This window comes from Peribacillus sp. NPDC101481, assembly GCF_044767165.1.
Classification (GTDB): Bacteria; Bacillota; Bacilli; order Bacillales; family DSM-1321; genus Peribacillus.
The window spans coordinates 1,751,694-1,809,364 of sequence record NZ_JBIWNJ010000001.1; the positions used below are offsets into that span (position 1 = coordinate 1,751,694).

Annotated in this window: 45 protein-coding genes and 2 pseudogenes (2 of these 47 cut by a window edge); 12 read left to right on the forward strand and 35 right to left on the reverse strand. The window is 35.4% G+C overall.

Annotation, left to right across the window (positions count from 1 at the left end):
• Positions 1-419 carry the start of an AAA domain-containing protein gene (locus tag ACIROD_RS08475; protein WP_402939528.1) on the reverse strand. It extends 2,632 nt beyond the left edge of the window, so 419 of the gene's 3,051 nt are visible here — the first part of the coding sequence; its start codon is at positions 417-419; the stop codon falls past the left edge of the window.
• Positions 420-761: 342 nt separating this feature from the next.
• On the opposite strand from ACIROD_RS08475, the gene ACIROD_RS08480 reads away from it, so the two are divergent.
• Entirely contained in the window at positions 762-1,172 is a 411-nt protein-coding gene (locus tag ACIROD_RS08480; protein ID WP_402939531.1) for a (deoxy)nucleoside triphosphate pyrophosphohydrolase, read from the forward strand.
• A gap of 5 nt (positions 1,173-1,177) precedes the next feature.
• Here ACIROD_RS08480 and ACIROD_RS08485 read toward each other — a convergent pair whose 3' ends face one another.
• Positions 1,178-3,988, reverse strand: coding sequence for a DEAD/DEAH box helicase (locus ACIROD_RS08485; protein WP_402939533.1), 2,811 nt, complete (start codon positions 3,986-3,988; stop codon positions 1,178-1,180).
• Between the two features lie 420 nt (positions 3,989-4,408).
• On the opposite strand from ACIROD_RS08485, the gene ACIROD_RS08490 reads away from it, so the two are divergent.
• The gene (locus tag ACIROD_RS08490; RefSeq protein WP_402939536.1) at positions 4,409-6,505 is read left to right on the forward strand and encodes a GmrSD restriction endonuclease domain-containing protein; all 2,097 of its coding nucleotides are present in this window, start codon (positions 4,409-4,411) and stop codon (positions 6,503-6,505) included.
• A gap of 171 nt (positions 6,506-6,676) precedes the next feature.
• On the opposite strand, the pseudogene ACIROD_RS08495 reads toward ACIROD_RS08490, so the two are convergent.
• The 10 genes and pseudogenes from ACIROD_RS08495 to ACIROD_RS08540 all read right to left on the reverse strand — a co-directional run.
• A pseudogene (locus tag ACIROD_RS08495) lies at positions 6,677-6,754 on the reverse strand (excalibur calcium-binding domain-containing protein); the annotation flags it as partial.
• 52 nt (positions 6,755-6,806) lie between these two features.
• Positions 6,807-7,316: an ankyrin repeat domain-containing protein gene (locus tag ACIROD_RS08500; RefSeq protein ID WP_402939539.1), complete on the reverse strand. Its 510-nt coding sequence runs from the start codon at positions 7,314-7,316 to the stop codon at positions 6,807-6,809.
• Between the two features lie 178 nt (positions 7,317-7,494).
• Positions 7,495-7,881, reverse strand: a complete 387-nt coding sequence (locus ACIROD_RS08505; protein ID WP_402939542.1) for an immunity 22 family protein — start codon at positions 7,879-7,881, stop codon at positions 7,495-7,497.
• Positions 7,882-8,044: 163 nt separating this feature from the next.
• Positions 8,045-8,482, reverse strand: coding sequence for an SMI1/KNR4 family protein (locus ACIROD_RS08510; RefSeq protein WP_402939545.1), 438 nt, complete (start codon positions 8,480-8,482; stop codon positions 8,045-8,047).
• A gap of 6 nt (positions 8,483-8,488) precedes the next feature.
• On the reverse strand, positions 8,489-10,273 hold the full coding sequence (locus ACIROD_RS08515) for a ribonuclease YeeF family protein (protein WP_402939547.1): 1,785 nt from the start codon (positions 10,271-10,273) through the stop codon (positions 8,489-8,491).
• 879 nt (positions 10,274-11,152) lie between these two features.
• Entirely contained in the window at positions 11,153-12,100 is a 948-nt protein-coding gene (locus ACIROD_RS08520) for a hypothetical protein (protein WP_402939550.1), read from the reverse strand.
• A gap of 114 nt (positions 12,101-12,214) precedes the next feature.
• On the reverse strand, positions 12,215-12,454 hold the full coding sequence (locus ACIROD_RS08525) for a hypothetical protein (RefSeq protein ID WP_402939553.1): 240 nt from the start codon (positions 12,452-12,454) through the stop codon (positions 12,215-12,217).
• A gap of 792 nt (positions 12,455-13,246) precedes the next feature.
• Positions 13,247-14,074, reverse strand: coding sequence for a MetQ/NlpA family ABC transporter substrate-binding protein (locus ACIROD_RS08530; protein ID WP_230178158.1), 828 nt, complete (start codon positions 14,072-14,074; stop codon positions 13,247-13,249).
• A gap of 18 nt (positions 14,075-14,092) precedes the next feature.
• Positions 14,093-14,755, reverse strand: coding sequence for a methionine ABC transporter permease (locus ACIROD_RS08535; RefSeq protein ID WP_101223248.1), 663 nt, complete (start codon positions 14,753-14,755; stop codon positions 14,093-14,095).
• Positions 14,748-15,497 carry a methionine ABC transporter ATP-binding protein gene (locus ACIROD_RS08540; protein WP_402939557.1) on the reverse strand — a complete coding sequence of 250 codons (750 nt, stop codon included), beginning with the start codon at positions 15,495-15,497 and terminating at the stop codon, positions 14,748-14,750. Before ACIROD_RS08540 ends, ACIROD_RS08535 begins: the two co-directional genes overlap by 8 nt.
• Before the next feature lie 298 nt (positions 15,498-15,795).
• Between ACIROD_RS08540 and ACIROD_RS08545 the strand changes: the two genes are divergently transcribed.
• Both ACIROD_RS08545 and ACIROD_RS08550 read left to right on the forward strand, forming a co-directional pair.
• Entirely contained in the window at positions 15,796-16,590 is a 795-nt protein-coding gene (locus ACIROD_RS08545) for an alpha/beta hydrolase (RefSeq protein WP_402939559.1), read from the forward strand.
• Positions 16,591-17,013: 423 nt separating this feature from the next.
• Positions 17,014-18,204 carry an MFS transporter gene (locus ACIROD_RS08550; protein WP_350300055.1) on the forward strand — a complete coding sequence of 397 codons (1,191 nt, stop codon included), beginning with the start codon at positions 17,014-17,016 and terminating at the stop codon, positions 18,202-18,204.
• 205 nt (positions 18,205-18,409) lie between these two features.
• On the opposite strand, the gene ACIROD_RS08555 is transcribed toward ACIROD_RS08550, so the two are convergent.
• The 3 genes from ACIROD_RS08555 to ACIROD_RS08565 all read right to left on the reverse strand — a co-directional run bounded on the left by ACIROD_RS08555 (position 18,410) and on the right by ACIROD_RS08565 (position 19,984).
• Positions 18,410-18,736 (reverse strand): hypothetical protein, encoded by a 327-nt coding sequence (locus ACIROD_RS08555; RefSeq protein WP_402939563.1) that lies wholly within the window; start codon positions 18,734-18,736, stop codon positions 18,410-18,412.
• A 24-nt stretch (positions 18,737-18,760) separates the two neighbouring features.
• Positions 18,761-18,907 carry a DUF2599 domain-containing protein gene (locus tag ACIROD_RS08560; protein ID WP_402940161.1) on the reverse strand — a complete coding sequence of 49 codons (147 nt, stop codon included), beginning with the start codon at positions 18,905-18,907 and terminating at the stop codon, positions 18,761-18,763.
• Between the two features lie 564 nt (positions 18,908-19,471).
• A complete protein-coding gene (locus ACIROD_RS08565; protein WP_402939566.1) occupies positions 19,472-19,984 on the reverse strand; it encodes a helix-turn-helix domain-containing protein in 513 nt (170 codons plus the stop codon).
• Positions 19,985-20,157: 173 nt separating this feature from the next.
• Between ACIROD_RS08565 and ACIROD_RS08570 the strand changes: the two genes are divergently transcribed.
• From ACIROD_RS08570 to ACIROD_RS08580, 3 genes are read left to right on the forward strand one after another with little or no spacing between them, the layout of a single operon-like run.
• Positions 20,158-21,456, forward strand: coding sequence for an MFS transporter (locus ACIROD_RS08570; RefSeq protein ID WP_402939569.1), 1,299 nt, complete (start codon positions 20,158-20,160; stop codon positions 21,454-21,456).
• Positions 21,457-21,490: 34 nt separating this feature from the next.
• Positions 21,491-22,474: an ornithine cyclodeaminase family protein gene (locus tag ACIROD_RS08575; protein WP_402939571.1), complete on the forward strand. Its 984-nt coding sequence runs from the start codon at positions 21,491-21,493 to the stop codon at positions 22,472-22,474.
• Complete coding sequence (locus tag ACIROD_RS08580; protein ID WP_402939574.1) at positions 22,464-22,604, forward strand: hypothetical protein; 141 nt, start codon at positions 22,464-22,466, stop codon at positions 22,602-22,604. The genes ACIROD_RS08575 and ACIROD_RS08580 overlap by 11 nt, the downstream gene beginning before the upstream one ends.
• 301 nt (positions 22,605-22,905) lie before the next feature.
• Here ACIROD_RS08580 and ACIROD_RS08585 read toward each other — a convergent pair whose 3' ends face one another.
• The 7 genes from ACIROD_RS08585 to ACIROD_RS08615 all read right to left on the reverse strand — a co-directional run bounded on the left by ACIROD_RS08585 (position 22,906) and on the right by ACIROD_RS08615 (position 29,704).
• Positions 22,906-23,442, reverse strand: a complete 537-nt coding sequence (locus ACIROD_RS08585; RefSeq protein ID WP_402939577.1) for a hypothetical protein — start codon at positions 23,440-23,442, stop codon at positions 22,906-22,908.
• 160 nt (positions 23,443-23,602) lie between these two features.
• Positions 23,603-24,280 (reverse strand): cell surface protein, encoded by a 678-nt coding sequence (locus ACIROD_RS08590; RefSeq protein ID WP_402939580.1) that lies wholly within the window; start codon positions 24,278-24,280, stop codon positions 23,603-23,605.
• Between the two features lie 269 nt (positions 24,281-24,549).
• On the reverse strand, positions 24,550-24,789 hold the full coding sequence (locus ACIROD_RS08595; protein WP_402939583.1) for a hypothetical protein: 240 nt from the start codon (positions 24,787-24,789) through the stop codon (positions 24,550-24,552).
• A 480-nt stretch (positions 24,790-25,269) separates the two neighbouring features.
• Positions 25,270-25,728 (reverse strand): SRPBCC family protein, encoded by a 459-nt coding sequence (locus ACIROD_RS08600; protein WP_402939586.1) that lies wholly within the window; start codon positions 25,726-25,728, stop codon positions 25,270-25,272.
• Between the two features lie 425 nt (positions 25,729-26,153).
• On the reverse strand, positions 26,154-26,939 hold the full coding sequence (locus ACIROD_RS08605) for a hypothetical protein (RefSeq protein ID WP_402939590.1): 786 nt from the start codon (positions 26,937-26,939) through the stop codon (positions 26,154-26,156).
• Entirely contained in the window at positions 26,929-27,783 is an 855-nt protein-coding gene (locus ACIROD_RS08610) for a hypothetical protein (protein WP_402939592.1), read from the reverse strand. The genes ACIROD_RS08605 and ACIROD_RS08610 overlap by 11 nt, the downstream gene beginning before the upstream one ends.
• Position 27,784: 1 nt before the next feature.
• Entirely contained in the window at positions 27,785-29,704 is a 1,920-nt protein-coding gene (locus ACIROD_RS08615) for a hypothetical protein (RefSeq protein WP_402939594.1), read from the reverse strand.
• A gap of 1,279 nt (positions 29,705-30,983) precedes the next feature.
• Between ACIROD_RS08615 and ACIROD_RS08620 the strand changes: the two genes are divergently transcribed.
• Positions 30,984-32,066 (forward strand): DNA sulfur modification protein DndB, encoded by a 1,083-nt coding sequence (locus ACIROD_RS08620; RefSeq protein WP_402939597.1) that lies wholly within the window; start codon positions 30,984-30,986, stop codon positions 32,064-32,066.
• A 1,534-nt stretch (positions 32,067-33,600) separates the two neighbouring features.
• On the forward strand, positions 33,601-34,869 hold the full coding sequence (locus ACIROD_RS08625; protein WP_402939600.1) for an ATP-binding protein: 1,269 nt from the start codon (positions 33,601-33,603) through the stop codon (positions 34,867-34,869).
• Between the two features lie 557 nt (positions 34,870-35,426).
• Here ACIROD_RS08625 and ACIROD_RS08630 read toward each other — a convergent pair.
• The 6 genes and pseudogenes from ACIROD_RS08630 to ACIROD_RS08655 all read right to left on the reverse strand — a co-directional run.
• Positions 35,427-38,588, reverse strand: a pseudogene (locus ACIROD_RS08630) (ATP-binding cassette domain-containing protein); the annotation flags it as partial.
• A gap of 571 nt (positions 38,589-39,159) precedes the next feature.
• The gene (locus ACIROD_RS08635) at positions 39,160-40,719 is read right to left on the reverse strand and encodes a hypothetical protein (RefSeq protein WP_402939603.1); all 1,560 of its coding nucleotides are present in this window, start codon (positions 40,717-40,719) and stop codon (positions 39,160-39,162) included.
• 63 nt (positions 40,720-40,782) lie between these two features.
• Positions 40,783-41,019 (reverse strand): hypothetical protein, encoded by a 237-nt coding sequence (locus ACIROD_RS08640; protein ID WP_402939606.1) that lies wholly within the window; start codon positions 41,017-41,019, stop codon positions 40,783-40,785.
• 1,269 nt (positions 41,020-42,288) lie between these two features.
• Positions 42,289-44,238: an AAA family ATPase gene (locus ACIROD_RS08645; protein ID WP_402939609.1), complete on the reverse strand. Its 1,950-nt coding sequence runs from the start codon at positions 44,236-44,238 to the stop codon at positions 42,289-42,291.
• Entirely contained in the window at positions 44,235-44,744 is a 510-nt protein-coding gene (locus ACIROD_RS08650) for an ABC-three component system middle component 4 (protein WP_402939611.1), read from the reverse strand. Before ACIROD_RS08650 ends, ACIROD_RS08645 begins: the two co-directional genes overlap by 4 nt.
• Entirely contained in the window at positions 44,741-45,988 is a 1,248-nt protein-coding gene (locus tag ACIROD_RS08655; RefSeq protein WP_402939614.1) for an ABC-three component system protein, read from the reverse strand. The genes ACIROD_RS08650 and ACIROD_RS08655 overlap by 4 nt, the downstream gene beginning before the upstream one ends.
• 262 nt (positions 45,989-46,250) lie before the next feature.
• Between ACIROD_RS08655 and ACIROD_RS08660 the strand changes: the two genes are divergently transcribed.
• Positions 46,251-47,315 carry a TIR domain-containing protein gene (locus ACIROD_RS08660; protein ID WP_402939617.1) on the forward strand — a complete coding sequence of 355 codons (1,065 nt, stop codon included), beginning with the start codon at positions 46,251-46,253 and terminating at the stop codon, positions 47,313-47,315.
• Between the two features lie 350 nt (positions 47,316-47,665).
• On the opposite strand, the gene sspL is transcribed toward ACIROD_RS08660, so the two are convergent.
• The 3 genes from sspL to helD form a co-directional block, all read right to left on the reverse strand.
• Positions 47,666-47,797, reverse strand: a complete 132-nt coding sequence (sspL, locus tag ACIROD_RS08665) for a small, acid-soluble spore protein L (protein ID WP_034304091.1) — start codon at positions 47,795-47,797, stop codon at positions 47,666-47,668.
• Between the two features lie 238 nt (positions 47,798-48,035).
• The gene (locus ACIROD_RS08670; RefSeq protein ID WP_402939620.1) at positions 48,036-48,251 is read right to left on the reverse strand and encodes a hypothetical protein; all 216 of its coding nucleotides are present in this window, start codon (positions 48,249-48,251) and stop codon (positions 48,036-48,038) included.
• Between the two features lie 126 nt (positions 48,252-48,377).
• A complete protein-coding gene (gene helD / locus ACIROD_RS08675) occupies positions 48,378-50,714 on the reverse strand; it encodes an RNA polymerase recycling motor HelD (RefSeq protein WP_402939623.1) in 2,337 nt (778 codons plus the stop codon).
• A gap of 403 nt (positions 50,715-51,117) precedes the next feature.
• Between helD and ACIROD_RS08680 the strand changes: the two genes are divergently transcribed.
• Positions 51,118-51,375 carry a zinc ribbon domain-containing protein gene (locus tag ACIROD_RS08680; protein WP_230178137.1) on the forward strand — a complete coding sequence of 86 codons (258 nt, stop codon included), beginning with the start codon at positions 51,118-51,120 and terminating at the stop codon, positions 51,373-51,375.
• A 194-nt stretch (positions 51,376-51,569) separates the two neighbouring features.
• Here ACIROD_RS08680 and ACIROD_RS08685 read toward each other — a convergent pair whose 3' ends face one another.
• Positions 51,570-52,493 carry a response regulator gene (locus ACIROD_RS08685; protein WP_402939626.1) on the reverse strand — a complete coding sequence of 308 codons (924 nt, stop codon included), beginning with the start codon at positions 52,491-52,493 and terminating at the stop codon, positions 51,570-51,572.
• Positions 52,490-53,761, reverse strand: coding sequence for an ATP-binding protein (locus ACIROD_RS08690; RefSeq protein ID WP_402939629.1), 1,272 nt, complete (start codon positions 53,759-53,761; stop codon positions 52,490-52,492). Before ACIROD_RS08690 ends, ACIROD_RS08685 begins: the two co-directional genes overlap by 4 nt.
• Positions 53,762-53,956: 195 nt before the next feature.
• Between ACIROD_RS08690 and ACIROD_RS08695 the strand changes: the two genes are divergently transcribed.
• Positions 53,957-55,228 carry a cation:dicarboxylate symporter family transporter gene (locus ACIROD_RS08695; RefSeq protein ID WP_230178133.1) on the forward strand — a complete coding sequence of 424 codons (1,272 nt, stop codon included), beginning with the start codon at positions 53,957-53,959 and terminating at the stop codon, positions 55,226-55,228.
• Positions 55,229-55,565: 337 nt separating this feature from the next.
• Here ACIROD_RS08695 and ACIROD_RS08700 read toward each other — a convergent pair whose 3' ends face one another.
• Entirely contained in the window at positions 55,566-56,543 is a 978-nt protein-coding gene (locus tag ACIROD_RS08700) for a 2-hydroxyacid dehydrogenase (protein WP_230178132.1), read from the reverse strand.
• A 96-nt stretch (positions 56,544-56,639) separates the two neighbouring features.
• Positions 56,640-57,671, reverse strand: the 3' portion of a protein-coding gene (locus ACIROD_RS08705; RefSeq protein ID WP_230178131.1) for an Nramp family divalent metal transporter. It continues 282 nt past the right edge of the window; only the last 1,032 of its 1,314 coding nucleotides appear in the window; its start codon lies beyond the right edge, outside the window; it ends in the stop codon at positions 56,640-56,642.

A 57,671-nucleotide genomic window follows, 5' to 3' on the forward strand; every position in this document is an offset into this window, starting at 1 on the left:
TTCACTCTTGAATTTTCCGTCATCATTTTCATTGCATACATAAGAAAAGGAACAAACATAGAATTTTTTACATATTGCCCCCTGTTGTCCACCGAAAAGGAAAAACTAAATAAAGTTTTACGCTCCTTATTAATAATCTCTTCCTTATTTTTAAAATTATCGCGTAAAAAACGGACAAGTTTATGATAATCAAAACAGGATAGATAATACTGGTATCGAACTTGATATTTGTCTTTATCTTTTAATTGATCCTTCTCCCAAGGGCTCTCATGAAACTTTATCAAACGTGTTTTATCCCTATTTTGATTATCTTTAAAATAATTTCCTTTTATATCACCTTTACCAGGAACCTCGCTTGGTACTAATGATTCTAATAAGAGCCATGCCTTAAGAACTGACTTTATTCTGTTTATTTCCATCTTTTCACTCCCATTTTTAACTTTTCATTTACCTTAATGCTGACCGCGAAAGATTAATTGAGCCATCCAACAAACAAGCAATCTTGCTCTGCTTTTGAAATTTGTTCTTGGATCAATCTCCAAAAACATCTGCAATGCAATCTGGCTGGGTCACATATAAATAATCACCTGTACACGACTTAATTTTCCGCTCCGCGTTCAACAGCTACTTTTAATGCTTCCCTTCAAAGTTGATATTACAATTATATCAAAACACCCTATTTTTACCCAAATTCTGTATATATCACAAAACTCACTTAATCATGATATTATTTAATCATAGCAAACCTATAGGAGGATAACATGAAAAAGCAAGTTAAAGTAGTTGCAGCCATCATTGAAAATGAAAAAGAAGAAATACTTTGTGCGTTACGCTCTCCAGAAATGAGCATCCCGAACATGTGGGAATTTCCAGGTGGAAAAGTAGAGAAAGGCGAAGATATTTTTACTGCTTTAAAAAGAGAGATTGATGAAGAGTTACAATGTAAGGTTGAAACAGAGACTACAGTCTTTAATGATAATACGCATGAATATGAAACATTCATCATTAACCTACTGTCTATAAAATGTAGAATCATTGAAGGCACCCCAACTGCCAATGAGCATTCTAAACTGATATGGTTAAAGCGAGACAATTTAAGTTCTCTAAAATGGGCTCCTGCTGACATTCCAGCTGTGGAACAATTAATAAAAGAGTATAGTCTTCTCAAATGAGAAGACTATACTCTTTTAGTGAACTCCGTATATAAACTAGCTGGTACCTCATTCTCTAATTCCATTGTAACGGTAATTGGCTTTTCCCCTTCATATTCCACGGTGTTACCCTTCCCGATATAAATATAAGGTTCTGTCTTTCCATCTATTTCTTTATACTTTCTAATAAATAAATGTAAATGTATCCCTCTATCCTGATTGAATACAATATTCTTTCCTCTCTCAGAACTTGGGGCTGTACTATTTGGTGTCTGCCATTGAAAAATGCGTTCGTTTATAAATTCATCGTGGTAATTAATGCTCTCTTTAATATCTTCTTCCTTGTGCAAATCAATAAATAAGAAATAGTCATTTCCATTCGAAAGTAATCCAGAACCCCTAAAAGCACTGTGGCTTTTGCGATAATTTGATAGTAATGCGGCATCACCCATTTGATATTGCTCATACAGCTTCAAATGTGGCACACCATAGTAGTCTTCTTTAAATTCCTTTTCATATCTAAAGATTCCATAAATAATCAGATCTTCGATATACGTTCTATACTCTTCATTCTGTAGAACCTTTTGATAAGAAGTTGTCTTAGTTAAATGACCATTTTCAAGAGCAAATAACTTAAAGTTCCTCTTTTTCTGAACAGGATCATAAAAATCCTGATTTAGACACTGCAAGGCATGCAATACACTATCTTCATCTACCTCTTTAACCAACTTCAATATCTCTTGTTTTGCAATTTCTAAAGAAATATCATCATGATCCAATAGATATTTGGCAATAGCAAATTCATACACTCGCTTTAGAGGTAGCTTACTCGATAATTCCCTTAATACTCCTTCAAAAGCCTCGTCTAGTAATAGCCTTTTCAAGGAATCTTCTTTTTCTACTTTTGCTACAAATTGCAAATAGGTTTTTTCGCGATTAATAAACTTAATCGGATCTGGAGCTCCATCAAATTTCATATAATCCATTAATAATAAAGGAATTTTACCTTGATTCATTTTCTTAAATTCAAAGTACTCTTCCTTCAAATACTTCAATGAATTAAAGTTTTCCTTATCAATCTGCGCTAATATCCGTTCTTCCGAGATTTTATCCATTTGAATATGCGTACAACCTGGAATATTTGCAAATCCAGTTGCAATCGCAACCTTCAAGCTTTCTTTATCATAATAACGGCTTCCATTTAATGCGATGGCAATTAAGAAGGTTTTACTATGATTCCCGATGAAATCAAGTACCGTTAGGAAGGTCTTGTCTTTATGTTTACGAAGTCCTCGTCCCAGCTGTTGAATAAAGACTATCGGAGAATTAGTAGGTCTAAGCATTAAAACAGTATTAACAGAAGGAATATCAACACCCTCATTAAAAATATCAACGGTGAAAATAAATTCTAAATCATCATGATCATCTTCTAGCTTATTTATATAATACGATCTCTGCTCGACTGAGTCATTTCCAGATAAACAGATACTTTGAATACCCCTAGTATTGAATTCTTGTGCCATATATTGTGCATGTTCAACGGTTACGCAAAACCCTAGACCTTTTCTTTTTTCACCGTCATGGCCATAGAAATTCATATTCTTAATAATAAAGTCGACTCTCTCGTTAACCTTTAATCTCTTCGTTATCTCCGCTACATCGTCAATATCTACATCACTTAAATCAATTCCCTCAATGTCGGTAATACCAAAATAATGAAAGGGAATAACTAGTTCATCCTCTAAAGCCTCATGTAAACGAACTTCTAATGCCACATTATTATCAAATAGGTCAAAGACATTTTGTTGATCGCTTCTCTCTGGAGTAGCTGTCATCCCTAATGTGAACTGTGGGTCGAAATATTCTAGCACTGCTTGATAGCTTGGGCTTGTTGCATGGTGAGCCTCGTCAAAAATAATATAATCAAATTCGTCTCGTTTAAATTCCTCATAGCATTTAGACAAAGTTTGTATGGTAGAAAAAATATAATCGGCATTTTTTTGCTTTTGATTCCCAGTCAGTAATCCAAATGTCAGTTTTTCATTAGGAAGGAGCTTTTCAAAGGTCTCTTTTGCTTTTTTTAATATTTCTTCTCTATGTACAATGAACAACAATCTTTTAGGCTTGAATCCCTTTACGTCAAAAGCAGACATATACGTTTTACCCGTACCTGTTGCTGCTATAACTAAGGCCTTCTTTTCCCCAAACGATCTAATTCTCTCAAGGTTTTCAACCGCACGTTTTTGCATGTTATTAGGAATAATATATTCAGAGCTTTCATAAATAAATTGCTGAGTATTCGTATAGCTCTTTAATTTACTCAAAAACTCTTCATACTTACTAATAAAATTGTCATCCGCTATGACACTACTATTCCATAATCCATCATATTCTTTTAAAACATCTTTCAGAAATTGAGCATCCTCTTTAGCAATAATCTCAACGTTCCACTCAATATTACTCTTAAGTGCACTTTGAGTAATATTAGAAGAACCAATAATCACCTTATAACTATCCTTAAATTCAAAAATATACGCTTTCGTATGAAAACCAATCGCCTTATCTGTTTCAAAAATCTTCAAGTGGATATTACTAAACTCATTTATTTTCTTTAAAGCCTTCGCTTCAGTAAAATTCAGATAAGTAGAAGTAATAATCTTCCCCTTTACTCCCCTTTTTTCTGCTTCCTTAAGAGTATCCAACAACAGCTGAAGACCACTATAATTAATAAAGGCCACGCTGAAATAAAACTTTTCACACTCATTTATTGAAGAAATTAATTCATTTAATAAATTACCCTTATCTGAATTGACAATTAGCTTTTTCTCGATGCTCATGATTTGCTCCTGACTGTGGTTAAATATAAGAGAATGTTTAAGATATAAAAAGAAACTTTGCATAACTTGTTGAAAACTAATGTCTGATAATGGTAGCAAAGAATTCACCATAAAAAATAGCTAACCAGGAGGGGTGCATAATCTTTCGTTTATTTCAAAGAATGTCTAATTATTCACTTTAGTTAGTAAAAAATTAATGGTTATCTTCTTTGAATACTTTTTTTGTTTACCATCACTTGTGATACAGTTCACCTAATCACATCCGAAAGAATTACTTTCTCTGTTCTCTGCTCATAAATAATTATCGGCAACTTTAAATTTAATTAAACCTGATGTCTCAGCCATCATTCTGTTTAATTATCCCCAGTATCTATATTTAGTTATAATATGTACTATGTAAAGAATAATGGAGGTACATTTATGAAAGCCACCGAGACAAACTTTTTACAATTTCTAAAAGGGCCAAAGCAATTCGTTATTCCAATTTATCAGCGTACGTATAGTTGGACAATAAAACAATGTGCTCAGTTATGGGATGATATTGAACGAATCTCTGAAGATGTGAATCTATCAGCACATTTCTTAGGTTCAATAGTTTATGTTGAAAAAGGTTTATATCATGTAACTTCTGTTCCCCAACTTTTAGTAATAGATGGTCAGCAAAGGTTAACAACCTTGAGTCTAATATTATCTGCACTTTCTGAAGTAATGGAAGAACAAATTAAAACCTGCGAATCAATTACATCAAAGAAAGTTCGTAATTACTTCCTTTTTAATGCTGAAGAAGATGATGACACCCAGTACAAGCTATTATTAACCCAAAAAGATCGTCAAACTTATATTGATTTACTTGAAAGAAATGAATTCGAGGATGATTATTCAAAAAGAGTTGTAGAGAATCAGAAGTTCTTTAAGGATAAAATAATGAAAAGTAAATTAACTTTAGATGAGATTTATCAAGCTCTTAATAAACTTATTGTTGTGGATATAGCTTTAGATCGTGATAAAGATAACCCCCAATTAATCTTTGAGAGTCTCAATTCCACAGGGCTTGATTTATCACAAGCTGATTTAATTCGAAACTATTTCCTGATGGGGTTGCAACCAAAAGATCAGGAATACCTATACAACAAATATTGGTATAAGCTTGAAATGAAGTTCGACAAACTACCTGATACAAGCTATTTTGACCGCTTTATTAGGGATTATATAACTCTTAAAACAGGAGTAATTCCCAAAATTGGTTTTGTATACGAGGCATTTAAATCCTATGTAACTGAACATGCTCACCTATCAACTGAAGAAATAATTGTTGATGTTTATTCTTATGGACAATATTATGTTAATCTTAATTTGCGTGATCAAGATCCCGTTCTTGAAAATGTATTTCGTGATATACGTGGACTTAGAGTGGATACCGCAAATCCATTCTTAATGCAAGTTTACAATGACTATATACAAAACATTATTAATAAAGACGAGCTAATTACTGTCTTTAGATTAGTTGAAAGTTACGTGTTCCGACGCGCAATTTGCAGTATACCAACAAATTCGTTAAATAATACATTCGCAGCTTTGTCAAAAGAGATTGATAAAACTGACTACTTAAATAGTTTAAAAGCAGCATTTATATTTAAGACATCCTATCGGCGCTTTCCATCTGATGATGAATTTCGTCGGGACTTATTAATTAAAGACCTATACAACTTCAGAAATCGTAATTATCTGTTACGAAAGTTGGAAAATCATAATCGAAAAGAAATTGTCAATGTTGAAAATTATACTATTGAACATATAATGCCACAAAACAAAAATCTTCCTGTTGAATGGCAAACAGCTTTAGGATCAGATTGGGAAGCAATCCAACTTTCTTATCTTCATACTTTAGGCAATTTGACTTTAACTGGTTATAATTCTGAATTAAGCGATCGAAGTTTTACTGAAAAACTATCTCTTGTAGGTGGCTTTAAAGATAGCCCCTTATGGTTAAATCGTAGCGTTTCCAAATTTTCAACTTGGAAAAAAGAATCGATTGAAGAAAGAGCAAGTATCCTAGCAGAACGAGCAGTTACTGTCTGGCAGTCTCCAGTCCTTTCCGAAGATGTTTTAAAACTATTTAAGAAAAACGAAAATGAGTTAAAATCAAAAACAGATTATTCAATTGAACATCATGCCAATGCATTTAGTTCTGAAACCTATAAGTTATATGACTTATTAAAAACTCGGATCTTAACCATAGATAGCTCCGTACATGAGGAAGTAAAGAAATTTTATATCGCCTTTAAGTATGGGAATAGAAATTTCGTAGATTTATTACCAGCAAAACATACTATAAAGATTTGGCTAAATTGTAAATTCGGTGAATTACATGATCCTGATCACCTTGGAAGAGATGTGACAGAAATTGGCCACCGGGGAAATGGAGACATTGAAATTGGCTTAAAATCTGAGACTGATTTAGAACCTATTATGGACCTTATTCAGCAGTCATTTATCTTAAATTCTGATTCAGAATGAATAAGGAATATAAGCAAACTAAATTTGTAATCCTTACTCTAGTTTAAGTAGTTATTCTAATTATTCTTGATTGATATTCATTTCATTTTAAATTTCACATTAACATTTAATCTCTAAAAAAATAGAAAGAGACCCTTCTTCAGGAAGGGTCTCTTGAATAATATAGAATAATTATCTTTCATTAGCGATCAAGTCTTTATCACGATCGCTTTTTTTATTGGCATCATATAGTGCCTTTGTAACATAAGGGGTTGTATTTACCTATTGAAAATACTGTTAACCAGAAAGTCTCTTTTCTTTTCTATTCTTTTTCATCCATCCTCTGCTTTAAATAATCAGCAATTTCTGTTTGCCCAAATTCTCTAGCATATTCATATGCATCCATATTCTTTATACTCTCTCCCGTATATCTAATTGAAATATCTATTCCATTTTCAACTAGAAACTCCACAACTTCTTTATGTCCACCATAAATTGCTCCAAATAATGGATTTCTTTTTGCTAAGTTCTCATCTAATTCAGCGCCAGCCTCTATTAAATACTTTACTATCTCCAAATGCCCCGCACCTGCTGCCAAATTTAATGCCGAAGCATCAAATGTACCACCTCTAGCATCAATATCTATCCCTTTAATAATTAGGTACTCAACCATTTCAAGGTGTCCCTTCTTGGCAGCTACATGTAACCACGTACCAAATGGTGTCATTGTATGTAAAGATTCTGGATTATCGCCTATTAAACGTTTTACTTCATTAATATCACCAAGCTTAATAGCATTTCTTATAGTTTTATTTAGACTTTTTTCATCCATAACATTACCTCCTGTATTTCTACTAACTTGAACTAGCTATGTCTCCTAAATCTTCAAGAGCTTCAACAGCCCTTAACCGATTCACTACTTCCTAGAGCATCAATACTATGTCGTCCTATTACGGCATTGACATAAAAAACCTTGAAAAGCTTAAGCTAATCAAGGTTTTTTATCTAAATTACAAGTATTCTACTGCACCTAAAAACTCTAAATTACTATTATTAATTGTAGTTTTCTTTTTTATTCCCTCATATTTAAAGTTGTATAAAAGAATTACAACATTATACTGTCTTGGCAACTGTGCGCCACACAATGAAGAAAATTTAGGAATAATGTCATCATCGTAAGAGAAGCCTTCTAATAATCGACTAAGCGAGTTATCAGCTTCATCATAAAAATCTGCTTCTCTAACAGCGTCGTCATATCTATCGATGCCAAAGCTTCGAGCAAACATTGATGGAATAAAATCCCCATCCTCTGTATAAGAAATTTCAAGTAAATTGTCTAATTCCTCTGATGTGTTAATATTCCCTACCCAAAATGATACAAATCCTTCTTTTTGCATAAGCTACCTCCTATTTGGTTTCAATCCACCTAAGTGATAGACATTGACATTCAGTAGTAGAGTTATTTCTATTCTTTAAATTATAAACCGTTCACTGGGAAGCCCTACAAAAAAAGGAACCTTGAAAGGCATTTTGCCAATCAAGGATAAGTTTCAATAGTTATTACTCCATCATATCAAAAAAGTATTCATTGTCTTCATCAACTTTTTTTATAAAACTCTCTAATGAATCAGCTATTTTATTGTCAAAGAAGTGTACAGAGGTCCTTTGAGTATCATTTAAATCAAGTGTTAAATATACACCCTCGTTTACTTCATAAAAAACAAGTTTGTCTTCTTCTTCATATATCCCCTCTAAGTCAGGGTCATACTCATAGATACCTTTCCTTAGTGTAATATCTGCAATAGTATCAGGATCCATTAATCTACTTATTGAATTCTCATTATTGCCTTTAAAAAAACCATAACCAACTTCTAAGTAAAACTCCCTTAGTTCAGGGGGAAATTTAAATCCGAGTCTTTCCTCTGCTTTTATAAGGTCTTTTTCTTTTAATGGAAAAAACTTATGATTACTATTTTTAATATAATCAAATTTAGCCACCATCAATTACCTCCTTGGAAACAATTTATTTGATGGAGATCCTTTACCATGAATGCCTGCCTGATGTTCATCAGGAAATTTGGCAGGATGTATATTCCACCATTCATGTGGACCACCAAAATTATTTTCTATAATATGATGCGCATCATAAGGTTGCCCGATATCTCTTGCGACTCTACCGTTCTTATCATAAACTTCTTCAGTATAACGGGGCCATTTTTGACCTGTTTTTCCTTCCCATTCACTTATTAGTTTGTCTTTTACACTGTTAAACTTGTTTCTATGTTTCATAGTATCAAGTGGTGTCATTTTTTCAAATTTATGATTCCTTAAAGCTTCCTTTAATTGTTCCGTTTGTGCTTTATGAATCTTTAATCCTGTTATTGTCTCGACATTTCTAATATAATCTTTAGCTAAATCGTAATCAATTTTACCCGTACGCTTACCACTAACTTCCGACTCCACTTTCGCCATCGAAATTAGCTGTTCTTTTAACCCCGCACCATTAACCACATTATAAGGTACTGCCCCTGCCAACGACAGTTGTTTTTTTGGATTGTATGGCAATAAGTTAGGGATAGAGGCTAATTCTTTTGCTTTCGCAACTCCTTTAACTGCAGCGGCTTTGGTTGTCGCTACCCCAGTTTTCGTTACAGCACCAGCGCCTTTTGTTCCTACCACCGATGTGACGACTGTTCCAAGGGCATAAGTTACCCAATGAGACCGCGAATAGGCATCTCCATTTACCATATCCCTTTCATATGAATCCGAGATGGACTTGGATATATATTTATAGGTTTTTATCGGGTGCATGATCGAATTTGCTACGCCTTCAACTGTTTCCCCTGGATCTGTGACGAAGTCCCAAACCCCTGTCACGAAGTCTTTACCTACATCATAAAGGCCTACGCCGATTCCTTTTGCAATGTCTGCCGTTTGCTTAGCCGCTTCTAGCTGCATGACATATTGCTGCTGGGTGGGGCCTAAGTTTTCGTACCCGATTTGCTTGGCGATTTTGAGGAACTCATCCGGATCTGTTACATGATCAAGTTGTTCCTTCAGTTCTTTGATCCGGCGATTCTCTACTTCCTCTTGCTTAACCTTCAGATATTGCGCGGTCTCTTTTTTCCTAACTTCCAGGTTTTTATAGGCTTCACTATTTTTATAAGCTGTTGCATTAAAATAGATAGGGGATACTACTCCTCCTCTTGTACTGGATACTTTCAATTGCTCCATGAGTGCCGTCACTGCCGCTTGGTCCGCTTCGGATTTAGCGTATTCAGTCGTCCACTTATGATCGATTTCGTTTACTTTGTCTATCGTTTGGGTCCGTTTCTTTTCAGCCTTCTCGATATTCTCAAAGAACGCATCGTCAGAAAAGGGCTCTAACTGAATGATATCATCAATTCCAGAAAATATTTTTTTCAGATCATGTTTTTGGGCTGTAACCATTTCCTTGGAATTTCGACTGGCATTTGTCAGCTCTTCCTCTAAAAAAGGGACCGTAACCACGGTTTCACTAAGGTTAGCTTCGATTGTATCTCCTTGAATTCCACTTAAAAAGGCAACATGCCGATTGATCAGACGCAGCCAAGAATCCACGACATCGATCTGAGCTTTGTAAAACCCTTTAATGGCTTCTGCGCCTTGCCCCTGCAGCTCATCATCCAAATTAACAATACTCTCAAATCCTTTTTTTAATTCTGTGAGCTGTTCTTTTAGGTCCTTATATTGTCCGACACGCGTTTGCATGGCAGAAACTAGTGTTTGAGATTCGTAAATCATAGACATTTTGGAAAGTCCTTTCAACTTCTTTTCTTATAACTAGATTTCATTTGTATGTAATATTTTTATTAACTGTAAAATTATGGACTAAATATATTTTAGAAGAGTTTCTATATTTATTCAAGAATTGAAGCGGGGATTTCACTAAACAATTGTTTTTTGAAAGGTGAACGATTCATGCTCATCGGTGCTAATAAGCCCAAAAATAACAGATAATCTTCTCATCAAATAAAAGAGTTGGAGTATTTGAGACGATGCTGAAGACTAGGGAATTTTTTATGATTAGAAAATCACATTAAAAAGGAGGGACAAAAACTGCTATTGCCAAGGAAGCGGGGTTTGATTGCAAAGCAATTAGTAAATACAGGAAGACCAGGTACCTCATAGTCTATTCCAATTCTATTATAACTGTACAGGATTTAAAACTTGCTAGTAATAAAGCGTAACGATAGGTAAGGAAGACTTTAACTTAAAAGCAGGACGAGCACATAACTATCTTTAAGCGGAAATTTTTAACTGTTGTCGAGACAGAAAGGAAAAAAACAAGAACAAAGAATGAAAGTTCATATAAGTGCAACCAATGAAAATAAATAGGAAGGACAGAATTTAATATTTATATAGGAGGTGATACAATTATAACGGGTCAAAAAACAAATTATTTCAGGGAAAAATTAAGAAAGTAAGAGAATTTGGTTTGCTGTAAGCACTTTAGCCTTCATCCGAATAAATTTCTGTTCCATAAGCAAGTTTTGTTCATGTAGGGGGACTTCCTCTGGATTGATGTGTTTTTGGAGTTACATCGTATACTACTATAAACTATGGCTGTATAGTCTTTTTATGTCTGTTCTACTTGACAGGGGAAAGTCCACCCTCAGTATTTTTTTATTACAGTTCTTCAGCAAGTTTAAGTGCTTCTTCGTTCGTTTTGTTTGTAACTAACGCCATAAACATGCCGTCTTTTTCAAACTTTATGACATTCATTTCTTCATCTGCAGCATTATTAAAATTGCCTATTTCATATTCAACGTCGTCTATCACAACTTTAGAAAAGTCCTTGTCCTCTACATCATTAACGCTGATGGGATTATCATTTTGTTGGGTTAGAATGATGGTATCTTCTTTGGCATTATCGAAGTGGCTCACAACTACATCTTCACCTAATGGTTCAACCTCTCCGTCAAAATCCCCACCTAAAGCATCAGATAGACTCTCCGCCTTTTCTGTGAATTCTGTTGGGATATCTTCATTTGCATAAGTTTCATAACTTGCTGACTCATCCAAATAAGCAAGAGATCTACCGCTACCTCCTACGTCTAGGACAACGTTAACCTCATTATTACAATTTATTGCTGGTGTTGCCCAACCAGATTTAGTCGTTAAATCATAATGAGCATTTTTGTTTTTTGGACCTAAAGGCATTGTACGATTCCAAGTATAATTGAATGTGCCACTTTTTAGTTCTACACCAGAATATTTATGATCTAGCTTATTGTATTTTGTATTCTCGTAGTTTCCTGTCAATGCAACACCACCAGTCATTCTACCTTTAAGATTGGAAAGTTTAAATGAGGAAGTATTCCATCTGAAGTTCTTGGTATCCCATTTTCCGAATCTAACAACGTGTTCGAGGTCGTATGTCACCTTGCCACATGCCGTGAAATAGAGACCTGACCTGATTTTTTGCACTTTAGAAAATAAACCTGATGAACCAGAATTACCAAGCTTGTAAACAAAATTATTTCTCTGGCCCCCCGCATATGCGTCCGTAATCATTAGTGATGAAAGCAAAATTACTACTAAATATGACAATAGTAGCTTCTTAAAGACCTTCATACTTTACAGCTCCAATCTTTCGTTATTTTAGACCTATTAAAAATAGGCTTAAAGTAACGATAACACATTACACTAAATGTCAATATATTAAAAATGTTAATAATTTTCACATTTTTAATTCTTATCAGCAAGCTTTTCTAATACGACCCAAGAAAAATAAATCAGTAGAGTGGTTATCAAAATTATGAAGCCAGCTTGTGTGATATAAGAAAAATCCCATTCTTTAACTTCTTTCTCATCAAGTCCATTATAATTTTGAATAATATAGTTTGATGTCTCATAATCCAAAAAAACGCAACAAATAATTCCTCCAATTATGACTCCACCTAATAATGATAATAAAAACTTTTTCAATATGGTGTCCCCCTAACTCTTAAGTAAATATGAGTGGTACTGAAACTTGATTCAGATTATCCAAAGTCTCTATCTTCATCATTAAAATCCCTATTACAAGCGCTACTCTAAAATTGTTCAACCTACTTCATATATGGTTCTCTTAAATGGTGTCAATACCTTCCAAGTTCTTCGAGTAAATCCATAGGCAAATCATCCATATTATCGTTTACTTCTATACTTTTTTTCTTCACTTATATCTATTCCTGCAAATACTTCAGCATTCGAATTCAATTTAAACATATTCAGTAAAACACATAAACTACCTATCACCATCGCCAGTTTTTTCATTTTCTTCTCCCTGCTTTTCCTTTATGTAATATAATATCCAAAAATCCAGATTAATAGATTCCAAAATTGAATTTATGATTTTCATATATGGAAAACTCCCCTTTCTTTCCGTCCACACAAATTTGATAGGTAAAAAAGCTGTGAACCAGTTACTCCTCTCTGTGATACCTTTTTCCCCGCAAATTAAAAACCCCTGACACTAAAAGTACCAAGTGTTTGAAAGATTAATATATTTACATATAATGGGCGTGTTCCCATGGAAGGGGTCATTAAACATTTGTTTTTCAAAATCAATTTTACTAATCTCAATGCGAGTTCTCCAGTTGTCCAGGTTAGTAAGTGGCTTTATGACAAAATGGGCTGTCCAGGAGCCACAAAATTGGCAAACTGGACAGTATTTTAAACTGACACGCAAATAAGGGCTATTCCTGTTGAAGGAATAGCCCTTTCTTTGTATCAAAATTAAAATGCCGGAATGGCCGTTTCACTATATTTCTCTTCTAAGAATTTGCGTACCTCCGGGCTTGTCATGGCCTTGGCCAACTTTTGGACTGGCTCAGAATCCACGTTATCCTTGCGTGCCACTAATGTAATCGCAAAGTCATTTTCAACACCTTCTGTGAGAAGGGCGTCATTTTTTGGTGTCAAACCAAGCGGTGCAGCGTAAGCTGGTGTTATCACGATCGCATCTGCTTCATCATACGTTCTCGCTAGCATTAATAAATCGACTTCTTTGAACTTATAGTTTTTAGGGTTCTCAGTGATATCAGACATTGTATAATATGGACCCTTTTTTTCCTTTAAAGTGATAACTTTATGCTGTGCCAGCAATGCCAATGAACGATCGATATTCGACACATCATTTGCAATGGCAATAACGGCACCCTCTGGCAATTTATCCATTGAATCGTATTCTTTGGAATACACCCCATAATTGGCAAAATAAATAGGTTTCACTGGTACTAGCTCGGCATTTTTGTTTCGATTGAATTCCTCCATATATGGAACGTGTTGGAAGAAGTTCACATCCACTTCTTTTGCCGCTAGTGCGGTGTTAGGCTGCACATTATCACCTAATACAACCATTTCCAGGTTAATGCCCTCCTCTGCCAGCTTTGGTTTAACAAGCTCAAGAATTTCCGTCATTGGGGGAATGAGTGAGGCCACTTTCAATGTTACCTCTTCCTTCTCCTGATTCTGCGCATTTTCTTTCTCTTTTACTTCATTCGTCTTTCCACATCCTACTAAAAACAACATAATTGCTGCCATGAGAAAGAGTATTTTTTTCATGATGTTTCCCTCCATTATTTATCTTTTATCAATCATTCTGGCTACTGCCGTGCCAATAAATTGGATAAGCTGTACTAGAATAATCATAATGATAATCATATAAATCATTAGCTCTGTTTTAAACTGCTGATAGCCATACCTGATTGCAAAGTCGCCGATACCGCCGCCTCCGACCACTCCCATGATCGTTGAATAGGAAATAAAGCTGATAATCGATGTTGTTAGTCCGAGGACAAGCCCTGAACGAGCCTCCACGTAAAGAAATTTAAATATGACATCCTTAACGGAAGCCCCCATGGAAATGGCTGCCTCGATCACACCCTTTGGCACATCCAATAAAGATTGCTCGACCAATCGCGAATAATGGGCAATGGCTATGATCGCTAATGGAACGCAAGCAGCTGCTGTACCAATGGCTGTGCCGATTATGAGTCTTGTAAATGGAATCAAAAAAACCACCAATAACAAAAATGGAAAAGAACGAATAATATTGACCAATAAATTCAAAATTGAGAAAGCCCACGGATTTTCAAGCAAATGACCCTTCCTACAAAGAAATAGCAAGGTCCCGACTGGCAATCCAATTAAAATCGCAGCTAAAATGGACACCCCAACCATAGTAATGGTTTCTCCAATAGACTGCCAAATTTCTGCCTCATATTGAACTAAAATCTCAGGCATGTCCTAGCCCACCATTCTCTGCTAATTGTTCAATAAAGTATTCTGGACGATTATTCCTTTTTTGAATCCCAGTTGGTTCGATTAAGACCGTGTCATAAATCTCTCCATCTGCCATGATCGATACACGATTACATATACTTTTAATGACATCCAGCTCATGACTAACAATGACAATCGTCACACCGAAGCGTTTGTTTATGTTCTCTAGCACATCTAATATTTCAGCCGTTGTATTTGGATCAAGTGAAGAAGTCGGTTCATCGCATAACAACACTTGCGGGTTATTTGCCAATGCCCTTGCAATGGCAACACGCTGCTTTTGTCCCCCGCTTAATTGTGCAGGATATCTCTCCATCTCTCCCTCCAATCCTACAAATTGGAGACATTCTACAACACGGCTCCGACGTTCCTTCTTTGGATAATGTGCCAGCTCTAAAGAGGCTGCAACATTGTCATAAACCGTTTTATTTGCCACAAGATTAAAATGCTGAAAGATCATGCCAATCGACTTCCGTGCCCCTCGAAGTGCTTTATTGTTCAATGTTGTCAACCTTTGGCCGTTTACCTCCACTTCGCCCGCATCTGGGGTCTCCAACAAATTCATTAACCGCAGCAAGGTTGATTTCCCTGCTCCGCTTGCTCCGATTATTCCATGAATTTCACCTTTAGGTATTGTTAAAGTAACAGACTTAATTGCCTGAAATTGTGAAAAATTTTTACTCACTTGATGCAGGTTAATCATAAAATCCCACTTTCTATTTGTTGAAAGGTAAGCATACCGCTCCTCATTATCGTTTCATCAAAGAAACACAGCTGATAAATCATTTTATCAACTAATGAGGACCTAATGCAAAGACACAAATTAACAGTTAAAGACTTCCAACCCTATTATCATCCTTATGACTAGATTTTTCTATTAATCGGATTATTCCTTTCAAAATAATGGAGCGTACATTATAATTGATAATGGTTATCATTATCAAATGTTGTTTTCTAATCTTCAAAATACGAATATTCCTAAAGGACATGGAGGAAAATACATGATTCGATACCTTGATGAGAAAATTGCCAACTATGAGGTATGTGTCATCTTGCCCTCAGGTTACGATCAAACCAAGAAATACCGAACGATCTATATGCATGATGGCGGAGAAACTGCCAAGCAAGCTGCAAACTATATCGATCATTTAATACTTTCAGAGCAAATTGAACCACTTATCGTTATTGGAATTGAACCCATTGATCGCAAAAATGACTATACGCCGTGGGAAGCACCATCACTTGCACCTCATGGTCCTACCTTTGAAGGACGAGCGCAGGTTTATTTACATACTGTCGTAACCGAAATAAAACCTTATATAGATGCCCATTATGCTACGAATCCTGAACCTTCACATACAGCCATTTCCGGCTGCTCATTAGGAGGACTTGTTTCGATTTTCGCCTCCTATTATTATCCAGAGGTATTCCATCAATATATCTCATTATCCGCTTCCTTTTGGTACGAGGACGTTCTTCGCTATCTTCAAGGAGAAAAGATTGAACGGCAAGGAAATATCCATCTCAAACCAACAGTGAATCGACAAAGCCATCAGCTCTATTTATATGTCGGGGAATTAGAGGGAATTTATAAAGAAACGATACAAAAGCATATGGTTGACTACACGAAGAAAGCCCACCTAGAATTTATCAAGGAAGGCTATTTGGAATCTAATCTATTATTTGCGTCAGATCCAGAAGGAACTCATGATGACCTATTCTTTACTAACTACTTCATTCAGTCACTTCGTTGGTTATATGGCAGAGAAACTAAAAACGAAAAGTTGGATCGTTAATTGGCCTTATCGATTGCATCACAATAGCCCCCAAGAATGATAATTTCCTCCAGTCTTGGGGACTGCTTTTTCAAAGGTCCTTATCTATTGGCGAAACATACAGCTCAACTGCTAATTCCTTTAATGATAGTCTATTCAGCATCGCATATATAACCTTGCATCCCCTACCATAAACCCTTCATACTTCCAACAGTTATCAAACGCATTTGATCGATACAATGATCGCAATCAGCATGCAGCGTAACCTCATGCTCGTTCTGTTACGGTAAAATTAGTGAATGATTCAGCTACAAGCTTTCTAGCAAGAAATAACAAACGATAACCAAGCAAGGGTTTTCCTCGTAAAAATGTTTTGTGGTATGATAGTTAAATTGTTTATCTACCCTGTGACACATTTACATTCATCTAAGAAAAGAGGTATTTATGCACGCCACAGAATTAACCAAGCGACATTGGTTGCTTATCTTAACACTTACTTTATTAACATTTGTTCTCGGGACAAGCGAATTTGTTATCGTCGGGATCTTAACCGATATTTCCTCGAGTCTCCATATCACAAATGCCAAAGCAGGCACACTCGTTTCTGCGTTTGCGCTTACGTTTGCCGTTGCCACACCGCTCGTGATGTCGGCAACGAGTCATTTTCCAAAGCGTAAATGGATGTTGTTTCTGATAGGTTCGTTCATCGTCCTGAATGCTTTGTGCGTGATTTCGACGAGCTACATCATGCTCCTTGCACTTCGGATGCTGACTGCGATTGTAACAGGCGTTTTAATTTCCCTTGCCATGGTTGTTGCAAGTGAAACCATGCCGATCGCTAAACGCGGACTTGCTATTTCATTCGTTTTCGGTGGCTTTACGCTTGCAAACGTGATTGGAGTACCAATAGGCACTGTCATCGCTGAATGGTACGACTGGAATGCATCCTTCCTGTTAACGACTTTTCTCGGGGCTATTGCGTTTTTGGCATCCTTCTTCGTATTGCCTACTATGCAAAGTACAATTCGCAGTTCGATGCGTGATCAATTTTCTTTGTTAACACACCCGCGAATTTTAATGGCTTTTTTCATTCCATCTCTTGGATTTGGAGCGACGTATGCCGTTTATACGTATCTTGTTCCGATCCTGAAAGGAATGGAAGCACCAGGCAGTTCAATCAGTTTGATCTTGTTTGGCTACGGATTCATTTCCATTTTCAGCAACATACTTGCTGGTAAAATTGCCAGCTACAATGCTATCGGACGCCTCCGATTTGTTTTCCTCGTGCAGGCAATCGTTCTGATCAGTTTATATTGGACGACAAATCATTTTATCTTTGGATTGATTAACATTGGCTTGATGTCGTTAATGGCCATCCTTTTAACAACATCCACCCAGCTTTATTTGATAGACCTTGCCGGTATTTATCAACCAAAAGCTACAGGGCTAGCTGCTTCATTGATGCCAGTAGCAAGCAATGTCGGTATCGCCTTTGGTTCCGCACTGGGCGGAGTTGTTTACCATCAGGGAAATTTGCTGAATGTGACATGGGTCGGTGGGCTGGTTGCAATCTTTGCAAGTCTTCTAACATTCCTAAGTTATCGCTTAGACCAAAAACAAAAGAAAGCAGCATAAAAGAAAGCTAAGAACGCTTTGGTATGCTTCCTTTGTAACCTCATCATTTCATGGCATAATAAACGAGATTACAGTTAATCCTTCAAATAAAATGGAGAAAGAAGTATCAAGAACGTTAGTTGTTCTTTGATACTTCTTTTTTTAAAAAAACTAGGTGCTTACCTCTAAAAAACCAAAAGGATAAATGCGATTTACGCTGCCTGAATTATACTCCCTTTTTACCTAGAGTTACCGCCAAAGTAAGGAATATATAAGGATAAGTTAATAAAGTAAGCTCTAAAAAACCCATACTTCCAAAAAGAAATAGCTCTGGCGCGTGTCCGTCTGAATAATATCCTTTTCCGGTCATATACAAGCCAACAAGAAGATACGTTATTATAGATATTCCTATTAAACCATAGCCTATGAAATTAAACTTAATTATTGTAAAACTATGTATTAAAATACCCACATATAACAATCCAAGCAGCAGCAATAAAATCGGTATGTAAAATGGCTCATAAAAATAGTCACTCATACTTTCAATTAGCATCTTATATCCCTTTCAAAAAATTAATTATGTTGGATTACAAGTATTAATATAAATACCAGCCTTTGTTTTATCCGGTCGCCACGGTTCTAAATTCCATGAACTTTTATAAAGTGGAAGATATTTATTCCGATGTTGCCGTCCAAGTATTGACCCTGTAACCCTATTTTTTATTCACAATTATGACTATCCAAAAACACTGCCAATTAAAATGGCGGAGTCGTTTTCACCTAATAATGATAATAAAAACTTTTTCAATATGTTATCCCCCTGACCCTTAGTAAATATGAGTGAGAGTGAGACTGAAACTTAATTCATATTATCCAAAGTATCTATCTTCATCTCTAAAATTGTTCAAACTCTACTTCATACATGGTTCTCTTAAAAGGTATAAATACCTTCAAGTTCCTCGAGTAACTCCTTAGGCAAATCCTCCACTGATTTTCATTTTCTTCTCTCCATCCATTTTCAATTTTTTATAATGGTATAATAACCATAAATCCAGATTAAAAGATCCCAAAATTGAATTCAGGATTTTCAAATATGGAAAACTCCGCATTCTTTGATAAATAATTTATTACTTTAATGATTTGATTTACTTTTTCACATTTAACAAGGTAAAAAGAAAGGATAGATGAACAGTGAGCAATCCCTGTTAACATCTATCCTTTTGTACGACATATGACCTCATTTACAACAACAACCAACTATTTCGTTAACTGGACATATACCGTGACGTTATTTCGACGACACCACCAAAAACCGGACAATTTGATCCGAGAAGTTAAACCAGTAATGGGCTTTTCTAGCATCGAACATGAACGACTGTTGTTCATGGAGTTCTATTCTTTCCCCCTCTATTTCCACTGTTAACTTCCCTTCGATAATGAATAAGAATTCATGTCCGCTATGAGAAAAAGCGCTTCCTTTATTCTCCCCTGGCTTTAACGTGACTAGAATAGGCGAAAAAACAGCATCATGAATGCCGCTGGATAAATTCTGATAATGAAATTGTTCATGATTGTAATCTGAATTTTCTTGGGAGCGGTCCTCAGAAAAAAAGAAGCTTGGGCTGACATCTAATGTATCGGCGATTTTTTTTAATGACTCTAATGTGACGCTTGATTTTCCTCGTTCTACCTGTGATAAAAAGCTGATCGAAACGCCAGTTTGTTCAGCAAGGCACTTTAATGTTAGTTTTCGCTCTTTCCTCAATAATTTGAGTTTTTTCCCAATTGAATCAAAAGGCATACAGATGCCCCCTTTTTTACATAGTATCTATCTTCATTATACAGTACAAAATTTGATGAATGCTCCGTCATTAATAACTTATTAAAAAAGAGTTGACAGAAAATTTCAAATTATTTAAAATGAAGAAAATAATAAATTGAAGTGACACTTCAATTTTGAAGGGGTGACTCATGATGGAAAAGAAACAAATGCGGCGAATATTAATCGCGAGTTTAGTAGGAAGTTCGATTGAGTGGTTTGACTATTTTTTATATGGAACCGTTGCAGCTCTCGTGTTTAACCAGCTATTCTTCGTGAATGAGGATCCGACAATAGGGCTGTTGCTTTCCTATGCATCCTTTGCGTTAGCATTCTTCATCCGCCCTTTTGGCGGAGTGATCTTTAGTCATATTGGCGATCGCATCGGGAGAAAGAAAACACTTGTTATAACACTTAGTTTAATGGGGGTCGCAACATTTGGGATGGGGCTTCTTCCTACGTATCAAGCCGTTGGTATTTGGGCGCCGATTTTATTAATCACGTTGCGCTTAGTTCAAGGTCTGGGAATTGGCGGTGAATGGGGAGGCGCGCTTTTATTGGCCGTTGAATATGCTCCCGCTGAAAAACGGGGCTTGTTCGGAGCTATTCCCCAGATGGGTGTTACAATAGGAATGCTGCTTGGAACCATTGCCTTATCTATTATGACACTGCTTCCCGAAAGCGCATTCATGACTTGGGGATGGCGTTTACCATTTATTTTTAGTGCTTTCCTTGTATTTTTTGGCCTGTGGATTCGTAAAGGAATCGATGAAACACCGTCTTTCAAAAAAGTAAAGGAATCTGGAGAAGTTCCAAAGCTGCCGATTGTAGAAACTCTTAAAAATTATTGGCGTGAAGTGATTATCGCCGTGGGAGCCAAGGTGGTAGAAACAGCGCCATTTTATATTTTCAGCACATTTGTCGTATCATATGCTACTTCGAATCTCGGTTTCTCACGGACAGCTACATTGACTGCAGTCATGATTGCAACAATTATAACGACAATTTTAATACCATTCATGGGGATGCTTTCTGATAAAATTGGCCGCAAAAAGCTGTTTATAGGCGGAACGATTGGGATGGCACTGTTTGCATTCCCATACTTCTGGTTGCTGCAGCAAAAATCGGTACTCCTATTAATCATTGCAACAGTGATAGGTTTAGGGGTAATTTGGGCCCCCATCACAGCTGTTCTTGGAACGATGTTCTCGGAAATTTTCGATGCAAGGATTCGTTATACCGGCATCACGCTTGGATATCAAATCGGGGCAGCTCTGGCAGGAGGAACAGCTCCGCTAGTTGCAACTGCTTTACTTAATAAGTTTAATAACTCCTATGTTCCTGTCGCCATCTATATTATTTTTGCATCTGTCCTTTCCCTAGTGGCGATTTGGGCAGTTAAGGATCGCAGCAATCAGAAATTAGACGAAACGCATAATACTAGTGCCATGTAATCCATGGTTCTTTTACTTCAAGGAGGACAATTGAATGTTGGTAATAAATGAGAAGGAAATTCAACAATCATATGGAATGAAGGACGCAATTTCGGATGTAAACGCAGTATTACGTGCACATGGTGCTAGAAAAATAGACAACCCTCATCGCACAGTTCTTGCTTTCCCTCAACACGAGGCATCGGCACTTTACATGCCAAGCGCTGATTTATCTGAAGAAGTTTCGGCGGTCAAAGTCGTTACCATTTTTCCAAAGAATCCTTCAAGGGGGATGGCAACGACACAGGGAGTCATCTTACTGTCAGATGCAGAAAATGGTGAGCACTTAGCATTGTTGAATGCCTCCTATTTAACACGTCTCAGAACGGGGGCATTGAGCGGCATTGCCACAGACTTTCTTGCTCGTAAAGACGCTAGGGTTCTCACGATTATTGGAACAGGAGCTATGGGATTTGAACAAGCAATTGGTGTGTTAGCCGTAAGGGACATTGAGCGTATATTATTAGTAAATCGCACACGAGAGAAAGCGGAGAAGTTCGGTGAAAAGCTGCGGGCATTCGGAGTAACCGTTCCTTTTGAAGTTTTCGAAGATGTTTCAGCAGCTGTTCGTCAAGCAGATATAATTTGCTGTGCAACCCGCTCGAGCGAGCCTGTATTTAATGGGCTGGATTTAAAGCCGGGCACACACATTAACGGGGTCGGTTCTTATTTGCCGGATATGAAAGAAGTGGATAATACCACGGTTTCACGCGCTGCTAAAATTATCGTCGACGATTTGGCGGGTGTGAAGGCTGAAGCAGGAGAACTCATTTCTGCAGCCAATCAGGGAAATTGGTCGTTTAATGATATTCATGGTGAGCTTTTTGAACTTGTAATGCGGACCAAAACAGGCAGGGAAAATGAAGAGGAAATTACCTTCTTTAAATCAGTCGGTGCTGCTTACTTTGACCTTGCTGTCGCAAAAGGTGTTTATCGCCAATCGAAAGATCGGAACATCGGGATGGAGATTGAGGTATAACAGAAGCTGCAGTCTATTATTTGAGTTAAATCCAGAAGAAACTCATGATGACCTATTCCTTTCCAACTACTTCATTAAGTCGCTTCGTCGGTTATTGGGCATTGAAAAAATAGAAACGATGGATCGTTAATCATTAAAATAGCCGCTAAGAATGGTGATGTTCACCAAGTCTCGGCGGCTGGTTTTTCTTTATTTATCGGCAAATGGTACGGCACTGCTCATGGTGGTCGGCAATTTGGTAAGTATTCTACAGCAATTGATGAAGTAAAAGTGATTGGAAAAGTTAGTAGTGGTGCTCTATGTAGCAATGGATGAAAATCATGCGTCTAAATGTTTTAGCTTTAACCGACCCCCTTCCAACAACAGTTGGTTTTAGGATTGTAAGGCAATAGATGTGTTTAACTATTTAATATACAGAAATCTTTAATTACTTAACTTACGCCAGAATCATTTCCAAATATTTTCTCTAATAATCCCATCTGACTAACTATTTCAATATCATTTTTAAAATTTTGTAAACTAGCTTTATATTCATCGCATTCTAAATCTTTGGAGTAGCCAATACATAAGTTTAATATACTGTTTAGTTTTTCAGCAGAACCACTAATAAAATAGGTCGTGAGTATTTTATTATTTGTGCTTGCAAGTAGTACAATTGTTGCCATGTCCAGTGCATATTCTATGTCTGTATCTGAAATCTTTCTATTCTTTTTCTTAGGGTATTTAAATTCATAGCTATTAATAGAATGAATTTTTCCTGTGAGTAATTCTAATATCGTTTTATTATAGATTATATATACTTCTTTAATCAGCTTCATTTCTGGAGCATAAGGATCAGCCAGTATATATTTTATACGTTCATCTTCTTTAGGAATCTCTATTCCCTCTAAATTATGCCCTAAAATATAGGCTACTTCCTCAATTCTTTTAGGAGGGAATAACCTTGCGAAGTCGTATTTTTTTTCCATAGAATCTTCCTTTATAAATAAATTTGATAAATTACCAGAGCTTACCTCCTCCGTAGAATGAGTGAGTACCATATTCATGAGGATGGTAATGTGCAAATCATTTTTTGTGTTATCATTAGCTACCTTACCTGCTACCTATAATGCACCTGCTTTTAAATTTTTATTGCTCAGCATTAAATTCAGATTCTGAACGGTCTCTATCTGTAGGTATTTCATTTTCATATGCATTTTCATACGCAGAAACTACCTCTGTGGCTTCCTCGTTCAAAGAAGCTTTACCTTTTTCCATTTTTTCACTAGTCACATCTTGCTTAATACCTTCAACGTATTCATTCGAATTTGGACCTGATACTAATAATGAACCATCATCTTGTGCATACGCTATAAACACATATGATTTTCCTTCTTCCGGTAATGTATCATCTTCATACAAAACAACAGAAGAGCCATCTTCATTTATCCCTCCAGCCTTTTGAATAGGTATGGAAGTATCTGTAACTAGATCACCCTTTATATTTTGCAGGACAGTAACTTCGTAATTAGTATACGGTGTTGAAACCTCTTTAGCACCGTCACTAGTTTCAATTGTTACAGAATCTTTGTACAGAGTGTCAACATCTTCATCGACTCGGCCTATAAAAACGTAATCTGCATCACCTACAGTTTCATTTGGATCATCCACATCTACAGCAAAAGTACCATCCATTTGAATTACCTTTAGATTTTTTTTATCCTCCGAATTTACATCTTTCTTGGAATTAGAACAAGCTGAAACTATCAAAGAAAGACTAACTATAAATAATAGTGAAGCAAGTAACCGAACTTTTTTCTTACCCATTTTCCCCCCCTCCTCTTCCTGTTAGTATTTCTTATAAGCAGCGGTAAGACGCTCTATCATAATGGCATAATAACCAAAATCTCAGATTAAAAGATCCCAAAATTGAATTCAGGATTTTCATATATGGAATATTTAATAATATTAATTAAACCAAATATTCATGTGTTATCAGATGCATTGAAGAAAAAAACTATGATTACTATTTTTTATGTAATCAAATTTAGCCACCATCAATCACCTTTTATATTGGTAAAAGTTTCAACTAATAATCACTCATTTTTATTGATTTTTGAACGAATAAGTATAGATAAAGCACAGTTACCATAGAGAAATAAAGCTATGAAAAGTAAAGGTACTAATATTGTTGATATTTGATCTTTTGGAACAACCCAAAATAATAGAACTGCAAAGGAAATTGTTCCACTTAACCCCACGAATATCGCATAAAATAATAATCCGAAATTTAAAGCCTTTTTATAATTCTCTTTATTTGTAGACATCAATATCAAAATTCACCACCTAATTTTAATTTTGTTTTAACCACTGTTTTTTAGAATTACTTATCATCTTCTAATCCTGCCTTTACTCCTACTCCGATACCGTAACTTTAGAAAAATAACCTCAAGCAACTCCCTATTTGGAGTAAGCACCAGTCAAAAACTCCTCCTCAGACCCTATATTTTACGACAAATAAAAAAAATCCATCTTGAAAAAAGATGGCTTCTTTTCTATCTGTGTTGCTGTGACGTAGTTTTCACTCAGAGTTGATTGAAACGGAAGGTGCGAGACTCCTGCGGTAAATACGCGTCCAAGGGAGACCCCACAGGCGCAAAAGCGCCGAGGAGGCTCCCGAACCGCCCGCGGAAAGCGAGTGCCTGGAGTGGAAATGAACGTCACAATTTCACAAAAAAAGATGGATCATTTTCTATCTGTATTCCTCCACAATCGTGCACGGCTGGGAAGATTTTTCTGGCTTTATCGAAGAGGAGTTAATTGTTACCCGTTTCGGCTTCAGCAACCTCTTTGACACGGTCTAAAAATTCAACGACCACTTTATCGGTAGCAAATAATAATAATATTTTTAAAAACCACTTTAACGGGCGACTGGTGACTGTATATGTAAAGGAAGTTCTATTGTCATTGATTTTATTTAGTTCATAAAAAGCTGTAATTTCAAACATTTTAGCAAGTATAAATCCTACTTTAAGCTTTTTCTCATTAGTCTCATTCAAATATTCCAATGTTTCTATATCATACTCTTCTGTTCGTTTTCCTTCTCTATATTTTTGGCGATATACGCTTCCAACCACTTCTTCCGTTATTTTAACCGGCTTTTGTTCAACTACTTGAGGCATGATTTTTTGCATATTTTCTACAGAACCATCAAGAAACTTCCATACCTGTTCAATTGGGGCGTTTATTTCTATTTCCCTAGTCCATTTTTTCAATGAAAATCACCTCTACCTATATTATATTTCCTTTATTATGTAAAACCAAATTTTCAACTGATAAATCATGAACAGTTAAGAGATAGGGGGAATTATTTTAAAAAGCATGACTTAAATATAGTAAATACGATATAAAACATCGGAGACAAAAGAGAACAAATTAAGATGAAATAATGTACAAACCCCATCTCTATGAGTGGGGCCTTTTCTTCTTCAACCAACCCATCGCTAGTTGAAGAAGAAAACTTCCATTTAGTAAATATTTATCATTGGATATTTTGGCAAAGAAAACATCAACTTTACCTCTAACATACTAGAAGAGAAATTATCATTGCTATTCCTGCTATTCCAACTTAGGAGGCTATTTTTTATAGTCTAAAAGATGCTACACTGTTACTTTTGAAGAGAGCGCCGCCGTGGAATCCCTATTCAACAAAAGCTCCTGTTAATTGGGTACTCATACTTATATCTGATACATCATAATAATAGCTTAATGCTTGAATAACTTCATTTTTTAACGTTTCGATATCTAATAACGGTGACATAACGACTGGATATTTTTTATTCAATTCAAAAATGACACGTCTGCCGTAACGTTCGTCCTTTCCTAGATCCGGTCGATCCTTAATATTTGACTTCATAATATTTGAAATTTGTAGCTCATCAATAATTGTTAATATTTTAATTAAAAACTCTGAGTTTCGAAAAATGGCATATTTAATAATATAGTTATATACGTCTAAATTTTCCAAAACTAAATTATAATAATGCTTCTTCTCTTCAACATTTATATCTAAATCTTCAATATATTCAGCTGCAAGGACACATTTATAAATATAATTTTCCCAATCGAACGGTTTGATTACAACTCTTTCGAAATCTTTAATACCTGTACTTACGATCGGGTAGTTTTCAAGAATAAATTCACGCTTTTTCGTAACTAGTAATGAATGCCAAAATATCTCTTCTAAATGAAGATCACGATCTGAATGGATATAAGAGGCAGCAATTATTTCAAATGCCCGCTGGAAGGCTTGCTTCTTCTCTTCCTCTGATCCACGTCCCATATATATTGGAAAATCTGGCGCATCTGCAATTGTTACAAATTTATTAGAAAAATAGTCCTCATTACTATTGATTTTATCATCTAAAAAATCTTGATAAAATTGCTCATTACTTTTATAGCCCTTTTTTAATAGTCTAATTTCCATGATTAATAAGCCCCTTAACTGCCCCTGCATATTTTTCAATAATTTTATCAGATATTAAAGAGATAACCTCATCAATATTATCAATTGAAATTTCATCAATCATTTTTTTAGTCATTAACTGATACAGCTTAAAATCAAGTAGGTTTTCAGGCTGAGTAATTTGTGTTAAATCAACATAATCCTCCCCCTGCTCACTATACTGACTAATAAAGCGTTGCAGAGCCGTACGAAGACCTGTATAAATATAGGGATTATTAAATGCTTGACTAGACCCCACTCCATTGAATTGGAACTCCTCTTTTCGATAATGAATAATGATAGTTTCAGGTCCAAGTTCAACTTTAATATCTGAAGATAAGTTTTCATCTAATTTCTTTTCAAATAGCACCAATGGTTTTTGAATACTGCCTTCAAATACAACAATCTTAGAGAAACCTAATAATGAATTTTTGGGTACAATAATTTCATCCTTGAACGCGTCATAAAATGAACTTAAATCACCATTTTCACTAAAATTGATTTCTTTTGTTGATTGAATATGCAATTGAATTGAGGTACGTTTACTTAAAGAAACCCTTTTCTTAGGCACTTCAATTGCTTTTTGATTTTGCTCAAGCCTATAAAACTTATTATCCTTTGATTGGATAATTAAGATAGGTACTGCATCCCCTTTTGCAATTAGCTCTTTTATAAAGGCTGAACTAATTTCGTATTCTATTTCAAATCGATAATCATTCGTATTTTCTTCTAATTTAACGTCTAACAAAAAAGAACTATTTTCATAGCTTGTTGATGTATTCGTCAAAACGGGATATGGAAAATTTGCATCTTTTTTATAGATCATTTTACACCTCTACATAGTATATAAATTTCAATGCTCGATTATAATTAGGCTTAAGGTCCAGTTTTAATTTTACAATACCATCTTTTATCGAAACATTCTTAATAGATTCATTATCGATTTCACATTTTGATCCTCTACTGTTATCAATTACAGTTGCGTAGTTCTCTTTTAATTTAAACTCATTCTTATATTCTTCTCCCATTCCATCAATAATGTTAAATGAGAGATTACAAGAAGTCGTATTTTTCATTTCTGAAATATCTTTGAAATTGAATTGAATAAATTCAGTATTTTTCACAATTAAACGTTCTACTATATTTGGACTTACACTATATGTTTCAGTGTTGGATTCCTGCAATTCATCTGTAGTACCAGTAGGATTGTTACTACGAGTACGTTTAATGCCTGTATTTTTAGGCTCTACGGTACCTTTTTTCGTTCCTTTTTTCTTAGGCTTTTTATTTGGAGTACCATCTGTTGCTTTTACAACTAGATTGCCTTTATTAATCTTCACCGCTCCATAAGCATTTGATAAATCTTGCTTGAATTCGGACTCTATAATATATAAAAGATCTTTAGTATCCATCAAACCATCTGTAGGATTATTTTTCATCATTTCCTCATCAATGATGCCTGCGATTACACTTGAAAGATTATTTATAAAGCGTTTAGCTTGTGATTTAAGCCTTGGATCTTTAATATCCTCTGATGAGATCTTTGTATGGGATTCATTTTCTAGAGATTTCAAATAACCATCTTCTTCTAAACCACCAATTAAAACAGCGTTATAAGGTTTTGTCGCATTCGATTTGACTGAAAAATCTTCAATTTTCATACCAATCGTACGAACAATGGCTACCCGGCCTTTTGAAATAGATTCATCATATTTAAAATAAAGCTTAAAATCAAAGTACTTATCACCATTTGAAATTACAATATCTCTTGGTTTTTCATTTTTATACGTTTTTACATAAAGTGGTGTAAATACTTTCTTCATATCTGAAGTTTCTTGAATGTAATACTGGCTATCGTTTAAATAACTTTCAATTGTATCTGTATTAATTACATGATCGTTCACATGAACTTCTAATCTACCATCTAAAATAGAGACAAAGAAGCTATCGCATACGGTTTTAATAATTTCATCTTCATTATCAAACTCTGCACGTAAGTACGGAATTATAATTTTTAAACCTCTAGTTTTCTTTTCAAAAACAGAATGAAATTTATTTTCATAAGGATAAAACTTTGATGTATCATTTTCTACTTTTAGATCAGCAAAATAACCAGTTGAACGGTAGCATTGTTGATTAAACATATGCTCAATTAATTGAGCAGTGCCTCCTAAATGCTGGTCCCCTTGCTCATCACAGTTTGCGAAATACATTAAATGAAGATCCGATGCGGCATTTGATGCAATTTTCCCTACACCATGCGAGCCACCACGTGTAGTTTCAATAGATTGATCACTTTCCTCAAAATGTACACCTTTGTTATATGCATAAATACCCCAAGTATCTTTCTTGGAATGGCTTTGTCCATTTTTCGCTCCAGTTAGACCTCTAGTATTTATATCTTCAAAGGAAATATAGCGTACTTCTTCCTGATCCACTTTTTTGAGCATATGGCTAATCGTTTCTTTCGTGTAACTATTCCTACCTTCTAGGCACTTAATACGATTAATGACATCATCAATTCCTGGTATGTCACTATTATTAATCGTACCGATATTTATTTTCACAATAACCGGTGTAGTGCTATTAGCTAATCGCCCATCTAACGAGTTTTGTATATTTTCTTTCGTTAAACCTTTTACACCTAATCCATAGAAACGCTCTAATATTTTATTAAAATTAGATTCTTCGATATTCGGTATCGGAGAAAATTTCCACTTACTTTCTATTTCGCCAACTATTTCCATATAAAACACCTCTACTTTTTTCTCACTAAAATTTTTTAGGTTCGTGCTCTTTATTAAACAGTCTTCTACTCCACCAGTATTTCGATTTTTCCTTCCCCTTCCTTATTTGCCCATATTGAAGAAATGATTATAAATAGTATTTCGATTAGATCGTCGTAAAGAATACAGAAGTATTAAACCATTTGTTAGATTTAGGAATTGATATTTCTGGTGACGATAGTATTTATTCTGGCAGTTCCTTCTTTACGGCAATAGAGAATCCACTAATCGATCACGACTGTCCATGAACCTTTTTTAAATTGCTGCATTGGTTAAATGACTGCAATTAACAATTGTTAATGCATTATCTTTTATTTCAATTAAATTAAGTCCCTTACGTGTATAAATATCCTTATAAGCATTGCATGCGTTTGCCATTTAAACAGAAAATTACTCCTGTACTATGTAAAAGACGATGCTTGTTATTTTTTTGAGTTCCGTGAATTTAGAACACAAGTAACTAAAAATGTATTTGCAGTGGTTTTTAACTACTTTGCTGATTCTCGTCAAGGAGATTTAGAAGAAGGCATCCCAACGCATATTACCACTACAGTACATAGGGAAACGTTGACCTGTTCCATATATGTGTTTAAACTAATATCGCTTTCAAGACGCCAATTTCTTAATCAAATAATTTAATTCAATACTTATGTACTATATTTTCTTTAGTCTTAGCTCGGTCTACAATATTGCAAAAATCAATTCGCATCTCTTTACCAGAATTATGCATCAAATGCATTTACAACCCCTTTCGACAATTGAAGAGCCCGGATGCCTTTGCAGATTTCCAACACTAGAGTAATTATTTTCAGTGTCACCTAATATCTCCATACCTATCGTCGTTTCAATAGCCCTTAAGGAAATTACTTCTTGAGTTCTTTCAAAATAACAAACTAATTTTACCTCATTTAATATAGGATTCATATCTTTACAGTAATTACATTAATTCACCCTCCCCTGTCACCTGAGCGGCTCATACCGATAATTAAACAACATGTTAGTTGATTCGTCAAACTTTTTTTAAAAAAATAAGTAAAAATCACAATTATTTTTAGCGGCTTTTATTTGATTTCGATTAAACGAACAAACTATATCGAGCGGCTCAAGTTAAATTTAAACTAATAAATCCAAGAATAATTTTTTTGAGCGGCTTATTTTTTTCCTAAAAAAGTTAAAATATAAATTGAAATAAATCCGTAATAGTGATAAGTTTAATGTATAATAATTTTGGGGTGGTAAAATGACTATAGCAAATTCAATTAAAATTTCATTTAAAGGTTCAAAGGGAAATCAGTTTGGAAGAGATACATACGTAACAATGATCCCTTTCAATAAACTTGAAAGTTTCTTTAAAGTTTTTCCAGAAGTTCAACGCAAACTAAGTAAGCCACGCGTTAAATCAATCGCGAAGTATATCTTAGATGGTATCGATAAGAAAAGAATGACATTTTTAAGTGCTATTACAGTGACTTGTAAAAATGAAATTGAATATAATGAAGAAGAATCTACTATTGATGTCGATATTAGCACTGTTTTCTCTATCAACGATGGACAACATCGGTCTGAAGCTATTAAATTAGCCATTATGACATTAAAAGAGGCTAAAAATAACTCAAGTAGTTATAACGAGAGAGAAAACCTTACAGATAAACTTAACATCTTAGAAAACATGACTATTCCAGTGGTGATTTTCACTGAAATTGATCAAAAAGGAGAACAACAATTATTTCACGATTTAAATCTATTAGCTGGTAAGCCTAACAAATCTATTGCATTAAACTTTGATTCAAGTGATCTGTACAGTACATTAGCTAAAGATTTAGCTAAAAACAACGAGCAATTATTAAGATTAAAAGTCGAAACTGAAAAAACTCAAATTCGTGGCAATAACAATCAAATTATGGTTCTTTCTACATTAAGAAATATGTTATGCTATATCATTACAGGCGCAAATAAGGATAAAGATAGTAAATTAAATATCGAAAATTACAATGATACCCACCATACACTTGATGAAATCCTCAATTTACTATTCGAAGTATTACCAGAAGATGCTTCTAATCGTGAAAAGTACATTATCGGTACTGCGGCTACGCTACAAGGAATCGGTAAATACTTAAACGAAGTGATTTATAATCAAAATAACGTTGATTGGCAAAATGAAATTGAAAAATTAGGCACGATCGATTGGTCTCATAGTAGTTTTATATGGGAAGGTTATGGGGGTAGCTACATTCCTGAAAAGAATAAATTTGTATTTACTGGTACTAGTGCCGGTATTAATGGAGTATATGAAGCTTTGAAGAACACCTTGCATAAATAATAAAAATAGAGCCGCTCATTTTAATCGAGCGGCTCTATTTTTGTAGAATGAATATATAAAATCACACATACAACTCCTTACTACGAAGATAATCAAACCAGCGGCTCAAACAACTTTCACCTCAACTAATTTCTAACCTTCGAAAATCAAATTCGAGATCTTGAGAAGTGTGCACGCAACCAATTTAATTGATACCATGTTCCTTTTTGCCCCACTTAGTGGATAACGATCAATTATTCCAAAGTCTGCTTAAACTAGGCTAAGGTATTTTACATTATTTATTACGTTTTATTTCATGTTTTTCGATGTCTAATCCCACGCATAACGAGCAAGCATCATGCATTGTGAATCTATACTAACTCCAGCAATGACAGCCTTGATCTTCATTTATTGCACTAAAGTTCTAATTCAATTAACCTACCCGTAAGCAAATAGAACGCTGAAAAGAAAAAGTGTATTATTCTCCTGGATGAAACTGATAGTATAAGTTAAAAATTTTCACATTCTTAAAGAAGGGTAAACTTTGGTTGATATAATTTCGGGCTTTATTTCTTATTCATCCAAAACGATATGTTATCTGGGGGGATAGTTTTACTTTTGATGCTCCTTAATTTTACTAAACTTAGTAGTATGGATTTTTTTATACTTTCCAATTTGAAAAAATTTTAAAATGATTAATTACACTTCTGAACAATTCACCCGTCTCTCTATAGTTAGAATTATTTATTAATTCGCAAATTGGGTATTCGAGTAAATCCCCGAAAAAATTAAAATTTCATTAGAATCATAATGATTTATGTTTATTTCATTAAATATTCTAACATCTTGATAGTCAAAAAATGGAGCAATTTCTTATAATTATTATCAAAATCATCAGTTAGGTTTGTCATAAGCCCATCCCCTATTGCTTTTAATTTCTTCTAAAGCTACCGAAATTTGTTTTTTTGTATTTTCTTATGTTTTTGCAAAGCAACGGATCAACTCTCCTAGAATAAAGATGTTCCTTGAGACTTCAAACCTTAATATGAAACTAACCAGTTATTTAAATCTTTTGGAGTGATTGCTTTGGAGGCATATCTTTAGGTTTAAAAGACTATTGGCGAATTTTAATATGGACGATATTATAATTTATTGGTGTAGACATTTTTTTACAAACTTTTTACCGAAGTCAATATTCAACTAATCAAGAACTTTTTTCCTATTTTTATATTTTAAGGCCTTAATTCTAGCAATTTTTCTTCCTAATAAAAAGCACTCATTACTTGTCGCATGGAGTTCTTTCATGATTCCCCCATAATCATTATTTTCGTCATATACCGCTAATATCAGGTCTAATCACCCACTTCACAAATCCCCATAAGTCATCTAATCGACTATACTCTCTAAATAAATAAATTTTCTTAAAGAGGCACTTTAAACAACATCAATTTTGAATTTAAATGTCTTTCTGTAAATAAATTACTTTATTAAGACTCTCTTTTTTAGTGTTATTCTTGTATAATAAACCAAACGGTTACTTTTTTAGGAGAATCCTATGAATTTTATTTATATTAATCAAAACATATTAGATAATCTCTTTTATATCTTAGTAAGCATTTTGATTTATTACATTTTATTAGATCATGGCAAAAAGTTAAGTCAATATGGCAAGACCCTTATCACTGCATGCATGAGCTTTCCTATTATATTATGTATGAAGTTTCCTATTTATATTGATGAATATTGTGTCCATGATCTCCGGCAAATCCCTTTTATAATAGGAACCCTTTATGGTGGCTGGCCTGTAGGCGCTGCCCTGTTAGTCATCATATTATCTTTTAGGTTTGCTTTTTATGGTTTCAATTTACTTACGTTAATTGTATATATCGTTATCTATATTATAACGGCTCTATTTTCTTCCAAATTCAAAAATTTCAATCGAAAAAATAAGCTAAATAGCTCCATACTATTAATATTGTTTCTAGGAATCCTAACCAGCTTTATTTCACTCGCTATGTCTGATTACTTTCGAATAACGGAGGCTTATTTATTTTACTTTATTATCCTCCCTCCTTTCATTATTGCTTTAGCTGTATATATAATGGAAATTTTAAAAGATGCCATTTTAATCCGGACGCAAATGATAAGGCTTGAAAAAATGGAGGTAGTCAGTCAGCTTGCAGCAAGCATTTCACATGAAGTTAGAAATCCTTTAACGGTTGTGAAAGGATTTGTTCAACTGCTGAAGACTCCTGATCTTACTCAGGGAGTAAAAGAACAATATATAGAGCATGTTGTCAGGGAGCTTAATAGTGCAGAATCCATTATTAGTGAATATTTAGCATTTGCAAAACCTGCACTTGAGAAAGTGGATCCTATTTCAATTAACCGTGAAATAGGATATGTAATTGAAATGATCAAACCATTGGCTAGCATGAATTTAGTTACTATATCTAATCAGTTGACTCCAGGCATTACCCGGGGGAATATTCAACATTTCAAGCAATGCTTCCTAAACCTCATCAAGAATGGTATAGAGGCAATGCCAAACGGCGGGGAGCTTAGTATTGTTTCCTATGTAAATAATTTCGATATCATTATCGAAATCAGTGACAACGGGGTGGGAATGAACAAAGAACAAATAAATCGTTTTGGCGAGCCTTATTACAGTTCCAAAGAAAAAGGGACTGGGTTGGGATCAATGGTGGCTGTTAAGACCATCCAAACGATGAATGGTACACTTCATATAACTAGCGCTTTGAATAAGGGAACAACGATTGCAATAACACTCCCCGTTTATCATGAAGATCATTCTGTAAAATAATAAAAAAGTCCGCCGTAAATGGCGGACTTCAGACTGTAGACAAACTCGAAGAAAAGCGAATTTGCCTGCAGTTTTTTTATTTAATAGAAGTTCCAGTTGATTTCAGAAATCCGCTCCCTTTCCGCCGACTGTCTGCCAAGCCTCCTCGACGCAAGCGTCTGTGGGGTCTCGGCTAGCCAGTTATTCGGCAGGAGTGTCGCAAATTTCTTCAATCCAATAAGGATTACAGTAAAAAACCTTAAAGGCCGGAGCAGTTTATTCGAACAGCTGCACTGTCTTGGGCCATTGACGCAGTTTATCGACCTAAACCACACAATATTCGACCGTTCACGTACAGTATTCGACCTACCCCGCACAGTATTCGACCGTTGAGGCACTATATTCGACCGCTCGCGAATTTTTATCGACCTACCCCGCACAGTATTCGACCGTTGAGGCACTATATTCGACCGCTCGCGAATTTTTATCGACCTTCACCTCACTATTCGGACTCTTAGCCCCTTATGTCCGCAAAATAAAAGCCCGCCATTATCGGCGGACTTTTTACTTGATTTTTTCTGGTCAAGGCATTGATAAACCGCCATCATGTCTCGTTTGTTCAATTCACGAATCCGGGCGAAAATGGGGATATCGGCAACGGCCTCGGTACGTTCACTTTCAGCCACGACATCCTTCACTTTCCCTGTCAGCCAGATCTGCACGTCAATGTCTTCGACGATTTCTTTACGACCTTCATCATCGATGCCACTGGCATGACAGCTCACACAAGGGATTGTTAATTTATATACACCGTCATGGATGTTATCTTCTGAAATGACTTTCTTGCCATTACAGAATGGGCATTTATGACTTGCTTTAATTTTATTGATTTGGGTGACGATTTTTTTGTAGCCAAATGCTTCATAGACATAGGTTAGTTTTTTGTATTTGCCATTGGTGAAATATTTATCAATAATGGTTTCTCTAGTTTCATTAATATTGGCAAAGTCACAGATGGTGATCTGGTTTTTGCTGCTGATTGCTTCGATATTGCCTTTAATGCTGTCCCAGAATGGTTGGGTATTTTGTAAAACCACTTCATAGCCGACGAAGCTTGCTAGTTCGAGTTCGAGCATTTTCAACGCCGCTTTTGTTTCACGTGGAAGGAATGACACATCATCAGTGAGTGCGATATCGCCGCCCACAATCGCTTTTAGTTTTTCCAGTTCCGGCAGCTTTCCTACAATTTTGATGACTTGATCAATTGGCTGTTGTATTATTTCGCGAATGTCCGTATCACCAAACATCAGCTTTTTATGATGTTTGAGAACCGTTCCATGACAGACTGGACAGTCGATCATCTCTTTTGTTTCTTTCATCTGCTCTTTAATGATTGATTTCGATACGAAGATATAGCGCCCAATGATGAAATTGAACCCTTCCCAAATTCGCGATGCCTTGCCTGCTTTATCGTAAAAGGACTTTTCCCAATACCCATATAAGAAGGTATGCTTTTCGGCATCTGTCATCTCATTATAGCTTTTACTAATGTCGTGACCGAGTTCATTCTTGATCTCATCAAACAGGAATTGCAGTTTTGAATGCTGATAATATTTTAATACTTCCATCACGTCTGGATGTAATAAACCATCCCAGAATGGCACGTTTTTGTCTTGTATGACTACATCGAAATCGAATTTTTCAATGACCCGGCGTCCCGAACAGCTTGGACAATGATTTTCTGCAGAATAGAAATCGAAGCTTCTTGTATCCTTATTGGTCGGATGTGCAGCCACTATATGGTTGATCATTCCGCCCAATTCATAAAGAAACGTATATTGACTGTACAAGTGCCGTTCAAGATCAATGGCGATCACAGGCGCAATCGTGTCTGACTCGTATTCCCCATAAATCACGCGAGCGATTGGTGATAGGCTTTTTAAAATGCCGCCCTTATAGACGTTCTCTGCATTTTTGAAATAGTCCAGATGATTTTCCTGTAAATAATTGATTCCCGTTTTTGACCGCAGTGTGGAAGAAATATGCAATGGCTCCACTTGATCGTCACTGTTTTTGTGACGATAATAATCATCATGACTGACAACGTCAAGATGCTGGACAGGTGTTAGCTGTCTTTTACCAAAATCTACGATATAATCCGAGCTTTCCAGCATATAGGCATTATGTTCAATCATGATGATGGAGACGGATTCATCTTCCAGAATGACTCTTACACTATCAATGAATTGGTTTAAAATATTTTGCGATAACCCTTTTGAAGGCTCGTCAAAAATGAACAGCGTGTGCGGGTTTCTTGTCTTCGCAAACAGCTCGGAAACTAAGTGGACACATTGAAATTCACCCGTCGATAGTGTTTGTGTTTTTCTTTCTAACGTCAAATAGCCAAGCCCAAGCTTGATCAATAAGCTCAAGCGTTTATGTGCGATGTCTTCATTAGGCAATTCTTCAATGATATCTTCGATTGAACGCTGAAAAATATCATCAATTTCATCACTGTATTTGGTGAGTTTCTTTTTAATATCAAGAAACGTCGCAACGGTTGAACGACTGGTAATCGATTTGTTTCGATCCTGCCCGACCATGACCAGCTTATCCTTTGGATACCGCTTCTGAAAATCTTTAGAGATACATTCATTGACTAGTGTAGATTTACCGCAGCCTGACTCACCTGTAAAGGTAACGAGCCTATTCTTTGGAATCCGGATTTCCTCCATTTGAATATTACGGCAGTAAAGATCCTGAAATTGATAGTATTCAGTAGGCACTGCTTCATTTCGTTCCCAGCTGATTGGTTTGGGACGCGGTGATTCCGCAACGATTTTCCCGCCATATTTTCCGCTGCCGGGTCCAAAGAACAATTGGTCATCAGTGCTATCCAGCACCGTATCTGAGTGATCAATGAGCCAAATTTGATTCTTATATCCTAATTGCTTAATCTGTTCCAAAATTTTCAAAAGGGTTTGATGATCAAGACCGACGGAGATTTCATCGATGATGATCACGGTATTTTCACTTGTTGCCATGAATTCGGCTAAATAAAGTCGGGTTAATTCTCCCCCAGACACTGTCCCCATAATACGATTCAAGCCTAAATAACCAATATTCATATTGATTATATTTTGGAGAATATGCTGTTTAGCTTCACTAATATGTAAGGTCTCTGAGAGTGAAAGGATCGTTTCGATGCTTAAGTTGTTAATATCGGAAATAGTATGCGGGCGATCTAATAATTCAATCGTATATTGCTCGACTTCTGGATTGTAGCGCTTCCCCTCACACTTTGGACATTCGACATTTTTCGTCGTACCGCGTCCTTTACAAGTGGGGCACCAGCCTAAGGCATTATTAAACGAAAAAACTTCCGGAGAAAGATTGAATTTTTCTGCAAGACAAACACGAATCTCTTTAAACACACCAGTATGTGTGCCAATGGTCGAACGGGGATTGGCTGAGATAGATGATTTGCCGAGAAAAAGGACCAGCGGCATTTCCTCCATCTTGATGGCACTGAAGTTGGTTTCCATAATATTAGGAAATAAATACTGATATTCAGACTTCGGCAATAAGGAAACGAGACGCTTCTTGGATTCTTCACCAATGGTTTGACAAAAAGTCGTCTTCCCGGAACCTGATAATCCAGCAATTCCTAATGATTGGTCGTCTGGCAGTGATGAATCTAAATGGTTTATATTGTTCGCTATTAATCGATTTATTTTCATATGTAACTCCTCTCCATTTTTTAAGCTCAGTCTTTCATATTAGCATAGCGGTATATGTATTTGGTATTTTTTTATCGGTAACCACAGCCTTCTATTCTTTCACATTCCACTTCTTCAAAAACGTATGATTCATCGACAAAAAACGAGGAGTGACACGAAATAGGGTTGGATATTATTATCACCACCTGTAATACAGAGACGATGAACAGAGTCATTAAAGCCTCATTATAGACAAAATAAAAAAGGCTGAAAAATACAATTATATTGTACTTCAGCTCTTCTCCTAAAAAATTTATTTACTTATGGTACGATCCACCAAATTGTATCTAAGTATTTTAATAATCATTACAGGTTCTATTATTTAATTGTTTGCCTAAATAACTAACTATACAATTAAACTTTAAATTGTATAAAAAATCGCTAACGATATATATAAAGCGTAGATACAAAGCGTGTTCGAGTTAATTTTATCAAAACTATAGGAAAGCGAAAGGGTACTATTTTAACGTACTCTTAATGTACATTTTTTTTTATGTTCTTAATCATTATATTTCACCTTATATTTTGATGATTAAGTAAGTAATTTAAAACTGTATTCCGGAATCAATATTTTATTTCCAAGAAGAGAAAATCTGCTATATCTCTTTTTTTGTTCAATAGGAAGCATTTTGTCATTTTTATTTAAAATGGTTCTTACTAATTCCATACCATTCTTATGTTTCATCAATTCAATATAGTGATCTACAAGAAGAATTGGAGTGGGTATATTAACATTTATTCCTGTTCCTATGGAATAATTCGTTAAAACAAAATAGTCTATTTCATTTGGCAGAGTATGTCTATATGTTTCTCCGAAATACTCTTTCAAGATCAAAGTTAAATTATCATTAGTATATCTCCTGGCCTCTTCTACTTGTTTGTACGCTTTTTCTAACATCTGATCCAAGTTATTAATATCACGGGTAGAATCTACAGGAATTTTATATTTTAATTCTATAATTTGAAGATGGTTGATTTCCGGATCATAGACCAATAAATCCATACCAGGAATGTTTTTTTTAGATTTATCAACACCATAACTCGTTAAATATTTTGCGGGGATATTATTTGTAATACTCGCTCTTTCCTCATCCTCAAAATTATTTTGAGCGAAGTCATAATTAGAAGATCTTTTTTTAGCTAATAAACGCATCGCATTTGCTTCTGGTCTAGAAAGATTAAATATTGCATCTGAAACCGCCAAATAATTATCTGAAAGTGGAACAAAATAAGATAAAGAAATATCACTTTTAATATCAGAAAAATCGTAAGTAAAAAAGTCAATTATTCTTTCAATCTTCTCTCGACCTAGCTTTGTTTTGGCAGATAATTTATCTATCCATTTTTCTTTTTTTAAACATAAAACGCCTTCAAACCCAGGATCAATTATATAGCTATTTCCAATATAATTATCTAACAAATTATGAGAAAATATTTGGGTGAGTTCAGTAGAAAACCTTTTATAATCTTCTAAATTGAATTCTTTAAACTCTATGTTAAAAGTGCAATTAAAATCCATTTGATGTGCATTATTTATAATTTGCACTATATTTTCTCGATTAACCTCTAAATTCTCTAGCACTTCCATTTTCTTAGCATTATCAATTTCCCTAAAAAAAGTGTCATAGAACAAATGAGTTTTATATATCTCTTCATTATAATAATCGAAAGTGATTTTGTTTCCTTTTTTGTTAAATTTAGTTTTCTTCTGTCCATGCATTTCCCACATATCAGAAAACTTCTCATATGAGTATGCAACTCCCATTAATTTGTAGATGTCGTCTGCAACCAAATCTTTTTTATTAATTATAGATTCACTCCTACAATACTTTGTACACCATCGAAATATCCATTTTAATGATTCTTGTATAAAAGAAATTTCATTTAACTCAGTTGCATTTGTTTTGGCTAACTTTTTTAAATATTCTTGCATATTATCATAGCTTGCTGAATGCGAAAGTGTATAAAGGACACCCACCTTCTCTAGTACTATCAAAGTTGCTTCTTCAATTGTTAATTCAAACAATCTATTTTCACTAATGCTTTTCTCTATATTTTGTTTAACAAGGTATAATTCTTCATACTCATTCAAACATAGTCACCTCTATTTAAAATGGATACTGTTTTAACCTTAAATGGAGAAATAATTCGGGTTTCACTTTAGAAACGGAAGAAAATCTGTGTTTAATATTATCTCTCCTAGGGATGGGTTTGTTAAAAGCAGCAATTCTGTGTGTCCTTTAACATATTTCATATAATGAGTTAAATCCGCCCGTGCATATTTAAGAGATAGTTCAAAAATTCCGATTGATAAAATCATTTTATTATTTATATCCATTTCTTCAGTTTTATCGGTTAATATTTCCAAACGACAGTTTTTATATTTTTTCACTGAACCACATAGACAGAACATATTTCTTCCTAAAGAAAAGTTTCTCATAAGTTACCAATTTCAATTTGCGTGGTAAATTTTTCTAACACAAACTCAGTAAGTATTACATTTTTAAGTGATTCAGTCCAATATAAAAACAGGATTCCGGAGATCCACCTTGAGATGCTATGAATGATTCCAACTCATTTATTAAACCATCCTCAATAGATATATAGACTAGAACCTTTATTGTATCAGAGTTATAATACCATCCATTAAATGGCCTATTGATCTATCTTGAGTATAATCTTCAATGTCACTTAACTTACTTGGTGATCGTTTTTGAGCTCATTCTTAAGTTTCTTAAATGATATTAATATTTCATTTACGTACTGGATGAGACACCCCACTGCCAGCGTCACTCAATGAACGGAATTTCTCGTATCCATAAATAGGCTTCATGTATACAAAAAGCATGAAAGTAAGCAATGCATTCTATCGGACATCTACAGAAATAAAGGATCCCTAACACAGCTTTAGCCTTAAAACCTCTACCCATATAATGCATACCTACCCAGTGAAGTTCTAGATGGAGGGAACCTTTCAGTAGAGTTAGCGTCCTATAAAATTGGTTTGATGTAGCACAAAGTATTCTCGAACCTGACAAAAAATAGCGAGTCCTTAGGGAAATCTGTTCAGGCTGTAATATGAGATGACCTTTGTATTGACTCCTCACCTTCAGGACAAAGATGTCTAGCTAAGACCTTTCCCATACGTTTTATACTTTTCCATACAAACTTGTTAGATTGTCTTGTCTTAAAGCTTGACAAAGTATCGCTATTCTGTTAAATATCTACTTGTGGAAAGTCACCCCAGACTCTTCCTCTATCAACATCTCTTTGTACAGCTAAGATTTCTTTTACATTCTTTTTTTCAGTTTGCGGTATTACTACTTGATTTCCATAAGTTGAACCACGTGCTCGATTACACCTAGCTGTCCCAGGCAGAGTTATAACCATTGGAATTGTAGAACTATTCAAATGCTTATTAACTAACCTAAACCACTCTGCCCATGACGGCGCGAAGTTTCTCAGTTTCTCATGTTCAACCATATTGATATTTGAACTGTGCCTCATTTTTAATTTATGTTTGAAAACTATGTTCCCTACATAAAAAGGAAGCACAAGTGAACTCTGTACTTCCCTTTTTTCCATATATATATATCAGTTTAAGTGCGTAGATACTATCCCATCTATAAATATTTTTTTAATTCCGTTACTGTATTATAGTTTAGTTATCAATATCGTCAATAAATCCAATTTCAGTTCCACTAACTTTCATTCTCCCAAACCGCTTGACTACCTTATCATTTAATTTATCATACATATCTAAAGGAATTTCATTATCTACAACTATAATCTGAACTTCTTCATTTTTACCTGTAAGATCTAACAGATAGTGATACATATTACTATATTTCCTTGGGTCATTTAGTTCTTCAGATTCCTCATCTTCCTTTTCCTCTACTTTTACTTTACCTAAATATTTACCCAATGTATCTATCATTAAAAACGATGGCATGTTGGTAGTTTTTAAAAGTGAGTATTTTAGCATACTTAACAAAAACCCTACCGAAACAATAGTTCTTAATCCACCCGAAGTTAATTCTATATAATTTTTCCCTCGGACAATTGGTAAATAAGTTGTCGGACTGATTGATATCCTAGAAGGATTTTTAATAGGTACATATTTTAGATAACTTGCGAGGTAGTCACCTAAAGATGAGAGTATACCATCTATAGAAGGTATATCATTTTTTAATACTTCTAACTTCCCATTTAACTCTGATATTTGGGAAGTTAATAGCTCTGATGAAGCTTCAAACTCATTTAATTGTCTCCTAACTTTCAAATGGTAATTAAAACTCTTTTTACTTTCAGCTAGGTTGGATTGCTCTGTTATCCATAAGTCACGTTGAGTCAAAAATGGAGAAATGTAATTATTCATTTCTTTATCCAATTTTGATTGTAGTTTGTCTAGACTCTCATTTATTTGATATTGTTCTTTTTCAAATTTGAATAGCTTTTCTTTATCCTGTTCGATTAGGCTCTGAAGATCTTTAACACGGTTGTTTAGACTTTTTATTTCAGCTTTAATTTCTGTTTTTCCAATAACTGAATTTTCATCATTTAAATCCTCTACTATAACGACGCTTGAACATAGAGGGCATTCCATCTCTTTTGGCAAATGAACTGGTAACTTTTCAGCCATTTGAAGTGATAATTTTAACTTTTCTAAATCGCGTTCATAATCTTTCTTCAAACTAACATTCTGTTCTAAAATTACTTTTGTAAATTGCATATCATTGTCAATAACTCTTAAGCCATGCTCTAAGCTTATTATTTCATTTCTGTAAACATCAAGTTGGACGGTGTCCGCTTTCAATTTAGAATCTAATTTCTTAATTTCTTTAGCTATGTCTTCAAATTTTTGTTTTACTTCTTCTAAGTGGTTTTCTAATTCATCCATAGTTTGAAATTGTGCATCTCTTAAAAATGAAGAAATAATTTCATACTGTTTTTGTAATCCTTTTTTTTGTTCAATCTTATTTTGTATTTCTTGTTCCAATTTACTAATTGCTTCATCCGATAAGTTATATATAAATTGGAAGGCCAGTCTATTCTTGACTGCTACTGCACCGTTAGTTGCATCTAATAATTGTCTACTCCCAATATCATCTTGGTCTAGGTAACAATATTTAAAAATATCTCTAAAGCTCATTCTAACTAAATCTGAATTGCTCTTAGTAGGTGCCTTTTTTACTTTAATTAGCGGGATATTTAAGCTTTGCAATAAAAAATCACTAAAGTAACCTGAAGGCCCTTCCTTCTTATAATTAGGTGAATACAATTTGGGGAATACTGTTTCCATAGATTTAATGTCCGATTTATACACTTCAATAAAATCTTCTGGTTTATAAATATCCCTTTTTATAGAATAGATAATTTCATTTAATCTAACTTGTAATAGAGCATATTTACCTTTCTTTTCTATCTCTTCGTATAAATATACTTTCTTGGCACCAAGTAGATAATCAATTAAATTTAAAATACTTGATTTCCCTGTATCTGAATCACCATAAACAATATTTAAGCCACTATGAAAATCAACGACATAATTTTTTTCTATTCCTACTAACACGAGTTTTTCTACTATTAATTTTGGAGAAACACTGCTCATGTATTCATCCCACCTTTAATAATACTTTGAACTTTTAAATATAATTGATTTGTAGATAAAGACTGTATTGATTTCATTGCAATACAAAAATCACTGGATCTTTTTATAAATTCAGACTCAACTTCTTTTATTATATTTGTTCCTTCTGTTGTAATTGAAAAATAAATATCCTTCTCAATAGTTACAGATACAAATTTTAAGTTTGATAACATAATCAATAAACTTTTTAATTCCTTATGCCTTGTATGAAAGCTATAGTTTGGAAAGAGGTCTTGTATGTTATTTAACTCATTATCATGGAGTACTAACTCTTTGCCTTTTTCCTTTTGTAAAAGCTCCCTTAGGTACTTGGGATGATTTAACAAAAATCTATAGATATTTATCCTATCAATTGTTAAATGAAGTTTACCGGTCTTTGTTGTAGATAAATTCATTAAAATAATTAAAACCATTGAGCTGCGGAAATTGAATTCATGTTCTGGGATAATAAAAGGCAGTTTACTCATAAACCAATCTCCTTATCCCTATTTAATCTAAAATCCTCAATGTCTTTTGGTCTATTATTAATAGCCCACCAAATTTCTTTCTCAAAGTTATTTGCCAATTGGTGAAGCATACCGATTTTTTGATAGTAACTAATTGCTGGCAATGTACTTTTTAGTGTTGCTATATCTTCTCTTCTGATATGTTCATGTACCATAGTTACTAATTCATTACTTGACTTGATTTCTCCTGATAACAATTTACCAAATACTATTGCATATAGATTTCTGATTTTTGCATATAAACTCTCTAATTCCTTCAGATGTATTGATTGTGAGACTAAAGCTTTTCTCATATATTCAGCATTGAAGAAAGTCTGCTTAGCATCATAAATCAAAACATTGTGCACATCTGCCATTAGTAATTTTAAAACAAAGATTTCATCCTCTAATTGCCCCTTATCATCAAATTCTTTAATCTCCATATTTGTTGAGATTTTATTATTTGAGATAAGTTTTGTTAGTTCACTTTTAACCGCCAATAAACTAATTGTATCCAATGATTTTGGCTTAGTAATGGAAGTATGGTCATCATCACAAGGAACAACACTTAAACCCTCTACGTTTACTGGAACTGCACTTGTTTTTGGAACGATTGTGTCATATTCACCATATAAGTATAAACATTTGGGTATTTTGTCTTTAAATTTCACCCATTCATCTTGTAATCGACTTACATTTTCACTTAAGGGGTTTAAGTCAAGTATTTGTTCATTTCTTACCAAGGATTTAGCGATTGTTGCAAAATTACTACCACTATGAGGAACTGCCAGTGAAATGAATAATTTGAACTTTTCCCCCATTTCTGTCTCAAGTTCATCTAATATGACAGATTTTGCAACCAATCCGCCCATGCTATGTGCAACAATAATTATATTTTCATAAGATTCACAGTTATATCGAATAGCCGAACGTACTAAGCTTCCGATCTTAGGAATAGTTATATTCCTTTTCACAGGTTTTGTATCCTTGACACCAAAAATACTACTTACTAACTTTTTGGTAGCATTTACTTTTGGAAAGTCTAGTAATTTAGAATAATAAACAATTTGTGCAAAGTCATAGTTTTTTTCAATATCCTTTTCTTTCATAAGTAATTCTGCAAAAGAGTTTCCATTATCATTAATCCACGTTTCCTCTGCCCCAGTAAAACCGTGAATAAATAGAACTAAACTTTTTTTATCTTCACAACGGATTGAACTATACATAGTACACCTTCTTTATTATCAAAATGTTAAAGAATCTTACTCCTAATTATAGCAAATATATCCTATACCAAAATAAGAATCACAAAAAATTACAATTAAATTACGGTAGCCCTTCCAATAACCTTTAATCTAGTATATATATTATTAAATATATGGTAATATATTCATGTTGAAATAAAAGGTATCCTTGTTTCTATACTTTTACTTTGACTGAGAAGTTTTTTGGACACATAAAGATAAATAAGGATGGAGAGAAATAAGGATGAAAAATTTAATATTTTTAAGCCATGCAGTTGCGGATAAAGATTTAGTCGATCGTTTCGTAGATTTTATTAATATTGCTTTTAAAATAGATCGTTCACAAATATATTGTACTTCTCTTAAAGGTACAAAGCGTATACGTACTGGGAATAATTTCATAAATGACATTAAAGAACATATTGAAGATACAGAAGTTGTACTTTATTTTCTTACGCCGAATTATTTAAAAAGCCCATTTTGTCTTAGTGAACTAGGTGCTGCATGGGCCTTAGGTAAAAGAATATATCCCATCCTTATACCACCATTAGATTATGACGAGCTTGACTCCACTCCTCTAAAGGGTGTAACTCAATTTATTAAATTAAAGGATGAAGAGTCCTTATTTGATATAGCTGACGACTTTAAAGAAATGAATATTCTAGGTGATATTGGTACAGGATTGTTAAGAGCGAAGGCAATAAGTTTTATCAAAGATATGCCAGAGTTATGTAAGTTTAATGAAGACGAGCATATAGATAAACATGAATATGAAAAAACGCAACAAGAAATGCGTGAAATCACTGAAAATAACATTGAGCAAGAAACTGAAATTCGTGAATTAAAGAAAAAAATAGAAGAACTAAAGGCAGCTAAAGATTCTAAAAAAGTTGCAGAAATTCTTTTGCAGGGTTCTAATGATAGGAAGACTTTTGACGTATTAATTGAAAATGTAAAAGATTTATTCACATCACTTGATAATATAGTTATAAGCTCTATTTATTGTAATAAATACTATATTGGAGAAATGAGATATTGGGTTAGTCAAGATGATTTCCCAAGAGCTCAAGAATTGGAAGCAGAGGATTATTTAATAATCAATTTTGATGATGGGGTTATCGAACCTAACGATTCTCATCCAAAAATTAAAAAATGTATTTATGCCTTAGAAGAACTAAAATGGTTCTTAGATGAAAAATGTAGTTCTGATTTCTTTAATTACTTTGAAGATACTTATGAACGGCCATTATCCATTAATAACAAATGGTTTTGGGAAAATATGTTTAAGGTTAGAATTATAATGAGTTAAACCTCTTAATTCTTGCACATAAATCTATGTTAATTCCTAAATCGTTTTAACACCGTTCTTTTATATTAGAACGGTGTTAAATGCTTTTTAATACTTTTTTATCAATTTATTCATACTTAAAGTAAATTCACCCTTACATCAATTGTGATACGATTCACCTTATCACATTTAATTTGGTCGTTGCCTTTTTTAGCGGCAAAGGCCCCTTAGTGAATAAGGGTTAAGCCAAGAGAGCAAGTACTTCCCTGTCACAGTTATGTAGAAGTCTATAAGTCGGCTTTTTAAAAGCCCCTCTCCATTAAGAGAAGGGCATTCTTTATAAAGTATGACCATAATTTTGACCAATACGCTTATTTTGTATTGGACTTTTTTGCCTTGTTTTCAAGATCGCTTTTAGGCTCGGTGGAGAATTCCACATCTTTTCCATGTCCCTGCGGGTTAACACTTGGTGCGATGCGACCTCTTCCTGTCTTTTTACTCATTTCCTTCACCTCCAAGTATATTATGTCCGACTGTTATAAATTAAAAACGAGGTGGTTTCTTTCTGTGAATGTCTTCCTGCAATCAGGAACTTATAAAAATTACCCCAATAAAAAACCTGCATAGAACTAAATTCTACACAGGTTTCAAAATCTGTTTTCCATATTTCTAATATGGAATTTGTATATCCATGAAATCCTATCATGTAATGTCCTTAAACACCTACAATGTGGGACGGAGCTACTTTAAATTACGAGTGTAATTAAATGTGTCTTTGTTTTGAGGAACGTCAGGATCTTTTTTCCCGGCAGGCTGTACTGCTCTTCCTGTATTTCCGCTATAGCCTTCTTCCATAGGCCCTGGATAATGATAATGACCATCATTAACTGATTGAGTTGTTGATTCACCAGTCGCCTGGCTTCCTCCCGTTTCCACCTGTTCTTTCTCGTTATTCAATTCATCTCCTCCTTTTCTAAAGATTCTTTTATAGTATTTGATAAAAGAATAATAAAATTAAAGGAGAAAAAAGGAAGCACCACTAATACTTAATCCATTCAGATAAACCTGAAAAGTTCCACTTTGTTATTCCAAAGTCAGAAGTAAGCTCTTCGTTGCATCGTGCAAGAAAGGACTTGGTTCGCCAACAGTATATATTTGTAAGTCATGCATTGCCCTGGTGCATGCGGTATAGAACAATCTACGCAGGCTCTCATCGCCATATGTTTGCATGGATGCATCATAAATGATGACAGCATCAAATTCGATACCCTTGGCCAAATAAGCCGGAATAACAACAACACCCTGTTCATATTCATTTGTGCCTTTCTGAACGAGTTTAATTTCACCGTGTACACTAAGGGCATCGTATGCAGCGGCACTTTCGGCAGCAGATTTACAGATTATTGCGATTGTATTGTACTCGCGGCTTTGAAAGTCTTTAACTTTAGACAGAATTTTACGGTGCAATTCATCACGGCTGGACACTTGAGTCAGCACAGGCTTCTCGCCTTCACGTTCGAATGCCTTAATTCGATGGCCTTCAGGAACTAGTTCACGTGTGAATTCTATAATCTGCTTTGTGGATCTGTAGCTTTGATCCAAGGTTATACTCTCGGTTTCATCTATCCCGTATAAACTGGTAAGAGTCTGGAAATCCACCCGTTCGCTGGCATGAGCAAATATTGCTTGGTTAAAGTCACCGAGCACGGTCATCCTTGCTGAAGGAAACAACCGTTTCAAAAACTCGAATTGAAACGGGGAATAATCTTGTGCTTCGTCGACAAGCACGTATTTTATAGCGGTATTCGTCTGAAATCCTTGTATTAACTCCTTCAGCAGCAAAAACGGAGTCGCGTCTTCGTAATACAGTTTACCTTCGTCCAGCATTTTATGCGTTGATAAGCAAATTTCCTTTTCGGCAGGTGTTTCACCTTCATTCCACAGTTCGATCATTATTTGTTCGTCAAAAAGTTGCTTGTATATTCCCTTAATATTGATAAAATGAAGTGCTTTTATCCGTTTGCGCAACGTCTTCAATTTCTTTCGAACAATCATTCGCGCAAGCATTTTATTTTCTATCTCATAATCGTCAAAGGAATCTTCATTAAGGCCGCGTTTTTTCTCTAAGTAGGTGTATACCTTTTGATAGTCCTCTTTGCTAAGATACTCGATTTCCTCCTGGACCCATGGTTTTTCCAACTCGGACTTTTCCGTTTCATCAAGCATCTCACATAACCACTCTTTCAACTTTTCAATCCTATTGTGAAACCTTAGTGTGGTGTCTGTGTTATAAAATCTATCTGAGATTTGTTTGGCCGAGACGAGCGTTTCCCCTCGGAACTTTACCCCTCTAAAGATCATTCCAGATTGCTCCAATGATTGTCTGTATGTTTTGATGATTTCAAAGAAGCGAATCGATGCCTTAAATTGGATACTCGCTGTCCTAGTGCTATAGGAAGGATCATCCGCTGCAGTCAACAAAAATTCTAATTGCTCATAAGGATCCTCAACTTGAAACGAGTCAGTCAGACGATGATCCAGGTATTCCTGGAATGTTACCTGCTGCATATTCTCTTCGCCAAGTTCGGGCAACACATTGGATACGTAGTTATTAAACATTGAGTTAGGAGAGAATAGAATGATTTGATCCGCTTTCAGCCTTTCTCGATTCTTGTAGAGCAGGTAAGCGATCCGTTGAAGGGCAGCTGATGTCTTGCCGCTGCCAGCTGCACCTTGAACAATGAGCAGACGTCCGCGATCGTTCCGGATGATCCTATTTTGCTCCCGTTGAATGGTGGCAACAATACTGTGCATATGCTTATCCGTTCCCTTGCCAAGCACCTGCTGCAGTATCTCATCTCCAATGGTGAGACTCGTATCGAACATTGATTCGATAACGCCTCCCTTGATCATGTATTGCCACTTGTTCTCCAGCATCCCCCGAATTATGCCACCGGGAGTGGAGTATTCTACGGGACCAGGAGGATAGTCATAATAAACACTCGAAATCGGAGCCCTCCAATCGTAGATAATGAAGTTTTCTCCTGTTGTATCAGTAAGAGTGGAGGTCCCAATATAAATTTGTTCCGTAAGGGATGACCCTTCTTCAGTGACATCGATCCGACCGAAATAAGGCACTTCCTGCATGCGGCGCAGTGTTGACAACCTCTTGAAGGAATATCTATGTGCGCCTTCGCTTTGTGACAAGTCTTGAGCCTGCTGCCTTAAGCCAATGATCGTCTCGAGGTAATCATCGAAAGTATCGATATTAACCTTGAGGTCATCCCAGAAATGTTTACGGATATTAACAACTTCTTTTCTGCGCTGTGAAGTCTCTCCTTCTATTTTGCTGATTTGTTTCGTGATTGTTTCTATCACCTCATCCAAACGTTCTTGCTCCTGCCGAATTTCATTGGTCATAACAGACACTCCTTTAAAAAATGAGAAATTAGGGGTTGACTAGAGGTGAGTTTTACCTTATACTTATAGTAAGGGGTAAACTGTTTTCGTATATAATTAAATGTGTTTCTATACTAATTTATCATAACTACTGAATTATATCAATGTATATTTCATAACAGTTGCCATAATGAATCGTCATTTTAAACTCTAATTTAACATTTAAAGTCAGTAACCATTTGAGCAAGTAGCTTGACTGGTTATTTTTTTATGACTATTTTCACCTCGAAAGCCTAGTCCTGTTTTTGCTGCAACACTCACATTAACGGTTGATTCGTTGTAACGATGACATGTGATATTGTCTTGACTTAATATTGTTTGTTAGATAATGTTTAGAATAAAACTTTTTGCAGGAGAATTTATAATGAAAAAATATAAAGCATGTCAAAGTTGTGGAATGCCGCTATCTAAGGATGAATTAGGTGGAGGAACTGAAAAAGACGGTAGTAAAAGTACTAAATATTGCAGTCATTGTTATATAAATGGTGACTTCACTCAAAATATTACTGCGATAGAAATGCAAAAATTTGTTCAAAATCATATGATGGAAAATATGAAAATGCCTAAATTTATTGCTAAGTTTTTCACTAGAGGCATCCCAAAGTTAGAGCGATGGAATTAATCAACTATTAGAAAACGAATGAACTTTTTTATCTTTTTTCTGTAGATTTGAAAGAAAGTCGTACTGTTTATAAAAATGCGAAGAAACAAAAAGACAAATCCATATAAACGGATTTGTCTTTTTGTTTCTTCAATTGAATAATACGAAAATGTTTTTGTGAATTTTCGATCTATTCAACTTGTGTTTCCGGTTTATTATTTCATCATCTGTCTTGCTTCCATAAACAGCACTTGGATAAACTTTTTCATGTTATTACGGCTCTGGCTGCTTACTTTTTTGCTTTTGTCTTCTAGCTCCAGCATTTTTTTGCGGACTTCCGAGAAATCAAAAAATGTGGATGAATAGGCTTCGAATTTTGGATTCATATAATCCGTCAATCCTAATGAAGCGATATGGATGAGGGCCTGATTAAGAGCACGGCGGACACGCTGCTCAGAGGCTTTCATTTCTTTCTGGATTTCGGCCTCTTTCGCTTGATTTCCCAGCTTTTCAGCAGCAATCCCAGCAAAAATTTCCTTTAAATATGGAAACGTATAGGCTGGACCGAGCCTTTGCTTTTCATTTTGGAGGAACCCTAAAATGTTTAGTAAATCCTCGCTTCCCCCTTCGCCAATCATACCTAAATCAGAAATTAAGGAACGTCCGGCTTCCATGATATTTTTTGTATGAAAGGAGGACACTTTTTTCGAAGACTTCGGGCGTCCCGTAAACACGTTCAACGATTTTTGAATGCCCTGGATCGATTGATCCACCAGTATTCGCTCGTTCACTTTGTTTAATATGCATGAAATTTCAACTTGGTTCAGCGGTTTTGTAATGTAGTATTCCGCCCCTAATCTATATGCCTCTCCAATCAGTTCCTTCGATTCCACTTGCGAAATCATCACGAACTTTCCTTGAAATCCATCAGCAAGAGCCCTGATCGTTTCAATTCCGTCCCTTATTGGCATGAGCAAATCAATTAAGACAACGTCTGCTTTCTTTAAAAACAGCAAGCCATTATTCACTATCGATCCGTCTTCCGCTTCTCCCACCACTTTGCCTAAATCTTCATCTTCAATCATCTCTGTCAGCATTCCTCGAATGGCAGGATCGTCATCTATAATGAAATAATTCATCTCGTTAACCCTTTCTCCATAATCGCATCAATCGGAAGTCCAACGATGAATACGGTTTCTTTATAGTTATCCATTAGCCTGATATGTCCTCCAAATTTTTCAACAGTTTGTTTCACATATGATAAACCGATTCCCGTCGAAGGGTTTCCCGCCGCATCGAATTTCTTTGTATATCCTGCTGTAAAAATGACTTCCTTCTGCTTCGGTGCAATGCCGGGGCCATTGTCACTGATGTAAAACTCCACGAATTGATCTTTCCTTTTCACATGCAGAGATACGTATCCCTCTTCTTTAATGGCTTCCACTGCATTGGCCAATAAATTATTTATTAATGATAATACCATATATACATGGTAGGGCGGATGGTCACCATCTATATGCAAGGAAAATGAAATATCTTTGCGAAGGGACTCTGCATATCGTCTATTGGACACGATCATGATGTTACCAAGCTCTTCGATATTCATATATTCCTGCAGGTTTTCGGAAGACATGAGTTCCGACAGCCCCGCATAAATCCGCTGGTTATCTTTTTTGATCTCATGCACGAGACCTGCAATCTGCAACGCAGTTTGCGGATCGCTTCCATTATTACCCTCTGATTTTAACCGACGGTAAAAGTCATAACAAGTGCGTGTGATTTCTTCCGCATTTTGCATCGTTTTCTTCAGTTGAACCGATTCTTCATACAAACTTGAAATGAAAAGCAGCATTTGTTCCTTTTGCATGCGCTGTTCCGCTTCTGCTAACTTTGCTTCTCTCAGCTTTAATATATTAAAAAAGCCGAGGACGAAAAAGCTTCGAATAAAGGCGATTAAAACGAGTTGGTCAATGGCTAGCAAGGGTGTGTCCTGATTCGCCAAGAAGGAACGGATCGCCATTTCCGATACACTTGCAAAAAGCTCGATCAATACCCCTAAAAGCCCGACCATTAAAGGCTGATCGTGGCGTTCGTTCAATTTAGTCTTATGAAATGCGAACGCGTAGATGAAATAATAGAAAAAGGCGGGAAAATGAAGATACATCGCTTCCTCAACAGATATGTCCCGTATTCCGACAGCCATTGAAAAACGAAAAACAAACACACTCATCCCCGTTAAAATACCTGCAATAATCGGGTGGATCCCCCTCCCCCATAGCAAAAACAAGAAAAAGACGGGAGTTCCCAAACTGACTCTGAATGTACCGTCGAATGGATAAAACTTGAATTCACCCGCAAGAGGCACCGCAATCATAATCAATAATAATATCCTTATACTCTTTTTCAACACGGTCCCTCCCCAGTCACTTTATAAAAACATAACACATGAAATGATTAAAAAGAGAGAGGGCTTTTAACTGAAATTTTTATTTTTTCTATCACTTGTAAATATCAGTAGGTTTCAGTAGGTTCCGGTAGGATGATCATAAACTTAAAATAATCTAAAAATTGAAAGCGTTAACAAAATAAAAGGGGGATTTAAATGAAAAAGTTTGGCTTAGCTACTCAAATTTTCATTGCACTTGTACTAGGTATCGTTGTCGGTGCTTTATTCCATGGTAATGAAGCAGCCATGGCCATTATGGTACCTATCGGCGATATTTTCATTCATTTAATTAAAATGATTGTCATCCCGATCGTCATGGCTGCATTAGTGGTCTCAATAGCGGGAGTCGGCGATATTAAAAAACTAGGGAAATTAGGCGGGAAGACCCTTCTTTATTTCGAGATTGTCACTACAATTGCCATTGTTCTTGGATTACTGGCGGCAAACTTGTTCCATCCGGGGGCTGGCTTAGATACAAGCAGTCTTGAAAAAAGTGATATTTCAAAATATGAAGAAACAACAAAGACGGCTGGAAGCAGTGGCTTTGGTGAAACAATTTCTCATATTGTTCCTCAAAATGTATTTGAATCAATGGCTCAAGCGGATTTATTACCGATTATCTTCTTTTCTGTTTTATTCGGCTTAGGTGTGGCTGCGATAGGCGAAAAAGGAAAGCCTATTCTTGGATTCTTTGAAGGTGTGTTGGAAGTTATGTTTTGGGTGACGAATCTAGTCATGAAATTTGCCCCTTTTGGTGTGTTTGCACTCATTGGTGTAACCGTTGCAAAATTTGGTATCGCAACATTAATTCCTTTAGGGAACCTGGTAGTTGCTGTTTATGTGACGATGGTATTCTTCGTGTTCGTCATTCTTGGAATTATAGCGAAAATGTCTGGGACAAGCATTTTTGTTATCCTGAAAGTGTTAAAGGATGAACTGATTTTGGCCTTTACAACAGCAAGTTCAGAGTCGGTATTACCAAGGCTTATGGATAAAATGGAGAAGTTTGGCTGCCCGAAATCCATTACTTCTTTTGTTATTCCAACAGGCTATACGTTTAATCTAGATGGCTCATCGATTTACCAAGCACTTGCTTCACTTTTCGTAGCACAAATGTATGGAATTGATCTATCCATTACACAACAGATTACTTTGTTACTAGTATTGATGTTAACGTCAAAAGGAATGGCTGGCGTTCCGGGGGCGTCATTTGTTGTTGTTTTAACAACTCTTGGTTCGATGGGACTGCCGGTGGAAGGTGTTGCGTTCATTGCCGGTATCGATCGAATTTTGGATATGGGAAGATCAGCGGTTAATGTCGTGGGGAACTCATTGGCGGCGATTGTCATGTCGAAGTGGGAAGGAGAATTTGACCAGAAGAAAGCAAACCATTACGTTGATTCCATTAAACAATCAGACGTAGCATAAACTATATCCATATAAATCATACCGTACGTATTGAGAAAGATATAACAAGTACCAGTGCATGCATAGTAAGGTATCCAAACATTGCATGCAGTTGAAAACCTTCCGATTACAAGTTATCCTTACGAGATGACAAACCCAGGTTTTTCAGGGCTGAGCCGTAATTAAGATTGATTGATGGAATGGCTGAAGTAGTTGAATTACATATAAAAGCCCTCCTTTATAGTGAGGGCTTTTTTGTTTTGCAGAATAAGTAAAAATATTGAATAATGCGAGATCAAAAAAATGGATAGCCCCAAATAAGGCTATCCAGCTTAATTTATAGATGAAGTCTAAAAAATCACTTTACCTTTACCCCAGATTTGATCAAGGTAGGCGGAGTTTCTCCCTGTAATCCTGCTACAAGGTTGGTTGCTGCCAGCATCGCCATTTTCTTGCGGGTTTCATATGTTGCGGAACCGATATGAGGCAAAGTGACGACATTCTTCATGGAAAGCAGAGGATTGTCCTCCTTGACGGGCTCCTGTACAAAGACATCCAGTCCTGCCGCATGAATTTCACCAGTCTTAAGCGCAGTGATCAAGGCTTCTTCATCCACCGTTTTCCCTCTTGAACAATTGATGAAGATCGCGGACCCTTTCATGAGCTTGAATTCTTTTTCTCCCATCATTTTTTCAGTTTGTGGAGTTAGCGGTGTCATCAAGCAGACAAAATCAGATTGCTTTAACAGATCTTCCAGAGAACAGTATGTAGCTCCATACTTTTGTTCCGCTTCTTCATTTCTGGATCTGTTGTGATATAAGATGTTCATATCGAATCCAAAACGAGCCCTTTTCGAAACGGCAGAGCCTATTCCGCCCATGCCGATTATGCCTAATACTTTATGATGCACGTCCAACCCAAACGATTTTTCTCCGATGTTCGATGTCCATTGCCCTGACTTTACCATTTGATCCAGCTCTGGCATTCTTCTTGCTGTGGACAGCATCAAGCCCATAATCGTATCTGCGACTGTCTCATTCAATACCTCGGGAGTGTTCGTAGCCATGATTCCGCGATTGGACAGCTCGGTTACATCCAAATTGTCGTATCCAACCGATGAATTACAGACGATTTTTAATTGCGGTGCTTGATCCAGTAAAGCTTTATCCACCTTTAATCCTGACCCTAATATACCTTGTGCGTTCTTCAGCTCTTGTAGGAATTCAGAGTGATTTCGTGAGTCAAGGCCTTCAAAATAAACAACATCACAAGTCTCTCGAATATATTGCAGCACTTCCTGATCCACTTTCTTATAAACAATTACTTTCGGTTTCATCACTGATACCTCACTTCCAATAAAGTTGGACCCCGTCGGGATCAAAAGTCGACATAACCTTTATGTTTTACGCCTCTATCTATAATCTACCATTATTTAAAAAAAGGTAGTAGCTAATTGAACGGCAGACCAAACCGCTAAAACGGAAGCTAAGGATAGAATGATATTTTCGAACCAATTGTTTTTATATTTTCCCATCAAGCTTTTTTTATTTGATAGCACCAGCATGCCAATTGCGATTACCGGAAAACCGATTATGTTTATTGCATTAACTCCAATTGTCAATGCAATGAAACCAGGCATGCCGGGAATGGACCAAATGATTGGGGTGACCAATACAAAAATCATAACCCATTTATACATTGGATCTTTTTCATATTTACCATTGTACTTTTCACGACGATCCTTATTTATTACGTAAAAGGCATCTACAATCAATCTTGGAAAACCAGTTGACTTGCCTACTACACTCGCGAATAATACCCCAAAAACACCGAGATAGAAAATGTACCAGCCAAATTTTCCTAACGACATTTGTAATGCCATTGCCAAGTCATCAATCGTTTCCACATGAATTCCATTCGGTTTTAAAATTTCTGCCCCAACAACCCAAATGGCCAAGTTGATTACAATGCAAACTCCTATGGCAAACAGCAAATCATTTCTTTGAACCTTTAGATGACTCGGTTTCGTCCAGCCCTTTTCCCTCATGAAATATGGATGAACAAAGTTCGAAATCGATCCTGCCACTGCACCGATAATTGAAACTGCTACCAATAATGCTCCATGAACGCCAGTATCACTTGGAATGCTAAACCCAACTGTTCCTTTAATGATTTGCCCCACATCCGGTGTAGCCTGAATGGCGAGGAACAAGAAAGCAATCGTCAATAATGCCAAAAGCACTTTCATTACACTTTCGATTCTATTATAAATATTCCTGCCAATAAGCATAAAAACTAATCCTACAACTACCATTGAAGCTAAGAATGGCTGATTAACTTGGAATAGGGTCGATAATACCTCTCCCGCTCCCTTAATCATATAGGCATTAAAAAGATGACCCATGATTAATGCATAACCAAACATGAAGTAACCGAAAAATGGGTGGATACGTCCATATCCTTC

Coding starts and splice junctions, on each gene's coding strand:
- ACIROD_RS08480 (WP_402939531.1), top strand. CDS start 762: ATGAAAAAGCAAGTTAAAGTAGTTGCAGCCATCATTGAAAATGAAAAA.
- ACIROD_RS08485 (WP_402939533.1), bottom strand. CDS start 3,988: ATGAGCATCGAGAAAAAGCTAATTGTCAATTCAGATAAGGGTAATTTA.
- ACIROD_RS08490 (WP_402939536.1), top strand. CDS start 4,409: ATGAAAGCCACCGAGACAAACTTTTTACAATTTCTAAAAGGGCCAAAG.
- ACIROD_RS08500 (WP_402939539.1), bottom strand. CDS start 7,316: ATGGATGAAAAAAGTCTAAATAAAACTATAAGAAATGCTATTAAGCTT.
- ACIROD_RS08505 (WP_402939542.1), bottom strand. CDS start 7,881: ATGCAAAAAGAAGGATTTGTATCATTTTGGGTAGGGAATATTAACACA.
- ACIROD_RS08515 (WP_402939547.1), bottom strand. CDS start 10,273: ATGTCTATGATTTACGAATCTCAAACACTAGTTTCTGCCATGCAAACG.
- ACIROD_RS08520 (WP_402939550.1), bottom strand. CDS start 12,100: ATGAAGGTCTTTAAGAAGCTACTATTGTCATATTTAGTAGTAATTTTG.
- ACIROD_RS08530 (WP_230178158.1), bottom strand. CDS start 14,074: ATGAAAAAAATACTCTTTCTCATGGCAGCAATTATGTTGTTTTTAGTA.
- ACIROD_RS08535 (WP_101223248.1), bottom strand. CDS start 14,755: ATGCCTGAGATTTTAGTTCAATATGAGGCAGAAATTTGGCAGTCTATT.
- ACIROD_RS08540 (WP_402939557.1), bottom strand. CDS start 15,497: ATGATTAACCTGCATCAAGTGAGTAAAAATTTTTCACAATTTCAGGCA.
- ACIROD_RS08545 (WP_402939559.1), top strand. CDS start 15,796: ATGATTCGATACCTTGATGAGAAAATTGCCAACTATGAGGTATGTGTC.
- ACIROD_RS08550 (WP_350300055.1), top strand. CDS start 17,014: ATGCACGCCACAGAATTAACCAAGCGACATTGGTTGCTTATCTTAACA.
- ACIROD_RS08555 (WP_402939563.1), bottom strand. CDS start 18,736: ATGCTAATTGAAAGTATGAGTGACTATTTTTATGAGCCATTTTACATA.
- ACIROD_RS08565 (WP_402939566.1), bottom strand. CDS start 19,984: ATGCCTTTTGATTCAATTGGGAAAAAACTCAAATTATTGAGGAAAGAG.
- ACIROD_RS08570 (WP_402939569.1), top strand. CDS start 20,158: ATGGAAAAGAAACAAATGCGGCGAATATTAATCGCGAGTTTAGTAGGA.
- ACIROD_RS08575 (WP_402939571.1), top strand. CDS start 21,491: ATGTTGGTAATAAATGAGAAGGAAATTCAACAATCATATGGAATGAAG.
- ACIROD_RS08585 (WP_402939577.1), bottom strand. CDS start 23,442: ATGGAAAAAAAATACGACTTCGCAAGGTTATTCCCTCCTAAAAGAATT.
- ACIROD_RS08590 (WP_402939580.1), bottom strand. CDS start 24,280: ATGGGTAAGAAAAAAGTTCGGTTACTTGCTTCACTATTATTTATAGTT.
- ACIROD_RS08605 (WP_402939590.1), bottom strand. CDS start 26,939: ATGGAAATTAGACTATTAAAAAAGGGCTATAAAAGTAATGAGCAATTT.
- ACIROD_RS08610 (WP_402939592.1), bottom strand. CDS start 27,783: ATGATCTATAAAAAAGATGCAAATTTTCCATATCCCGTTTTGACGAAT.
- ACIROD_RS08615 (WP_402939594.1), bottom strand. CDS start 29,704: ATGGAAATAGTTGGCGAAATAGAAAGTAAGTGGAAATTTTCTCCGATA.
- ACIROD_RS08620 (WP_402939597.1), top strand. CDS start 30,984: ATGACTATAGCAAATTCAATTAAAATTTCATTTAAAGGTTCAAAGGGA.
- ACIROD_RS08625 (WP_402939600.1), top strand. CDS start 33,601: ATGAATTTTATTTATATTAATCAAAACATATTAGATAATCTCTTTTAT.
- ACIROD_RS08645 (WP_402939609.1), bottom strand. CDS start 44,238: ATGAGCAGTGTTTCTCCAAAATTAATAGTAGAAAAACTCGTGTTAGTA.
- ACIROD_RS08650 (WP_402939611.1), bottom strand. CDS start 44,744: ATGAGTAAACTGCCTTTTATTATCCCAGAACATGAATTCAATTTCCGC.
- ACIROD_RS08655 (WP_402939614.1), bottom strand. CDS start 45,988: ATGTATAGTTCAATCCGTTGTGAAGATAAAAAAAGTTTAGTTCTATTT.
- ACIROD_RS08660 (WP_402939617.1), top strand. CDS start 46,251: ATGAAAAATTTAATATTTTTAAGCCATGCAGTTGCGGATAAAGATTTA.
- sspL (WP_034304091.1), bottom strand. CDS start 47,797: ATGAGTAAAAAGACAGGAAGAGGTCGCATCGCACCAAGTGTTAACCCG.
- helD (WP_402939623.1), bottom strand. CDS start 50,714: ATGACCAATGAAATTCGGCAGGAGCAAGAACGTTTGGATGAGGTGATA.
- ACIROD_RS08680 (WP_230178137.1), top strand. CDS start 51,118: ATGAAAAAATATAAAGCATGTCAAAGTTGTGGAATGCCGCTATCTAAG.
- ACIROD_RS08685 (WP_402939626.1), bottom strand. CDS start 52,493: ATGAATTATTTCATTATAGATGACGATCCTGCCATTCGAGGAATGCTG.
- ACIROD_RS08695 (WP_230178133.1), top strand. CDS start 53,957: ATGAAAAAGTTTGGCTTAGCTACTCAAATTTTCATTGCACTTGTACTA.
- ACIROD_RS08700 (WP_230178132.1), bottom strand. CDS start 56,543: ATGAAACCGAAAGTAATTGTTTATAAGAAAGTGGATCAGGAAGTGCTG.